At 57.1% G+C, this 57,671-nt stretch carries 50 protein-coding genes (2 of these 50 running past the window's edge); 22 read left to right on the forward strand and 28 right to left on the reverse strand.

Features of this window, described 5'->3' with window-relative positions; all coding sequences use genetic code 11:
- Positions 1 to 1,665, forward strand: partial view of a YccS/YhfK family putative transporter gene (locus M2433_RS19795; protein ID WP_429056866.1) — the 3' portion only. It extends 423 nt beyond the left edge of the window; 1,665 of the gene's 2,088 nt are visible here — the last part of the coding sequence; its start codon lies beyond the left edge, outside the window; it ends in the stop codon at positions 1,663 to 1,665.
- Here the strand turns inward: M2433_RS19795 and argD are convergent.
- The 4 genes from argD to ppiA all read right to left on the reverse strand — a co-directional run bounded on the left by argD (position 1,662) and on the right by ppiA (position 4,826).
- A complete protein-coding gene (argD, locus tag M2433_RS19800; protein ID WP_429056537.1) occupies positions 1,662 to 2,882 on the reverse strand; it encodes a bifunctional acetylornithine/succinyldiaminopimelate transaminase in 1,221 nt (406 codons plus the stop codon). The two genes, M2433_RS19795 and argD, sit on opposite strands and share 4 nt — an antisense overlap.
- Before the next feature lie 86 nt (positions 2,883 to 2,968).
- Complete coding sequence (gene pabA / locus M2433_RS19805; protein WP_429056534.1) at positions 2,969 to 3,532, reverse strand: aminodeoxychorismate synthase component 2; 564 nt, start codon at positions 3,530 to 3,532, stop codon at positions 2,969 to 2,971.
- A gap of 30 nt (positions 3,533 to 3,562) precedes the next feature.
- Positions 3,563 to 4,147: a putative adenosine monophosphate-protein transferase Fic gene (locus M2433_RS19810; protein ID WP_429056531.1), complete on the reverse strand. Its 585-nt coding sequence runs from the start codon at positions 4,145 to 4,147 to the stop codon at positions 3,563 to 3,565.
- A 106-nt stretch (positions 4,148 to 4,253) separates the two neighbouring features.
- Positions 4,254 to 4,826 carry a peptidylprolyl isomerase A gene (gene ppiA / locus M2433_RS19815; RefSeq protein WP_429056528.1) on the reverse strand — a complete coding sequence of 191 codons (573 nt, stop codon included), beginning with the start codon at positions 4,824 to 4,826 and terminating at the stop codon, positions 4,254 to 4,256.
- Between the two features lie 278 nt (positions 4,827 to 5,104).
- On the opposite strand from ppiA, the gene tsgA reads away from it, so the two are divergent.
- Positions 5,105 to 6,289 carry an MFS transporter TsgA gene (gene tsgA / locus M2433_RS19820; RefSeq protein ID WP_059311244.1) on the forward strand — a complete coding sequence of 395 codons (1,185 nt, stop codon included), beginning with the start codon at positions 5,105 to 5,107 and terminating at the stop codon, positions 6,287 to 6,289.
- Positions 6,290 to 6,292: 3 nt separating this feature from the next.
- On the opposite strand, the gene M2433_RS19825 is transcribed toward tsgA, so the two are convergent.
- Positions 6,293 to 7,609: a cytosine deaminase gene (locus M2433_RS19825; protein ID WP_429056525.1), complete on the reverse strand. Its 1,317-nt coding sequence runs from the start codon at positions 7,607 to 7,609 to the stop codon at positions 6,293 to 6,295.
- A gap of 239 nt (positions 7,610 to 7,848) precedes the next feature.
- Here M2433_RS19825 and nirB point away from each other — a divergent pair, with 239 nt between their 5' ends.
- The 4 genes from nirB (at position 7,849) to M2433_RS19845 (ending at position 12,512) form a co-directional block, all read left to right on the forward strand.
- A complete protein-coding gene (gene nirB, locus M2433_RS19830; protein WP_429056522.1) occupies positions 7,849 to 10,392 on the forward strand; it encodes a nitrite reductase large subunit NirB in 2,544 nt (847 codons plus the stop codon).
- Positions 10,389 to 10,715 carry a nitrite reductase small subunit NirD gene (gene nirD, locus M2433_RS19835; protein WP_429056519.1) on the forward strand — a complete coding sequence of 109 codons (327 nt, stop codon included), beginning with the start codon at positions 10,389 to 10,391 and terminating at the stop codon, positions 10,713 to 10,715. Before nirB ends, nirD begins: the two co-directional genes overlap by 4 nt.
- 109 nt (positions 10,716 to 10,824) lie before the next feature.
- Positions 10,825 to 12,198: a siroheme synthase CysG gene (cysG, locus tag M2433_RS19840; protein WP_429056516.1), complete on the forward strand. Its 1,374-nt coding sequence runs from the start codon at positions 10,825 to 10,827 to the stop codon at positions 12,196 to 12,198.
- 143 nt (positions 12,199 to 12,341) lie between these two features.
- Positions 12,342 to 12,512: a YhfL family protein gene (locus tag M2433_RS19845; RefSeq protein ID WP_008503029.1), complete on the forward strand. Its 171-nt coding sequence runs from the start codon at positions 12,342 to 12,344 to the stop codon at positions 12,510 to 12,512.
- 144 nt (positions 12,513 to 12,656) lie between these two features.
- Here M2433_RS19845 and trpS read toward each other — a convergent pair whose 3' ends face one another.
- The 12 genes from trpS to M2433_RS19905 form a co-directional block, all read right to left on the reverse strand.
- Positions 12,657 to 13,661 (reverse strand): tryptophan--tRNA ligase, encoded by a 1,005-nt coding sequence (gene trpS, locus M2433_RS19850; RefSeq protein ID WP_429056513.1) that lies wholly within the window; start codon positions 13,659 to 13,661, stop codon positions 12,657 to 12,659.
- Positions 13,654 to 14,415 (reverse strand): phosphoglycolate phosphatase, encoded by a 762-nt coding sequence (gph, locus tag M2433_RS19855; RefSeq protein WP_429056511.1) that lies wholly within the window; start codon positions 14,413 to 14,415, stop codon positions 13,654 to 13,656. The genes trpS and gph overlap by 8 nt, the downstream gene beginning before the upstream one ends.
- Positions 14,408 to 15,085: a ribulose-phosphate 3-epimerase gene (gene rpe / locus M2433_RS19860; RefSeq protein ID WP_024907923.1), complete on the reverse strand. Its 678-nt coding sequence runs from the start codon at positions 15,083 to 15,085 to the stop codon at positions 14,408 to 14,410. The genes gph and rpe overlap by 8 nt, the downstream gene beginning before the upstream one ends.
- A 41-nt stretch (positions 15,086 to 15,126) precedes the next feature.
- Complete coding sequence (dam, locus tag M2433_RS19865) at positions 15,127 to 15,939, reverse strand: adenine-specific DNA-methyltransferase (protein WP_047345751.1); 813 nt, start codon at positions 15,937 to 15,939, stop codon at positions 15,127 to 15,129.
- A 67-nt stretch (positions 15,940 to 16,006) separates the two neighbouring features.
- A complete protein-coding gene (gene damX, locus M2433_RS19870) occupies positions 16,007 to 17,308 on the reverse strand; it encodes a cell division protein DamX (protein ID WP_429056509.1) in 1,302 nt (433 codons plus the stop codon).
- Positions 17,309 to 17,400: 92 nt separating this feature from the next.
- Positions 17,401 to 18,489 carry a 3-dehydroquinate synthase gene (gene aroB, locus M2433_RS19875; protein WP_429056507.1) on the reverse strand — a complete coding sequence of 363 codons (1,089 nt, stop codon included), beginning with the start codon at positions 18,487 to 18,489 and terminating at the stop codon, positions 17,401 to 17,403.
- Positions 18,490 to 18,545: 56 nt separating this feature from the next.
- Positions 18,546 to 19,067 (reverse strand): shikimate kinase AroK, encoded by a 522-nt coding sequence (gene aroK / locus M2433_RS19880; protein WP_003861630.1) that lies wholly within the window; start codon positions 19,065 to 19,067, stop codon positions 18,546 to 18,548.
- 286 nt (positions 19,068 to 19,353) lie between these two features.
- A complete protein-coding gene (gene hofQ, locus M2433_RS19885) occupies positions 19,354 to 20,577 on the reverse strand; it encodes a DNA uptake porin HofQ (RefSeq protein WP_429056864.1) in 1,224 nt (407 codons plus the stop codon).
- Positions 20,504 to 20,908 (reverse strand): HofP DNA utilization family protein, encoded by a 405-nt coding sequence (locus M2433_RS19890; RefSeq protein WP_429056501.1) that lies wholly within the window; start codon positions 20,906 to 20,908, stop codon positions 20,504 to 20,506. Before M2433_RS19890 ends, hofQ begins: the two co-directional genes overlap by 74 nt.
- Positions 20,898 to 21,353, reverse strand: coding sequence for a HofO (locus tag M2433_RS19895; RefSeq protein WP_429056499.1), 456 nt, complete (start codon positions 21,351 to 21,353; stop codon positions 20,898 to 20,900). The genes M2433_RS19890 and M2433_RS19895 overlap by 11 nt, the downstream gene beginning before the upstream one ends.
- A 3-nt stretch (positions 21,354 to 21,356) precedes the next feature.
- Entirely contained in the window at positions 21,357 to 21,845 is a 489-nt protein-coding gene (locus M2433_RS19900; RefSeq protein ID WP_429056497.1) for a PilN domain-containing protein, read from the reverse strand.
- Positions 21,842 to 22,618 (reverse strand): DNA utilization protein HofM, encoded by a 777-nt coding sequence (locus M2433_RS19905; RefSeq protein WP_429056495.1) that lies wholly within the window; start codon positions 22,616 to 22,618, stop codon positions 21,842 to 21,844. Before M2433_RS19905 ends, M2433_RS19900 begins: the two co-directional genes overlap by 4 nt.
- Before the next feature lie 120 nt (positions 22,619 to 22,738).
- Between M2433_RS19905 and mrcA the strand changes: the two genes are divergently transcribed.
- On the forward strand, positions 22,739 to 25,291 hold the full coding sequence (gene mrcA / locus M2433_RS19910) for a peptidoglycan glycosyltransferase/peptidoglycan DD-transpeptidase MrcA (RefSeq protein ID WP_429056492.1): 2,553 nt from the start codon (positions 22,739 to 22,741) through the stop codon (positions 25,289 to 25,291).
- A 79-nt stretch (positions 25,292 to 25,370) separates the two neighbouring features.
- Here mrcA and nudE read toward each other — a convergent pair whose 3' ends face one another.
- Positions 25,371 to 25,931, reverse strand: a complete 561-nt coding sequence (nudE, locus tag M2433_RS19915) for an ADP compounds hydrolase NudE (RefSeq protein WP_008503041.1) — start codon at positions 25,929 to 25,931, stop codon at positions 25,371 to 25,373.
- Positions 25,932 to 26,252: 321 nt separating this feature from the next.
- Between nudE and M2433_RS19920 the strand changes: the two genes are divergently transcribed.
- The 5 genes from M2433_RS19920 to pckA all read left to right on the forward strand — a co-directional run bounded on the left by M2433_RS19920 (position 26,253) and on the right by pckA (position 32,450).
- Positions 26,253 to 28,388, forward strand: a complete 2,136-nt coding sequence (locus tag M2433_RS19920) for an intracellular growth attenuator family protein (RefSeq protein ID WP_429056489.1) — start codon at positions 26,253 to 26,255, stop codon at positions 28,386 to 28,388.
- 66 nt (positions 28,389 to 28,454) lie between these two features.
- On the forward strand, positions 28,455 to 29,138 hold the full coding sequence (gene yrfG / locus M2433_RS19925) for a GMP/IMP nucleotidase (protein WP_047345742.1): 684 nt from the start codon (positions 28,455 to 28,457) through the stop codon (positions 29,136 to 29,138).
- Positions 29,135 to 29,536, forward strand: coding sequence for a ribosome-associated heat shock protein Hsp15 (gene hslR / locus M2433_RS19930; protein WP_059311228.1), 402 nt, complete (start codon positions 29,135 to 29,137; stop codon positions 29,534 to 29,536). The genes yrfG and hslR overlap by 4 nt, the downstream gene beginning before the upstream one ends.
- 24 nt (positions 29,537 to 29,560) lie before the next feature.
- Positions 29,561 to 30,439 carry an Hsp33 family molecular chaperone HslO gene (hslO, locus tag M2433_RS19935; protein WP_429056485.1) on the forward strand — a complete coding sequence of 293 codons (879 nt, stop codon included), beginning with the start codon at positions 29,561 to 29,563 and terminating at the stop codon, positions 30,437 to 30,439.
- Positions 30,440 to 30,830: 391 nt separating this feature from the next.
- Positions 30,831 to 32,450, forward strand: a complete 1,620-nt coding sequence (gene pckA / locus M2433_RS19940; RefSeq protein WP_047345740.1) for a phosphoenolpyruvate carboxykinase (ATP) — start codon at positions 30,831 to 30,833, stop codon at positions 32,448 to 32,450.
- 126 nt (positions 32,451 to 32,576) lie between these two features.
- Here the strand turns inward: pckA and envZ are convergent, their stop codons facing one another.
- Positions 32,577 to 33,923 (reverse strand): two-component system sensor histidine kinase EnvZ, encoded by a 1,347-nt coding sequence (envZ, locus tag M2433_RS19945; RefSeq protein ID WP_029882169.1) that lies wholly within the window; start codon positions 33,921 to 33,923, stop codon positions 32,577 to 32,579.
- Positions 33,920 to 34,639 (reverse strand): two-component system response regulator OmpR, encoded by a 720-nt coding sequence (ompR, locus tag M2433_RS19950; protein WP_001157751.1) that lies wholly within the window; start codon positions 34,637 to 34,639, stop codon positions 33,920 to 33,922. Before ompR ends, envZ begins: the two co-directional genes overlap by 4 nt.
- A gap of 232 nt (positions 34,640 to 34,871) precedes the next feature.
- Here ompR and greB point away from each other — a divergent pair, with 232 nt between their 5' ends.
- The 5 genes from greB to feoC all read left to right on the forward strand — a co-directional run bounded on the left by greB (position 34,872) and on the right by feoC (position 40,925).
- Entirely contained in the window at positions 34,872 to 35,345 is a 474-nt protein-coding gene (gene greB / locus M2433_RS19955; RefSeq protein WP_003861614.1) for a transcription elongation factor GreB, read from the forward strand.
- 87 nt (positions 35,346 to 35,432) lie between these two features.
- Positions 35,433 to 37,763 (forward strand): Tex family protein, encoded by a 2,331-nt coding sequence (locus M2433_RS19960; RefSeq protein WP_429056444.1) that lies wholly within the window; start codon positions 35,433 to 35,435, stop codon positions 37,761 to 37,763.
- A gap of 338 nt (positions 37,764 to 38,101) precedes the next feature.
- Positions 38,102 to 38,329 carry a ferrous iron transporter A gene (feoA, locus tag M2433_RS19965; protein WP_008503050.1) on the forward strand — a complete coding sequence of 76 codons (228 nt, stop codon included), beginning with the start codon at positions 38,102 to 38,104 and terminating at the stop codon, positions 38,327 to 38,329.
- A gap of 30 nt (positions 38,330 to 38,359) precedes the next feature.
- Positions 38,360 to 40,678 (forward strand): Fe(2+) transporter permease subunit FeoB, encoded by a 2,319-nt coding sequence (gene feoB, locus M2433_RS19970; protein ID WP_429056441.1) that lies wholly within the window; start codon positions 38,360 to 38,362, stop codon positions 40,676 to 40,678.
- A 10-nt stretch (positions 40,679 to 40,688) separates the two neighbouring features.
- Positions 40,689 to 40,925 carry a [Fe-S]-dependent transcriptional repressor FeoC gene (gene feoC / locus M2433_RS19975; RefSeq protein ID WP_429056438.1) on the forward strand — a complete coding sequence of 79 codons (237 nt, stop codon included), beginning with the start codon at positions 40,689 to 40,691 and terminating at the stop codon, positions 40,923 to 40,925.
- Between the two features lie 33 nt (positions 40,926 to 40,958).
- On the opposite strand, the gene M2433_RS19980 is transcribed toward feoC, so the two are convergent.
- Positions 40,959 to 41,228 carry a YdgH/BhsA/McbA-like domain containing protein gene (locus tag M2433_RS19980; RefSeq protein WP_047345736.1) on the reverse strand — a complete coding sequence of 90 codons (270 nt, stop codon included), beginning with the start codon at positions 41,226 to 41,228 and terminating at the stop codon, positions 40,959 to 40,961.
- Between the two features lie 111 nt (positions 41,229 to 41,339).
- Entirely contained in the window at positions 41,340 to 42,113 is a 774-nt protein-coding gene (gene bioH, locus M2433_RS19985; RefSeq protein ID WP_429056436.1) for a pimeloyl-ACP methyl ester esterase BioH, read from the reverse strand.
- Positions 42,114 to 42,149: 36 nt separating this feature from the next.
- Here bioH and gntX point away from each other — a divergent pair, with 36 nt between their 5' ends.
- From gntX to gntT, 3 genes are all read left to right on the forward strand, one after another.
- Entirely contained in the window at positions 42,150 to 42,833 is a 684-nt protein-coding gene (gene gntX, locus M2433_RS19990; RefSeq protein WP_429056433.1) for a DNA utilization protein GntX, read from the forward strand.
- Positions 42,834 to 42,894: 61 nt separating this feature from the next.
- Positions 42,895 to 43,470 carry a Fe-S biogenesis protein NfuA gene (nfuA, locus tag M2433_RS19995; protein WP_003861601.1) on the forward strand — a complete coding sequence of 192 codons (576 nt, stop codon included), beginning with the start codon at positions 42,895 to 42,897 and terminating at the stop codon, positions 43,468 to 43,470.
- A 388-nt stretch (positions 43,471 to 43,858) separates the two neighbouring features.
- Positions 43,859 to 45,175: a gluconate transporter gene (gene gntT, locus M2433_RS20000; RefSeq protein ID WP_429056428.1), complete on the forward strand. Its 1,317-nt coding sequence runs from the start codon at positions 43,859 to 43,861 to the stop codon at positions 45,173 to 45,175.
- A gap of 86 nt (positions 45,176 to 45,261) precedes the next feature.
- On the opposite strand, the gene malQ is transcribed toward gntT, so the two are convergent.
- The gene (gene malQ / locus M2433_RS20005) at positions 45,262 to 47,343 is read right to left on the reverse strand and encodes a 4-alpha-glucanotransferase (RefSeq protein WP_429056426.1); all 2,082 of its coding nucleotides are present in this window, start codon (positions 47,341 to 47,343) and stop codon (positions 45,262 to 45,264) included.
- A gap of 9 nt (positions 47,344 to 47,352) precedes the next feature.
- Positions 47,353 to 49,746, reverse strand: a complete 2,394-nt coding sequence (gene malP / locus M2433_RS20010; RefSeq protein ID WP_429056423.1) for a maltodextrin phosphorylase — start codon at positions 49,744 to 49,746, stop codon at positions 47,353 to 47,355.
- 586 nt (positions 49,747 to 50,332) lie between these two features.
- Between malP and malT the strand changes: the two genes are divergently transcribed.
- The gene (gene malT, locus M2433_RS20015) at positions 50,333 to 53,038 is read left to right on the forward strand and encodes an HTH-type transcriptional regulator MalT (RefSeq protein ID WP_063958040.1); all 2,706 of its coding nucleotides are present in this window, start codon (positions 50,333 to 50,335) and stop codon (positions 53,036 to 53,038) included.
- A gap of 61 nt (positions 53,039 to 53,099) precedes the next feature.
- Here the strand turns inward: malT and M2433_RS20020 are convergent, their stop codons facing one another.
- The 3 genes from M2433_RS20020 to glpE are packed head-to-tail and all read right to left on the reverse strand — an operon-like array spanning position 53,100 to position 55,085.
- Entirely contained in the window at positions 53,100 to 53,858 is a 759-nt protein-coding gene (locus M2433_RS20020; RefSeq protein ID WP_008503060.1) for a DeoR/GlpR family transcriptional regulator, read from the reverse strand.
- A 16-nt stretch (positions 53,859 to 53,874) separates the two neighbouring features.
- Positions 53,875 to 54,705 (reverse strand): rhomboid family intramembrane serine protease GlpG, encoded by an 831-nt coding sequence (gene glpG, locus M2433_RS20025; protein ID WP_059311220.1) that lies wholly within the window; start codon positions 54,703 to 54,705, stop codon positions 53,875 to 53,877.
- A 47-nt stretch (positions 54,706 to 54,752) separates the two neighbouring features.
- Entirely contained in the window at positions 54,753 to 55,085 is a 333-nt protein-coding gene (glpE, locus tag M2433_RS20030; RefSeq protein ID WP_006177908.1) for a thiosulfate sulfurtransferase GlpE, read from the reverse strand.
- 250 nt (positions 55,086 to 55,335) lie between these two features.
- Between glpE and glpD the strand changes: the two genes are divergently transcribed.
- The gene (gene glpD / locus M2433_RS20035; protein ID WP_063431224.1) at positions 55,336 to 56,844 is read left to right on the forward strand and encodes a glycerol-3-phosphate dehydrogenase; all 1,509 of its coding nucleotides are present in this window, start codon (positions 55,336 to 55,338) and stop codon (positions 56,842 to 56,844) included.
- Between the two features lie 95 nt (positions 56,845 to 56,939).
- Here glpD and glgP read toward each other — a convergent pair whose 3' ends face one another.
- On the reverse strand, positions 56,940 to 57,671 hold the 3' end of the coding sequence (gene glgP, locus M2433_RS20040) for a glycogen phosphorylase (RefSeq protein WP_429056418.1). The gene runs 1,716 nt beyond the window's last position; 732 of the gene's 2,448 nt are visible here — the last part of the coding sequence; its start codon lies off the right edge, out of view — the gene reads right to left on this strand; the stop codon is at positions 56,940 to 56,942.

A 57,671-nucleotide genomic window follows, 5' to 3' on the forward strand; every position in this document is an offset into this window, starting at 1 on the left:
ACGCTGTGGTACGGGCTGTTCAACTGGTTCTGGTTCTGGCTGTGGCGCGAACAGCCGCTGCGCGAATCCCTGAGCCTGCTCTATGTGCAGCTGGCGGATTACTGCGAAGCCAAATACACCCTGCTCACCCAGCATACCGATCCGGAAAAATCCTTGCCGCCGCTGCTGACGCGCCAGCAAAAGGTGGTGGATCTGATAAGCCAGTGCTATCAGCAGCTGCATATGCTCGCCGCCAACAAGAATCACGAATACAAACGGCTGCTGCGCACCTTCCAGGTCGGGCTGGACCTGCAGGAACATATCTCCGTTAGCCTTCACCACCCGCAGGAGGTGCAAAAGCTGGTCGAGCGCAGCCACGCCGAAGCGGTGATCCGCTGGAACGCGCAGACCGTATCGGCACGTCTGCGGGTCCTGGCTGACGACATTCTCTACCACCGCTACCCCACGCGCTTTAACATGGAAAAACAGCTCGGCGCGCTGGAGAAAATCGCCCGCCAGCATCCGGATAACCCGGTTGGCCAGTTTGCCGCCTGGCACTTCAGCCGCATCGCCCGCGTGCTGCGAACTCAGCGCCCGCTTTATCCTCGCGATCTAATGGCGGATAAGCAAAAGCGGCTGCCGTTATTGCCCGCGCTCAGAAGCTATCTGTCTTTGAAATCGTCCGCCCTGCGCAACGCCGCAAGGATTAGCGTTATGCTCAGTACCGCCAGCCTGATGGGCATGGCGCTGCATCTGCCGAAACCCTACTGGATCTTAATGACCGTGCTGTTTGTCACCCAGAACGGCTACGGCGCCACGCGGGTGCGTATTCTGCATCGGGCGGGCGGCACGATGGCCGGGCTGATTATTGCGGGCGTGACGCTGCACTTCCACGTGCCGGAAGGCTATACCCTGGCTGGCATGCTGGCGATTACGCTGGTGAGCTACCTGATAATCCGCAAAAACTACGGCTGGGCGATGGTGGGCTTTACGGTGACGGCGGTATATACCCTGCAACTGCTCACGCTCAATGGAGAACAGTTTATTGTCGCCAGGCTGATTGATACCCTCATCGGCTGCCTGATTGCCTTTGGCGGCATGGTCTGGCTGTGGCCACAGTGGCAAAGCGGGCTACTCAGGCAAAACGCCCACGACGCGCTGGAGGCCGACCAGCAGGCCATTCGCCTGATCCTGAGCGACGACCCGCAGCCCTCCCCGCTGGCTTATCAGCGCATGAAGGTCAACCAGGCGCACAACGCCCTGTTTAACTCGCTCAACCAGGCGATGCAGGAACCGGGCTTTAACTCGCACTATCTGGCGGACATGAAGCTCTGGGTGACGCACAGCCAGTTTATCGTCGAGCACATTAACGCCATGACCACGCTGGCGCGCGAGCACACGATGCTGACGCCGGATCTGGCGCAGCGCTATTTGCAGTCGTGTGAAATTGCGTTGCAGAGGTGTCAGCAGCGTCTGGAGTATGACTCGCCCGGTGAATCGGGAGATTCGAATATTCTGGAAGCGCCTGAAACACTGACCCACGGGCCAATGAGCACCCTTGAGCAGCATCTGCAGCGCGTTCTGGGGCATCTGAACACCATGCACACCATTTCGTCGGTGGCATGGCGTCAGCGCCCGCATCACGGGATTTGGTTAACGCGCCGGTTAAAGCGAACCGAGTATTAGCCTTTAACGATCTTCGCGACCGCCGCGGCAAAGCGGGTTAATCCATCTTCAATATCTTTATCTTCCACCACCAGCGACGGCGCAAAGCGCATCACGTCAGGTCCAGCATTGAGCACCATCACCCCTTCGTGCGCGGCGGCGTGCAGGAAATCACGCGCGCGGCCTTTGAACTGCGGCTTCAGCTCGGCGCCAATCAGCAGCCCCATGCCGCGGATCTCGCTGAAAACATCATATTCATCGTTAATCTGCTGGAGATGCTTCACGAACAGCTCACGCTTCGCGCTAACGCCGTTCAGCACCTCAGGCGTATTGATAATATCAAACGCGGCACCCGCCACGGCGCTCGCCAGCGGGTTGCCGCCGTAGGTAGAGCCGTGAGAGCCCACGTGGAACGCGGAGGCAATATCCTGAGTGGTAAGCACCGCACTGACCGGGAAACCGCCGCCGAGCGCTTTGGCGCTGGTCAGGATGTCCGGCGTCACGCCGTAGTGCATGTAGGCAAACAGATCCCCGGTACGCCCCATTCCGCACTGCACTTCATCAAAGACCAGCAGCGCCTGATGCTCGTCGCACAGTTCGCGCAGCCCTTTCAGGAATTCCGGCGTGGCCGCCGTCACGCCGCCTTCGCCCTGAATAGGCTCGACCACCACCGCGCAGGTGTGGTCGTCCATTACCGCTTTCACCGCATGCAGATCGTTAAACGGCACGTGGACAATGTCTGCCGGTTTCGGGCCGAAGCCGTCGGAATACTTCGGCTGACCGCCAACGGAGACGGTAAAGAAGGAGCGCCCGTGGAAGGCATTGTGGAAAGCAATAATTTTGGTTTTGTACGGGCTGTGGCGCGTGGTGGCGTAGTAGCGCGCCAGCTTGAAGGCGGTTTCATTGGCTTCGGTGCCGGAATTCATAAACAGCACGCGCTCGGCAAACGTGGCATCAATAATCTTGCGGCCAAGGCGCAGCGCCGGTTCGTTGGTGAACACGTTGCTGGTGTGCCACAGGGTTTCGCCCTGGGTTTTCAGCGCGTCCACCAGCGCAGGATGGCAATGACCGAGCGCCGTTACCGCAATCCCGCCCGCGAAATCCACATACTCTTTACCCTGCTGATCCCAGACGCGGCTGCCTTTCCCCTTCACCGGGATAAACTCAGCCGGTGCATAAATCGGCAGAATCACTTCATCGAATGTCGCGCGGGTAATTGCTGGTTGTTCAGTTGCCATGTCATGCCCATCCATTTTATGTCACATTGATTGTGAAAATATAATCACAAAATATGCATAAAAAATCACAGCAAGGCAACAGTTATTCAGCGATTGAGGAAATTTGCCAGCAGCGCGTGCCCCTGTTCGCTGAGGATGCTTTCCGGGTGGAACTGCACGCCTTCGAGATCCCATTCGCGGTGACGAATTCCCATGATCTCCTGCGACTCGCTCCAGGCGGTCACGTCAAAGCAGTCAGGCAGCGTCGGTGGGTCAATCACCAGCGAATGGTAGCGCGTCACGGTTAAAGGGTTATTAAGCCCCGTGAATACTCCGGTACCGACGTGAGTGACCGGCGAGGTTTTGCCGTGCATTACTTTCGCGGCGCGCACGATGGTGGCACCAAACGCCTGGGCAATCGCCTGATGGCCAAGGCAGACGCCCAGAATCGGCAGCTTGCCGGCATAATGCCGTATGATATCCAGAGAAATGCCCGATTCCGACGGCGTACACGGCCCGGGTGAAATCACGATTTTCTGCGGAGCCAGCGCCTCAATATCGGCGAGCTCGATCTCGTCGTTGCGGCGGACAACCACCTCTGCACCCAGTTCACAAAAATACTGGTAAAGGTTCCAGGTGAAGGAATCGTAGTTATCAATCAGCAGAATCATGGCGGCTCCCGAAAAAAATGCCGCCCTATTCTACTCAGATTCCCGCGCTTCGCTCACTACTTTGGCAAAGATCGCGCTCAGCGCGGTCAAATCACCCGTTGCGCCGCTTCGGTTAGCGGCAACCCACTGCTCGGGATCAATATCGCGCCAGTCCAGGGCATAATCCGCATGAATGGCCAACTGCTCGAAGAAAACGCGTTGGGCAATACCATTGCCGCGCATAAAGGGATGCAGCATATTGATTTCGCAGTAATAGTGGCTAATCCTGTCAATAAATGCCGCTTTCTGAAGGCCAACCAGATACTTCTCGCTTTCCAGCGCTGCCATCAGCTCATTACCCATCTTCTCGATGTATTCGAAATGGCAGAACGGAATATCACCTTTAAAAATATCGTCGGTACGGAATTCGCCTGCCTCCTTCATCTCACTGCGATACAGGTGTCGATGAATAAGGCACAGATGGGGTAATCCGGGCGCGGGAGGCCCAAGCTCCAGCGTCTCGATATGGGGTTCTGAGGGACCATTACCTTTTTCAAGGAGACAACTGGCCTGAAGATTGACGTTACGCTGCTGCTCCCAGAGACGGGATTTTTGCTTATCGGTGAGTTTTTTCACTTAACGCCTCCCTGAATAGTCCGTTTGCCACAAGTATAAGCAGCAAAACGCGCTTTCGCAGGGAGAGCTAAATTATACGGGCGAGGATCGCCCGTATTTAAGAAGATTACGGCAGCACTTTCGCGGAGAGGATAACCACTGGTTTTGACGGCACATTCTGGTACGGGCCGACGTCATGGGTAGGCACCTGAGAAATCTTATCGGCCACGTCCATCCCTTTCACGATTTTACCGAAAACGGCATAACCGAAATCACGCTGACCGTGATCCAGGAAGGCGTTATCGGCCACGTTGAGGAAGAACTGGCTGGTCGCGCTGTCTTTATCCGCCGTACGCGCCATGGAGATGGTCCCGCGCTTGTTCAGCAGGCCGTTGTCCGCTTCGTTTTTAATCGGCGGGTTTGGCTGTTTCTGCTGCATCTGCTCGTTGAAGCCGCCGCCCTGAATCATAAAGCCTGGGATCACGCGGTGGAAAGTGGTGTTGTTGTAGAAACCGCTGTTCACATAGTCGAGGAAGTTTTTCACGGAAACAGGGGCTTTCTGGCTGTTCAGTTCCAGCTCAATGGTCCCGGCAGAGGTGGTCAGCAGAACGTGAGGGTCTCCTTTTGCTGCCAGCGCAGCAGGGGAAACGGCAGAAAGAGCAAACACAGCTGCGACAGCCGCCAGTGTTGATTTGAGCATGAGAATTCCTTAACAAAGCGCAGTATAAAAAGCGAATGGCTTGATTCTAAAGAGCAGTATGAACGGAGACCAGCCTTTTACCTAATTTTACGAAATTGAAACAGTTGTAACCACGCAAACGATTGGTATTTGCGCCCTTTTATGTGATCACGATCACATAAAAACCTGCAATGAAGTTCTAATTTCTCTTAAAAGATATGAATAGATCACTTTAATGTCTAAAATCTGCCCGCTCTCAGCGCCCGATCGGCGCTTTTCTTTTTCTGAACAGGCCAGACATGACTAACAGCAATCGCATCAAGCTCACATGGATCAGCTTCTTCTCCTACGCCCTGACCGGCGCGTTGGTGATCGTCACCGGGATGGTGATGGGAAACATCGCAGACTACTTCCAACTGCCCGTTTCCAGCATGAGTAACACCTTCACCTTCCTCAACGCGGGGATCCTGATCTCCATCTTCCTGAACGCCTGGCTGATGGAAATCGTGCCACTGAAAACGCAGCTGCGCTTTGGCTTTGTGCTGATGCTCGCCGCCGTGGCGGGACTGATGCTGAGCCACAGCATCGCCCTGTTCTCCGCCGCCATGTTCGTGCTCGGTCTGGTCAGCGGTATCACCATGTCGATCGGGACCTTCCTGATTACCCATATGTATGAAGGCCGCCAGCGCGGCGCGCGCCTGCTGTTTACCGACTCCTTCTTCAGCATGGCCGGAATGATCTTCCCGATGGTCGCCGCCGTTCTGCTGGCCCGCAGCATTGAGTGGTACTGGGTGTATGCCTGCATCGGCCTGGTCTACGTGGCAATCTTTATTCTGACCTTCGGCTGTGAGTTCCCGGTGCTGGGCAAAAAAGCGCAGACTACCGCAGAACCCGTCGCGAAAGAGAAATGGGGCATCGGCGTGCTGTTCCTCTCCATTGCCGCCCTGTGCTACATCCTGGGCCAGCTGGGCTTTATCTCCTGGGTACCGGAGTATGCGAAAGGCCTGGGCATGAGCCTGAACGACGCGGGTAAGCTGGTGAGCGATTTCTGGATGTCTTACATGTTCGGCATGTGGGCATTTAGCTTCATCCTGCGCTTCTTCGACCTGCAGCGTATTCTGACCGTGCTGGCGGGCCTGGCCACCGTGCTGATGTATCTGTTCATCAACGGTTCTCCGGAGCACATGCCGTGGTTCATTCTGACCCTGGGCTTCTTCTCCAGCGCGATCTACACCTCGATCATTACCCTGGGCTCTCTGCAGACCAAAGTGGCCTCGCCGAAGCTGGTTAACTTCGTCCTGACCTGCGGCACTATCGGCACCATGCTGACCTTCGTGGTCACGGGCCCGATCGTCGCCCACAGCGGTCCGCTGGCCGCCCTGCACACCGCGAACGGCCTGTATGCCGTGGTGTTCATCATGTGCCTCGTTCTGGGCTTCGTGACCCGCCACCGCCAGCACAACGCGGCAGCGGCGTCTCACTAACGTCTACGCCCCTTTGCGCTCGGCAGAGGGGCTGTTTCTGGCAAAGCTCACCTCTTCTCCCCCGATATCCATCTGGATCCAGGTCTGCGCCAGCTGCGTGGTGGCAATCACGCGCCCCTGTCGAATCGACCAGCGCACCGGCACCTGACAGCGCACCGCTTCAAACCCGCTCTCCGCAGGCAGAATAATCAGATTCGCCGGGTTTCCCGTTTCAATGCCGTAATCACTCAGGCCGAAGGTCCGGGCGCTGTTATGGGTGATCAGGTTCAGGCCGCTGTCGATTTGCGGATAGCCCATCATCTGACAGACGTGCAGTCCCATGTGCAGTACCTGCAGCATATTGCCAGTTCCGAGCGGGTACCATGGATCAAACACATCGTCATGCCCGAAGCAGACGTTAATGCCCGCTTCCTGCAGCTCTTTCACCCGGGTGATACCGCGACGCTTCGGATAGTCGTCAAAGCGCCCCTGCAGATGGATGTTGACCAGCGGGTTAGCGACGAAGTTAATTCCCGACATCTTCAGCAGGCGGAAAAGCCGCGAGGTGTAAGCGCCGTTATAGGAGTGCATGGCGGTGGTGTGGCTGGCCGTCACGCGTTCGCCGATACCGGCCTCATATGCCAGCGTCGCCACCGTCTCGACAAACCGCGACTGCTCGTCGTCAATTTCGTCGCAGTGAATATCCAGCGGGCGGTCATATTTCTTCGCCAGGTCAAACGCGATATGCAGCGACTGCACGCCGTACTCGCGGGTGAACTCGAAGTGTGGGATCGCCCCCACCACATCAGCCCCCAGTTTCAACGCTTCTTCCAGCAGCGCCGCGCCGTTCGGGTAAGAGAGAATGCCCTCCTGCGGGAACGCGACGATTTGCAGCGTCACCCACGGCGCAACTTCCTGCTTCACCTCCAGCATCGCCTTCAGGGCGGTGAGCGTCGGGTCGGAGACGTCCACGTGGGTGCGGACAAACTGAATGCCGTTGGCGATTTGCCACTTCAGTGTTTTCCAGGCGCGCGCTTTCACATCCTCATGGCTGAGCAGCGCCTTGCGCTCTGCCCAGCGCTCAATGCCCTCAAACAGCGTGCCGGACTGGTTCCAGTTCGGCTCGCCCGCCGTCTGGGTGGTATCAAGATGGATATGCGGCTCGATGAACGGGGGAATAGCCAGCCCACCGCGCGCATTCAGTACTTCATAACTTTCGGCATGGGTGTCGTCCATTGGGGTGATGTCACCAAATCGCCCGTTCTCAATGGCAAGCTGCCACAGCCCTTCCCGACCCGGTAAACGAACATTCTGAACAAGCCATAACGGTGTTGTAGACATACCTTTCCCCTAAAAAACGCAGCTGATATTCAGGCGTATCGATTTTTGCAAAACCGCCCCTGATTTGTACACAAATTCAACGAACACGAAAAGCCTGCGATTTCCGCCACTTATAAAAATCCTGACAAATCAGTCGCATACCACCTAAGGGGTAGGCGAAGACGTATTTGATTTGCATCAATAAGCGCCCCTGCTGAATCGTTAAGGTAGGCAGTAATAGAAAAGAAATCGAGGCAATAATGAGCAAAGTCAGACTCGCTATCATCGGTAACGGCATGGTCGGCCACCGCTTTATTGAGGATCTTCTCGATAAAGCCGATGCTGAGCAGTTCGATATTACCGTGTTCTGTGAAGAACCCCGCAAGGCGTACGATCGTGTGCACTTGTCTTCCTACTTCTCCCATCATACCGCCGAAGAGCTCTCTCTGGTGCGCGAAGGTTTCTACGAGAAGCATGGCGTAAAAGTGCTGGTGGGCGAACGCGCTATCACCATCAACCGTCAGGAAAAAGTGATCCACTCCAGCGCCGGCCGTACGGTTTTTTACGACAAGCTGATTATGGCGACGGGCTCCTATCCGTGGATCCCACCGATTAAAGGCTCAGAAACTCAGGATTGCTTCGTCTATCGTACCATTGAAGATCTCAACGCCATTGAGTCCTGCGCACGTCGAAGCCGCCGTGGTGCGGTAGTCGGCGGCGGCCTGCTAGGCCTCGAAGCCGCAGGCGCGCTGAAAAACCTCGGCGTTGAAACCCACGTCATCGAATTTGCCCCAATGCTGATGGCCGAACAGCTGGACCACATGGGTGGCGATCAGCTGCGTCGTAAAATCGAAAGCATGGGCGTAAAGGTTCACACCAGCAAAAACACCAAAGAGATCGTCCAGGAAGGCACCGAGGCGCGCAAAACTATGCGCTTTGCCGACGGCAGCGAGCTGGAAGTTGACTTCATCGTCTTCTCCACCGGGATCCGCCCGCGCGACAAGCTGGCGACCCAGTGCGGTCTGGCCGTCGCCCAGCGCGGCGGGATCATGATTAACGATACCTGCCAGACCTCCGACCCCGATATCTACGCGATTGGCGAATGCGCCAGCTGGAACAACCGCGTATATGGTCTGGTAGCGCCGGGTTACAAAATGGCGCAGGTTGCCGTGGACCATATCCTCGGCACCGAAAACGCCTTCGAAGGCGCGGACCTGAGCGCCAAGCTGAAGCTGCTGGGCGTGGACGTTGGCGGTATTGGCGATGCGCATGGCCGCACGCCTGGCGCTCGCAGCTACGTTTACCTCGATGAAAGCAAAGAAGTGTATAAGCGCCTGATCGTCAGCCAGGATAATAAGACCCTGCTCGGCGCGGTGCTGGTGGGCGACACCAGCGATTATGGTAATCTGCTGCAGCTGGTGCTGAACGCTATTGAACTGCCGGAGAACCCGGACGCGCTGATCCTGCCGGCGCACGCCTCCAGCGGTAAGCCCTCTATCGGCGTGGATAAACTGCCGGACAGCGCGCAGATCTGCTCCTGCTTCGACGTCACCAAGGGCATGCTGATTTCAGCCATCAACAAAGGCTGCCACACCGTGGCGGCGCTGAAAGCGGAAACCAAAGCCGGTACCGGCTGCGGCGGCTGTATTCCGCTGGTCACACAGGTGCTGAACGCCGAGCTGGCAAAACAGGGCATCGAAGTGAACAACAACCTGTGCGAGCACTTCTCGTATTCTCGCCAGGAGCTGTACCACCTGATCCGGGTGGAAGGGATTAAGTCCTTCGACGAACTGCTGGCGAAACACGGCCAGGGCTACGGCTGCGAAGTGTGTAAACCGACCGTCGGGTCACTGCTGGCCTCCTGCTGGAACGAGTACGTGCTCAAGCCGGAACATACGCCGCTGCAGGACACCAACGACAACTTCCTGGCGAACATTCAGAAAGACGGCACCTACTCCGTTATTCCACGCTCTGCCGGTGGCGAAATTACGCCGGAAGGGCTGGTGGCCGTGGGCCACATTGCACGTGAATTTAACCTGTACACCAAAATCACCGGCTCCCAGCGCATCGGCCTGTTTGGCGCGCAGAAGGACGACCTGCCGGAAATCTGGCGTCAGCTGATTGAAGCGGGCTTCGAAACCGGCCACGCGTATGCCAAAGCGCTGCGTATGGCGAAAACCTGCGTGGGCAGCACCTGGTGCCGCTACGGCGTGGGCGACAGCGTGGGCTTCGGCGTGGAGCTGGAAAACCGCTACAAAGGCATCCGTACGCCGCACAAAATGAAGTTCGGCGTCTCCGGCTGTACCCGTGAATGTGCGGAAGCGCAGGGTAAAGACGTGGGGATCATCGCCACCGAGAAAGGCTGGAACCTGTACGTCTGCGGCAACGGCGGGATGAAGCCACGCCACGCGGACCTGCTGGCCCCGGATCTCGACCACGACACGCTGATTCAGTATCTCGACCGCTTCATGATGTTCTACATCCGTACCGCCGATAAGCTGACCCGTACGGCCTCCTGGCTCGATAATCTGGAAGGCGGAATCGACTACCTGAAGTCGGTCATCATCGACGATAAGCTGGGCCTGAACGAACATCTGGAAGCCGAGATGGCTCGCCTGCGCGCGGCGGTGATCTGCGAGTGGACTGAAACCGTTAATAGCCCGGCGGCACAGACCCGCTTCAAACACTTTATCAACAGCACCCAGCGCGACCCGAACGTACAGGTTGTGCCAGAGCGTGAACAGCATCGCCCCGCAACGCCGTATGAACGTATTCCGGTCACGCTGGTGGAGGAAAACGCATGAGCCAGTGGATAAACATTTGCGATATTAACGACATTATCCCGGCAACCGGCGTGTGCGCGCTGCTGGGCAGCGAGCAGGTTGCGATTTTCCGCCCTCGCCACGATGAGCAGGTCTTTGCCATCAGCAATATCGACCCGTTCTTCGAGGCCAGCGTGCTCTCCCGTGGACTGATTGCGGAACATCAGGGTGAACTGTGGGTTGCCAGCCCGTTGAAAAAGCAGCGTTTCCGTTTAAGCGACGGGTACTGCATGGAAGATGAAAGCTTCTCCGTGAAGCACTACGACGCCCGCGTGAAGGACGGCAAGGTGCAACTTAAAGGCTAACCTCCGCCCTTTTAGGGATAGCGGCAGGAAAGTCGTATGTTCTGTACGATTCCTGCTGTTATCCTGACGTCAATTCTTACCCCCTCCATGAATGCTGCGAGGTAATGTCGTGGATCACCTGCCGATTTTTTGTCAATTACGCCACCGCGACTGCCTGCTTGTGGGCGGCGGCGACGTGGCTGAGCGCAAAGCGCGCCTGCTGTTAGAGGCTGGCGCCCGACTGACCGTCAACGCCATTGCCTTCGCCCCCCAGTTTGACGTCTGGGCGCAGGAAGGGATGCTTACGCTGGAGCAGGGGGAGTTTAATGAATCCCTGCTGGATACCTGCTGGCTGACCATTGCCGCGACGGACGACGATGAAGTGAACCAGCGCGTCAGCGACGCCTGCGAAGCGCGCCGTATCTTCTGCAATGTGGTGGATGCGCCGAAAGAAGCCAGCTTTATCATGCCGTCGATTATCGACCGTTCACCGCTGATGATCGCGGTATCGTCCGGCGGCCGCTCGCCCGTTCTGGCGCGTCTGCTGCGGGAAAAGCTCGAAGCCATACTGCCACAACACCTCGGTCAGATTGCCCACTACGCGGGGCAGCTGCGTTCCCGGGTGAAGCAAACCTTCGCGACCGTTGGCGAGCGTCGTCGCTTCTGGGAAAAATTCTTCGTGAACGACAGGCTGGCGCAGTCGCTGGCGAATCAGGACAGCAAAGCGGTTGAAGAGACAACGGCGCAGCTATTCTCCGAACCGCTGGACCATCGCGGCGAAGTGGTGCTGGTGGGCGCAGGTCCTGGCGATGCGGGCTTGCTGACGCTGAAAGGGCTACAGCAGATCCAGCAGGCGGATATTGTGGTTTACGATCGTCTGGTCTCTGATGACATCATGAACCTGGTGCGTCGCGATGCCGACCGCGTCTTCGTCGGCAAACGCGCGGGCTACCACTGCGTTCCGCAGGAAGAGATTAACCAGATCCTGCTGCGCGAGGCGCTAAAGGGAAAACGCGTGGTGCGCCTGAAAGGGGGCGATCCGTTTATCTTTGGTCGCGGAGGCGAAGAGCTGGAAACCCTGTGCGACGCGGGTATTCCCTTCTCCGTAGTGCCGGGGATTACGGCGGCATCCGGCTGCTCAGCTTACTCTGGCATTCCGCTGACCCACCGGGATTACGCCCAGAGCGTGCGTCTGGTGACGGGCCACCTGAAGACCGGCAGCGAGCTGGACTGGCACAACCTGGCCGCCGAAAAGCAGACGCTGGTGTTCTATATGGGGCTTAATCAGGCCGCGACTATTCAGGCGAAACTGCTGGAACACGGCATGGTGGCAGATATGCCCGTCGCGCTGATCGAAAACGGTACCGCCATTACGCAGCGCGTGGTGGATGGGGTGCTGACGCAGTTAGGCGAACTGGCGCAGCAGGTCGAAAGCCCGGCGCTGATTGTGGTTGGCCGCGTGGTTGAACTGCGCGATAAACTCAACTGGTTCTCGAATCACTAACGCATATTCCTTCTCACCGGAGTAGTCCTTAAGCGGACTACTCCCCTCTTACCGCTGTCGATAACATACCGCCCCGAAGTGGAAATTTTCCCTTTATTCCCTTGAGTTACATCCAATTTTCGTTTTAAAGACAAGGAATGCGTATGTTCAAACTGGCAAAAGCCGCCGTTCTGGTCGGCCTGTTATCCACTCTGACGGCCTGCACCGGTCACGTTCAAAACACCAAAAATAACTGCAGCTACGATTACCTGCTGCACCCGGCGATCTCTATTTCGAAGATCATCGGTGGTTGCGGACCGGCAGCACAGCAGTAAGCGTTTTACAGGCGTAAAAAAACCGGGGCTTCCCGGTTTTTTAGTTTTGGAGAAGTGCAGCCTGATGCCCTCACCCTGGCCCTCTCCCACGGGGAGAGGGTACAAACCCTAAAAACGGTAACGTGGTTACCGTTTTGCTTTTACCTATGGTTTCGCGACAAACCCAATCGCTTCGTACACCGCTTTCAGGGTTTCGGACGCGCGCGCGCTGGCTTTTTCCGCGCCCTCTTTCATCACTTTCTGCAGGAAAGCTTCATCGTTACGATAGCGGTGATAACGCTCCTGCAGCTCAGTCAGCATGTCGGAAACGGCATCTGCCACTTCGCCTTTCAGGTGGCCGTACATCTTCCCTTCAAAGTGCTGTTCCAGCTCAGAAATGCTCTGGCCGGTAACACCGGAGAGAATATCCAGCAGGTTGGAGACGCCCGCTTTATTCTGCACGTCGTAGCGCACCACAGGCGGCTCGTCGGAGTCGGTCACCGCGCGCTTGAGCTTTTTGACCACCGATTTCGGATCTTCCAGCAGGCCGATAACGTTGTTGCGGTTATCGTCAGACTTGGACATCTTCTTGGTTGGCTCCAGCAGCGACATCACGCGCGCGCCGGATTTCGGAATAAACGGCTCTGGCACCTTAAAGACATCGCCGTAGATCGCGTTGAAGCGCTGGGCAATATCGCGGCTCAGCTCGAGATGCTGCTTCTGGTCTTCGCCCACCGGCACCTGGTTAGTCTGGTACAGCAGGATGTCTGCCGCCATCAGCACCGGATAGTCAAACAGACCGGCGTTGATGTTTTCAGAGTAGCGCGCGGATTTATCCTTGAACTGGGTCATGCGGCTCAGTTCACCGAAATAGGTGTAGCAGTTCAGCGCCCAGCCCAGCTGTGCATGCTCTGGCACATGGGACTGAACAAAAATGGTGCTCTTCTCAGGATCGATCCCACAGGCCAGATACAGGGCGAGGGTGTCCAGCGTGGCTTTGCGCAGCTTCTCAGGATCCTGACGGGCGGTAATTGCGTGGAGATCGACGATGCAGTAAATGCAATGGTAGTCATCCTGCATGCTGACCCACTGACGTAACGCACCCATGTAGTTACCAATGGTCAATTCACCTGAAGGCTGTGCGCCACTAAAAACGATGGGCTTAGTCATTATTCAATTCCTGATGTTCACTGTGCGAAAGCCCGAGTGCGGGCAACAAATCTTTGAAGTGGTCGAACACAACATCCGGCTCACTTAGCGTGATGGCCTCACCGTAGTTGTAGCCATAGGTTAATCCGACGGAAGGACACCCAGCCGCTCGGGCAGCCAGAATATCATTGCGCGAATCACCGACAAAGAGCAGCTCAGCAGGTGTTAAGGATAATTTTCCTGCCACCAGCAGCAGCGGTTCCGGATGCGGCTTTTTGTTTTGCACATCGTCGCCGCCCACAATCACGGAGAAGTACTTCGCGATATCCAGCGCTTCAAGCAGCGGTGCCACAAACGGCGTCGGTTTGTTGGTCACCAGCCCCAGCGGAATGCCCTTCGCGTGCAGCGCGCTCAGCGTTTCCGTAACGTCCGGGAAGAGGAAACTGCCCTCCTCGACGGTCTCTTCATAGAAACGATCGAACAGTTTGCGCAGAATGCGCAGCTGCTCTTCCTGCGGGATATCGGCATGATCGACGCTCGGTTTACCCTGCGCGGAACGCTGCGACGCGCGCTCCTGACGTGCCCACGTCAACGCGCGCTCCATCAGGACATCGGCGCCGTTGCCAATCCACGTCACCACGCGCTCTTCGCCCGCAACGGGCAGCTCAAGGGCATACAGCGCCTGGTCCACGGCACTCGTTAAGCCCGGCGCGCTGTCAACCAGCGTGCCGTCGAGGTCGAATGCCACCCCCCGAATTGCCTGCAACTTATCCATGACTTACCTTCGCCAGCTCGCGGCGCATTTCATCAATGACTTTTTTGTAATCCGGTTGGTCGAAAATCGCTGAACCTGCAACGAACATATCCGCGCCCGCTGCCGCAATTTCACCAATGTTATTCACTTTCACACCGCCGTCTACTTCCAGGCGAATATCGTAACCTGACTCATCAATGCGGCGGCGTACTTCACGCAGCTTATCGAGCGTGTGAGGAATGAACGACTGACCGCCAAAGCCGGGGTTAACGGACATCAGCAGAATGACATCCAGCTTGTCCATGACGTAGTCGAGATAGCTCAGCGGCGTGGCCGGGTTAAATACCAGGCCCGCCTTGCAGCCGTTCTCTTTGATCAACTGCAGGGTGCGATCCACATGTTCAGAAGCTTCCGGATGGAAGGTGATGATGCTGGCGCCCGCTGCGGCGAAATCTGGCACGATACGGTCAACAGGTTTCACCATCAGATGAACGTCAATCGGGGCGGTAATGCCGTAGTTGCGCAGCGCCTTAAGCACCATTGGACCAATGGTCAGATTGGGGACGTAGTGGTTATCCATAACGTCGAAATGGACGACATCTGCGCCAGCCGCGAGAGCTTTAGCGGTATCTTCACCCAGGCGGGCAAAATCGGCCGACAGAATTGAGGGAGCAATCAAAAACTGTTTCATCCGCATCTCCTTGAAATGTGTTTACCGGCGGGCAAAACGGCTCAGGGGCGATAAAGAGCCAGGAGTTCGTCCACCTTTTTACGTGTGCCGCCGTTGCTGCTAATGCTACGCCGCACTTTAACCTGAAAATGCTTCGCGGCTTTGTACCATTCGCGCGTATCAGGGGTATCGTGATTTGAAATTAACACCGGAATTCTTTTGCTGACCAGCTTTTCCGCCATCTCCGCCAGACGGGCCTGTTCGGCCGGGCTGAAGCTGTTGGTGTGATAGGCGGTGAAGTTCGCCGTCGCCGACAGCGGCGCGTAAGGGGGATCGCAGTAAACCACCGAGTTTACGCCTGCCAGTTCCATACACTCTTCATACGAGAGGCAGTGAAACTCGGCATGCTGTGCTTTTTCGGCAAAGTGATACAGCTCGTCCTGTGGGAAATAGGGACGCTTGTAGCGGCCAAAAGGCACGTTAAATTCCCCACGAAGATTATAACGGCACAGGCCGTTGTAACCATGACGGTTGAGATAGAGGAACAGCAGCGCCCTACGAAACGGATCCTGGCTCTGGTTAAACTCCGCACGGAACTGGTAGTAAACGTCCGGGTTATTGTTCTCAGGCGTAAACAGTGCACGCGCCTCTGCGACATACTCATCGGTACGATGCTTAACGATGTTATAGAGGCTGATAAGGTCGCTGTTGATATCCGCCAGGATATAACGAGAAAAATCGGTGTTCAGGAACACCGATCCTGCACCCACGAAAGGCTCGATAAGACACTCGCCTTTCGGCAGGTGCTTTTTAATATCATCGAGCAGGGGGTATTTCCCCCCTGCCCATTTCAGAAAAGCGCGATTTTTTTTCATGCTGACTAACTGATTACACCTTCTCCGGCTGTGGAGAAAGCTCCGACAGCATCCTGCGCTTTAAACATTACTTCAGATCGGCCTGAACCTGATGAATCGGCTTCGCCCACGGGTTTTTCGCCTGAACGTCTGCTGGCAGCGTCGCCACGGCACGTTTTGCTTCATCTTTTGAAGCATACACACCGCTCACCAGCACATACCACGGCTGACCGTTACGGGTCGTCTGATAAACAACATAGTTTTTCAGATTGGATTTCTTCGCCCAACCGTTGAGGTTGTCATAGTTAGACGAACTGCTCAGCTGCAGCGTGTAGTTGCTGGATGGCGCAGACTTCAGCGAACCGACGTTACCTGCCGTTTTACCTGCCGCGCCGCTGGATGCTGTTGCCGTTGTGGCAGGCGCAGCTGTGGCAGCCGGTGCCGTGGTGGTTGCCGTTGCTTTCGGTGCAGTCTGCGTGACTGGCGCTTTAGCAGGCTCGCTCACCGCAGCCGTTTCAGTGTGTTTCGGCTGTGCCGGTACGGCTTTCACTTCAGGCGCTTTTACCACTGCCTGAGGTTTGGCTTCACGCTTAGGCTCAATCACCGCCTGCTTACGTTCAGGACGTGTCGCAGTCTGCGTCTGGCGCGGTTTGGTTTCCGTCGCGGCCGTTTGCGGCTGAGCGTTACCACCGCGAATCGGGGCAACGGTTGCAGGTTCAGTTGGCAGCGTAGAGTTAACCACGACGTTATCAACCTGCTGCTGATTCTGTGGCTGCGTCAGCGCATTGTTCAGGTCTCCCTGAACTTCTACGCGCTGCTGGCCTTCAGGCGTAGCAGGTGTCTGGCCCTGAGCAGGGGTAGAGGAAACGGGCGGCAGAGAAACATCCTGCGGCGTTGTTGTGTTACCCGCGGTCTGCTCGGCGGAAGTGGCACCCGGAGCAGGCTGCGCGCCATTCGCCTGATTGGACGCATCGTTACCGGAAAGGTTAATGCTCTTCTCAGCGGAAGCGGTTTGCTCGGTTGAGTTCGTTGACGGTGCTTTTAGCGCGGAGCCAATGCCGACAATCAGCAGCACAAGCACCAAAACGCCAAGGCCCATCATGATGTACTGGCGGGAAGCCGGTTTTGGCGCAGCGGCTTTTTTACGTTTACGCGGGCGACGCTCTACAGGCTGTTCGTCCATTGAATCTTCTTCGGACTCATAATCCTCTTCTTCTCGCTCCTCGTGCGCGTTGCGGCTGCGCGAAGGGCGACGATCGTCTGCATCCAGATCAACATCGTCAAAGTTGATCTGCGGCTCGTTATCACGTTCTGAAGATTGACGAGAACGACCAGTACGACGATCGCTGGGATCGGGTTTCAGCTCGTCTTCTGGTTTGAATTCATCCATTTAACACCCCACTCAAAGGCTTATGCCAACGACTTTGCATTTCACCTGAAGCTAAACGACCACCTGCAACAGTGGCCTGACCTTTCTAGTTGTTACGCCTGCTGACAATCAGCGATAGCGCCAAGAACGACATCGTGCGGCACTCCGCCGCGCACTTCACTTTTCCCTATTGCAAGCGGGAGTACAAGACGCATCTCGCCTGCCAATACTTTTTTATCGCGCATCATGTGGGGTAAATACGCTTGCGCCGACATCTCCTGCGGCCCGGTTACCGGCAAACCTGCACGCTCAAGCAGCGCAATGATGCGTGCCGTCTCTTCCGGCTTGAACTGTCCAAGACGTTCAGAGGTGCGGGCAGCCATTACCATGCCGGCCGCAACGGCTTCACCGTGCAGCCAGTTACCGTAACCCATTTCGGCCTCAATCGCGTGACCAAACGTATGCCCAAGATTCAGTAAAGCACGTAAGCCCGTTTCACGCTCGTCTGCCGCGACAACTTCTGCTTTCAGCTCACAGCAACGACGAATGCAATACGCCAGTGTAGCCTCATCCAGGCGCAACAACGCATCCATATTCTCTTCAAGCCAGTTAAAGAACTCGCCATCCAGAATAATGCCGTATTTGATCACTTCCGCCAGGCCAGAAGCCAGCTCGCGCTTCGGCAGGGTTTTCAGACAGTCGAGATCCACCACCACCGATGCGGGCTGGTAGAACGCGCCAATCATGTTTTTACCGAGCGGATGGTTGACTGCCGTTTTGCCACCCACAGAGGAGTCGACCTGGGACAGTAACGTGGTCGGGATTTGAATAAAGCGGACACCACGTTGATAGCTTGCGGCCGCAAAGCCGGTCAGATCGCCCACAACACCGCCGCCCAGGGCAAGCAGTGTTGTATCGCGACCGTGCGGTTTTTGCAGCAATGCGGTAAAGACGGTATCCAGTACCGCCAGGCTTTTATACTGCTCGCCATCGGGGAGAATCACACTGTCGACTTTAACGCCCGCCTGCTCAAGCAGGTGGTGTACACGGTCGAGATAAAGCGGAGCCAGCGTCTCATTGGTGACCAGCATCGCCTGATCACCCGCTTTCAGTGGTAAAAAGGAAGCTGGATCGTTAAACAAGCCAGCCGCGATGGTGATAGGGTAACTACGTTCCCCGAGAGTAACTGTAATCCTCTCCATGACGCGACATCCACCTTTAATGCTTTACCCGCAGGCGAGTGTATATAAAGCCAGAATCAGTTGCTTTCCAGCATATGAATAATCTGGTTTGCAACCACTTTAGCGCTCTGATCGTCAGTACGAATGGTCACATCGGCAATCTCTTCATACAGCGGATTGCGTTCATCGGCCAACGCTTCCAGAACTTCGCGTGGTGGCGTTTCAACCTGCAGCAGCGGGCGCTTTTTATCACGCTGCGTACGTGCCAGCTGTTTCTCAATGGTCGTCTCAAGATAGACCACTACGCCACGGGCGGAGAGACGGTTGCGGGTTTCGCGAGATTTCACAGAGCCGCCGCCTGTTGCCAGAACGATGCCCTGTTTTTCCGTGAGTTCGTTGATCACTTTTTCTTCTCGGTCACGGAAACCTTCTTCGCCTTCTACGTCGAAAACCCAGCCCACATCAGCTCCGGTTCGTTTCTCAATCTCTTGATCAGAATCGTAAAATTCCATATTGAGTTGTTGAGCTAACTGACGCCCAATAGTGCTTTTGCCGGCACCCATAGGCCCAACCAGAAAGATATTGCGTTTCTCTGCCATTTTATCGGTACTACTAAGACTATTCGTTAATGGTAATCCCCGCTTCGCAGACACCCAGCGTAGCAGGACATGAACTGAAACCTCATATGCAATAGAGCGAGAGTCAGACTAAAAATTATCTCAATACTCCGGCTTGTTTGGCAACTGATTAAATTACCGCGCCGGATGCATAAGGTAATAAGACGTAAGTCCAACTCAAATCGGTACTCCTTGTATGCTAATTCATGCCCCACGTCAAACTTCTGCAACAAACTGAATGCAAAATCATTGCGGGGATCGTTACCCGTCAGCGAATACCGACCAGACGTGGCGTAATAAACACCACTAGCTCGCGTCGTTCGTTATCTTTCCCGTCATGGCGAAAAAGCGCGCCAATCCAGGGGATGCTGCCCAGCCCCGGCACGCTGTCACTGCCGGTTTTGTTCTTTTGTGAAAAAATACCGCCCAGCGCCAGCGTTTCGCCACTTTTTACTTCAACCTGCGTTTCTATCTCCTGTTTGTCGATAGCCAGCGTTTCCCCGTCAGCCTGCTGCAGGACCTGTCCTGGCATATTTTCGCTGATGTGTAATTTCAGGCGCACGCGTCCCCCCGGCAGTACCACCGGCGTCACCTCCATCCCCAACACCGCCTCTTTGAACTCGACGGAGGTTGCGCCGCTTTCACCGCTTGAGACCTGATACGGTATTTCACTGCCCTGCTTAATACTGGCCGGTTGCATATGCGAGGCCAGCAACCTCGGGCTGGCGATGATATCGACCTGCTGTTTTTGCTCCAGCGCAGACAGCTCCAGATCCAGCAGCCGACCGTTGATTCGCCCGATATTAAAACCCACGTGGCTGGTGGCGCCAGCCACGGAAAGATCGCCGCCAAGCGTCGTGAGCTGTCCAACCTTGCCCGCGTCGGTGGCGTCGGCGAGATTCCACTTCACCCCCAGCTCGCGCAGGCTTTTTTCAGTAATGGTCACAATGTGCGCAGCCAGCTCTACCTGCTCGACGGGAATATCCATCTGAGTGGCCCAGCGCTGGAGCGTATCCACCACCGTTTGGTTATCCCGAATCAGCAGGCGGTTGGTACGTTTGTCGACGGATAAGCTCCCCTTTGGGCTCAGGAGCTTTTCTGCGGCTTTTTGCAGCTCTGCGGCATCGGCATAGGAAAAAGAGAGGCTTTGTGAGACCAGCGGTGCATCAAGCTGTCGACGCGTCCGCTCCTGTTCAGAACGTTCCTGCTGTTCACGCTGCCACGCCGCGGTATGAACATAAAAAATCCCCCCCTCCTCTCGCAAAACGAGTCCGGCGCTGGAGACAACCGTCTGTATCGCTTGCCGCCAGGGGACGCGCGTAAGATTGAGAGAAAGCGTGCCGCTCACATCAGGCGATACCACCAGATTGCGGCTCTCCTGTGCGACCAGCGCCTGCAGCACCTGGACCACAGGGACGTCATCCACCACCAGCGTGACCGGCTTTGGCGCGGCGGCCCACAGCGGATGGCTGAACGCCAGCAGCAACAGCATTATCCGTAAATTCATTCTTATCCGTTCCTTCTCGTTGCCACGTCCATCGGACGGGGTCACAGGTATCACCCACATCAACAACCAGCTCAGATTCATTGATGGCTGTTATCTGCCAGCCCGCCGGGAAGCGTTCGTGCGCTTTCAGCCGGTACCAGCGCTTTTGCCCATCCTGCAAGATGCCAATAGCCTGACGTCCTCCCACCATGCCGCGATAGTGCCATTGCGCCAGTTCACCAATGGCGCAAGGATCGTCCGGCGGGCGAAACGGATCGCGCATACCGGTTAAGAGCAACACTGAGCAAACCAGCAGATATCGCACGCTATTCCGCATGATTCAGCTCCAGCCGCAGGCGTAACGCCTTACCTTCAGGCGCAATAGCGAAAGCCGCGACCTGCACGTCCCGCTGCGCCAGCCGGGAAAAAAGCCCCGGGATCGCCGGCCACTCAACCTCCAGCGCCAGTTCTCCTCCGTTCGGCAGCGGCTTCCAGTGAACCAGCGTCGTGCCATTGTCCTGAAAATCGAGCGGTGAAAACGGCGTCAGCTCCCGTACTTTCGTCATTTCCGGGTGAAACGGCGTCTTTCTGACCGCAGGCCATAACGCCGCGTTTGCCCTTACGTCCTGGATAAGCTGGCGTTGTCGTTCAGCACACTGCAGGTCTACCGGTCTGAGCAAGGTGCCCCACGCAGCCAATGCTGCCAGGAGACTCCCCAGACACCAGCAGAGCACCCGAATCCAGGCACGACTCTCGCACCAGCGTTCCAACAGGGTATTCACGCGTTATCCCTCGCTTTTAAGATGAAAGGTAAACATCCAGCGCCCCTGATTATCCTGCCGAAGCTCACCCGCCGTCCCGGGGGTAAAACCGGCAATTTGTCCAAGCGCATCACGCAGGGCGGAGAGGGCCGGCAGAGTTGTGGCATGTCCGGCCAGCATCAGCGCAGGCGGCTGATAGCGCAGTTCCGTCAGCCAGACCTGTGCAGGAATGGCGCGGGAAAGTGACTCCATCACCGGTTGCCACAGGCGTTGCTGACGCGCAGGCATCTGCGTTTGTGCAGCAAGCCGCTGGTGAGAGGCCAGCACGTGCTGCACGGACTGCATTCCCGCCAGATCCGCTTGCAGGGCATGCAGCCGCATGAGATGGGTCATCCGCAAACAAAAAATGACCATGAGCATCACCAGCGCTGTGCCGAAAAACATCGCGCCCCAGAACCGCAGGCATCGCGCGCGCCGCTGCTGTCGCCACGGCAGAAGATTCGTGCTGCTCATTCGGGCACCTGACTCATGGCCAGCGCCAGCGCAACGGTATAATCAGCGCCGCATTCCGGTAACGGGGCATGGCAGCGCTCCAGGGTTTCCCACGGGTCACGTCGGCTATCAAACAGCGCGATGTCATCCGGACCAAGGGCCAGCAGCGCCGACAGCTCAGCCACGTTTTCTGCTTCGGCGGCAACACGACGGCCCCACTGGTGGCGCATTGCCCAGAGCCACTGCCGCTCGTCCCGCCAGGCGACGCACTGCGCCGGCGCCACGGCAGGAAGAAGATTCTTCAGCGCGCTGGCGTCCGGGGTAATGGTCACCAGCCGCAAACGCAGCGTTTTCGCCAGCGTCAGAAGCGTTTCGACCTCGTTGTTTTGTGCCGCAGTGACGTGAAAGGTATTGCTGAAGGTGTCCTGCGCGTAATCGAAACAGAGCGCCTCCGCAGAGACCTCCAGCTCGCGCGAGAGCGCCGCGCCAAGCCACGAGAGCTGCTCGCTGTCGCGCAGCGCAATGGTCGGGCGGGGAAGCGACCTTTGCAGGGTGCGCGCGGCCGGGAAAGAGAGAAACACCCGGTGAGAGTGCGGTAACGTTTTCCGCCAGTCGCGCAACGCATCAGCCAGCTGTTCTGGCTGACAAATCTTGCCGTCACGAATGATGCCTTCGGCCAGAGGAATTGCCCACCAGCGGCGCAAACACCAGCCCGACTTCTCCCGGACCAACGCGACGATTAGCACCCTATCCTGTTGAATATGAACGCCCGTTTGCCATGTTTTGAAAGCCATGCTTCACGATCTCCTTATCGCCCGTCACCTTGACGGCTATATCAATGCATCAGGGTTGCCTTTATACTACCGCGCGATTGTTTAGAAACTGCCCAAGTGAAACCAAATGGGAAATCTCCGGTGAAGTTCGTAAAGTATTTATTCATCCTTGCAGTCTGTTGCATTCTGCTGGGAGCAGGCTCGATTTACGGTTTATACAAATATATTGAGCCACAGCTGCCTGATGTCGCCACGCTTCGCGATGTGCGTCTCCAGATCCCGATGCAGGTCTATAGCGCCGATGGCGAGTTAATGGCGCAGTATGGCGAGAAGCGCCGTATCCCGCTGACCTTAAACCAAATTCCTCCTGTCATGGTGAAGGCCTTTATCGCCACCGAGGACAGCCGTTTTTACGAGCACCACGGTGTCGATCCGGTGGGGATTTTCCGTGCCGCGAGCATTGCGCTGTTTTCTGGTCATGCCTCTCAGGGGGCGAGTACCATTACGCAGCAGCTGGCGCGTAACTTCTTCCTCAGCCCTGAAAAGACGCTGACCCGTAAGATCAAAGAGGTATTCCTTGCGATCCGTATTGAGCAGCTGCTGAGCAAAAACGAGATCCTTGAGCTGTACCTCAATAAAATCTACCTGGGCTACCGTGCCTATGGCGTGGGGGCTGCAGCGCAGGTGTACTTCGGTAAGCCCGTTGAGCAGCTCACCTTAAGCGAAATGGCAACCATCGCCGGTCTGCCGAAAGCGCCGTCCACGTTTAACCCGCTCTACTCGCTCGACCGCGCCACCGCGCGTCGTAACGTCGTCCTGTCACGTATGCTGAGCGAAGGCTATATCAGCCAGAGCGAGTACGACCAGGCGCGCAACGATGTCATTGACGCCAACTACCATGCCCCTGAGATTGCCTTCTCAGCCCCTTATCTGACCGAAATGGTTCGCCAGGAGATGGTGAACCGCTATGGTGATAAGGCCTATGAGGATGGCTACCGCGTTTACACCACCGTCACCCGCAAGGTTCAGCAGGCGGCTCAGGAAGCGGTGCGCAATAACGTGATGGACTACGATATGCGTCACGGCTATCGCGGTCCGTCAAACGTGCTCTGGAAAGTGGGCGAGAGCGCGTGGGACAGCAAAAAAATTACCAGTACGCTGAAAGCGCTGCCAACCTATGGTCCGCTTCTTCCCGCCGTGGTGACTCAGGCCGATCCTCAGGAAGCCGTAGCGACGCTCGCGGACGGTACGTCCGTCTCCCTGCGTATGGACGGTATCCGCTGGGCGCGTCCGTACCGTTCGGATACCCTGCAAGGCCCAACCCCGCGTAAAGTGACCGATGCAGTACAAACCGGGCAACAAATCTGGGTGCGCAAGGTGGCCGATGCCTGGTGGCTGGCACAGGTACCGGACGTCAACTCGGCCCTGGTCTCTATCAATCCACAGAACGGCGCAGTAATGGCTCTGGTCGGTGGCTTCGATTTTAACCAGAGCAAATTTAACCGCGCCACCCAGGCGCTGCGTCAGGTCGGTTCCAATATCAAACCGTTCCTCTACACGGCGGCGATGGATAAGGGCCTGACCCTTGCCAGCATCCTTAACGACGTGCCTATCTCTCGCTGGGATGCCGGTGCGGGTTCCGACTGGCAGCCGAAGAACTCCCCTGCGGAATATGCCGGCCCCATTCGTCTTCGTCAGGGCCTGGGACAGTCGAAAAACGTGGTGATGGTGCGTGCCATGCGCGCGATGGGCGTCGACTATGCCGCAGAGTATCTGCAGCGCTTCGGTTTCCCGGCGCAGAACATCGTTCGTACCGAATCACTGGCGTTAGGCTCAGCCTCCTTTACGCCGCTTCAGGTCGCGCGTGGATACTCGGTGATGGCCAACGGCGGCTTCCTGATTGACCCGTACTTCATCAGTAAGATTGAGAACGATCAGGGCGGCGTGCTGTTCGAGGCGAAGCCGAAAATTGCCTGTGCAGAGTGCGATATTCCGGTGATTTACGGTAATACACCGAAATCTGACGTGCTTGAGAATAAGGACATGGAAGACCCTGCCGTATCGCAGGAGCAGCCGAACGGCGTTGTACCGCAGCCGCAGCTGGAACAGGCGAACCAGGCGCTGGTCGCACAGACCGGCGCGCAGGAATATGCCCCGCACGTGATCAACACGCCGCTGTCGTTCCTGATTAAGAGCGCGCTGAACACTAACATCTTCGGTGAACCGGGCTGGCAGGGCACCGGCTGGCGCGCAGGGCGTGATTTGCAGCGCCATGACATCGGCGGCAAAACGGGGACAACCAACAGCTCGAAAGACGCGTGGTTCTCCGGTTACGGTCCGGGCGTGGTGACATCAGTGTGGATCGGTTTCGACGATCATCGCCGTGATTTAGGCCGTACAACGGCGTCTGGCGCGATTAAAGATCAGATTTCCGGCTACGAAGGCGGCGCGAAAAGTGCGCAACCGGCCTGGGATGCCTACATGAAATCGGTTCTTGAAGGCGTACCGGAGCAGCCGCTGACGCCGCCGCCAGGCGTGGTGACGGTCAATATCGACCGCAGCACGGGCCAGCTCGCCAACGGCGGCAATAGCCGCGAAGAGTATTTCATCGAAGGCACGCAGCCGACCACACAGGCGGTGCATGAGGTGGGTACAGAGATTATTGATAACGGCGAAACGCACGAGCTGTTTTAAGCATAAAAATGCCCGGTAAAACCGGGCAAAGTATTGTAGGCCGGGTAAGGCGAAGCCGCCACCCGGCTTTTTTTATGGCCTACAGCCGCCCTTGCCCCTTCAGCCACTCCCGAACCAGGAACAGCGCGCTCACGTTGCGCGCTTCATTAAAGTCTGGGTCCTCCAGCAGATCCATCAGATGCGCTAGCGGCCAGCGAACCTGCGGCAGCGGCTCCGGCTCGTCCCCTTCCAGCGATTCAGGGTAGAGATCTTCAGCCACCACGATATTCATTTTGCTGGAAAAATAGGACGGTGCCATGCTCAGTTTTTTCAGGAACGAAAGCTCGTTCGCCCCAAAGCCCACCTCTTCTTTCAGCTCGCGGTTTGCCGCTTCAAAGACGGTTTCGCCCGGGTCGATAAGCCCTTTTGAAAACCCAAGCTCGTAAGATTCCGTTCCCACAGCGTATTCGCGGATCAAAATCAGATGATCGTCGACAATCGGAACAATCATCACCGCTTCGCGCGAAGAGGGGCGCATACGTTCATAAACGCGACGCACACCGTTGCTGAACTCCAGGTCCACACTTTCGACATTAAACAGACGCGATTTGGCGACGGTTTCAACATTCAGAATGGTGGGTTTTTGTAGTGGTTTGCTCATCGTGATGGGTCTTAGCAGTGAGAACTGGCGTTATTGTGCGATATGCCGCACGGTTTCGGCAATGTCAATCGTTCTTTATTTACATTTATGCAACGTAGCAGGGATCAATCCTCAATTCAAAACAAATGTCAAGAGGTTGAAATGTTTCCAGGAATTTGCTGATATCGCGCCATAACAGGCTTTGCTATCATCACCGGTCACTGGGATGCGCTTCAGAATGCTCAAGTTCGACTCCATACTTGCCGATAGCCAACCTCAGATTCTCGTTCAATGGAAAGGTGCTACTGACTACACCTGTAAGATAAGTAAGATGGGGAAAGCATGAGCACCATTTTGATTGTTCTCGCTGCTATGCTGGCCGGCGCGTTGGTTGCAGGGTGGATGTACAGGCGTCGCGTACAGCGCCGTTATCGTCTGCCCTTTTTAAATGCATTTGCGGGAGCGACCACGCGCAAACTCACGCAAGATGAGCGTGATGCGGTTGAAAACTATCTCGAAATTCTGAACCGTTCTCAGTTAACCCCTGGGCCGACGGGAGCCACTGCTGCGCCTGTCGCGCTAAAGCTTAATACGCAAAGCGATACCGTGCTCTGCGTGACGCGCTCCATCACGCGCTACGGCATCACCACCGACGATCCCAACAAATGGCGCTATTACCTCGATTCCGTCGAAGTGCATCTGCCCCCGTCCTGGGAGCAATACATTAATGACGAAAACAGCGTTGAGCTGATTCACACCGATTCGCTGCCCCTCGTTATTTCGCTTAACGGACACACGCTGAATGAGTACCTTCAGGAAGCGCCGCGTTTTGCGCTTGAGCGCGCGAGTTCGACACAGGCCTCCATTCGTGGCGAAGAGACAGAGCAGATCGAACTGCTGAACATTCGCCAGGAGACATATGAAGAGTACGCCCTGAGCCGCCCGGACGGCATTCGTGAAGCCGTTCTGATCGTCGCCGCCTTCCTGCTCTTTTTTATCTGCCTGCTGACGCCGGACGTGTTTGTTCCCTGGCTGGCCGGTGGTGCGGTGCTGCTGCTGGCAGGTGGGCTTTGGGGACTCTTTGCCCCGCCAGCCAAGACCTCGCTGCGTGAGATCCACTGCCTGCGCGGGACGCCAAAGCGCTGGGGCCTGTTCGGCGAAAACGATCAGGAGCATCTCAACAATATCTCGCTCGGTATTATCGACCTTATCTACCCGCGCCACTGGCAACCGTGGATTGCGCAGGACTTAGGCCAGAAAACCGATATTGATATCTACCTTGACCGCCACGTTGTGCGTCAGGGACGTTTCTTATCCCTGCATGATGAAGTGAAAAATTTCCCGCTTCAGCACTGGCTTCGCAGTACGGTCATTGCGGGAGGCGCCGCGCTGGTCTTTATCATGCTGCTGCTTTTCGTACCGCTGGATATGCCCATCAAATTCACCCTGTCGTGGATCAAAGGGGCGCAAACCATCGAAGCGACCAGCGTCAACAAGCTGGATGAAGCCGGTGTGCGCGTAGGGGACACGCTGCGCCTGAAGGGCACCGGGATGTGTAATATTCACGCCCCAGGGGCGTGGAACACGCGCCAGAACTCGCCGTTCATGCCGTTCGACTGCTCGCAAATTATCTGGAACGATGCACCGCCGCTGCCCCTGCCGGAATCCGAAGTGGTGAATAAAGCCACGGCCCTTACCCAGACGGTGAACCGCCAGCTGCACCCGAAACCGGACGATGATTCGCGCGTAAGCCCTGCGCTGCGCTCGGCCATTCAGAAATCAGGCATGGTTCTGCTGGATGATTTTGGTGACATCGTCCTGAAAACTGAAGATCTCTGCTCCTCGCAGGATGAGTGCATACGCCTCAAGAATGCGCTGGTCAACCTGGGGAACAGCAAAGACTGGGACTCTCTGGTAAAGCGCGCCGAAGCGGGACGCCTGGATGGCGTTAACGTGCTGCTGCGCCCGGTTAGCGCCGAATCGCTGGATAACCTGGTCGCCACCTCGACATCGCCGTTCATGATGCGCGAAACCACCCGTGCGGCTCAGGCGCTGAACAGCCCGGCACCGGGCGGGTTTGTGATTGTCAGCGATGAGGGCAGCGACCTGGTCGATCAGCCCTATCCGCAGGTAGCGCTTTATGACTACCCGGCGCAGGAACAGTGGAATCAATTCCAGCGTCTGGCGCAGATGCTGATGCAAACGCCGTTCAGCGCCGAAGGGATTGTCACGAGTATTTATACCGACGCCAACGGCACTCGCCATATCGGCCTGCACCGGATGCCGGATAGCGCAGGTTTGTGGCGTTACATCGGCACCTCACTGCTGATGATCGCGATGCTTGTCGCCATTTTCTGGAACGGTTTTATGGCCCTGCGCCGCTACCAGCGCTCGCGCACCCGGCTTGCCGACATCCAGCAGTATTACGAAAATTGCCTCAATCCGAAGCTGATCCCCTCCTCTGAGAGCCTGATCTGATAACGTCGTTGCGCGACAAGATGTGCTACCCTGTCGCGCACGTTTCTTCTGGCTGGAGTTCCCCTTATGCATCTTGATATCGCCTGGCAGGAGGTTGATACCGTTCTGCTGGATATGGACGGCACGCTGCTCGATCTCGCCTTTGATAACTACTTCTGGCAAAAGCTGGTTCCTGAAACCTATGGCGAGCAACAGGGTATCTCCCCGGCAGAAGCACAGGCATTTATCCGTTCGCAATATAGCGCCGTGCAACATACGCTAAACTGGTACTGTCTTGACTACTGGAGCGAGCGCCTCGGTCTGGACATTTGCGCCATGACCACCGCCCAGGGCCCACGCGCCGTTTTGCGCGAGGATACGGTTCCGTTCCTGGATGCGCTGAAAGCGAGCGGCAAGCGCCGCATTTTGCTGACCAACGCGCATCCGCATAACCTGGCCGTGAAGCTGGAGCATACGGGGCTTGCGTCGCACCTTGATTTATTACTTTCCACCCACACATTTGGTTATCCGAAAGAGGATCAGCGTTTGTGGCATGCGGTGAAGGAAGAGACGGGTTTGCAGCCAGAACGCACGCTGTTCATTGATGACAGTGAACCCATTCTGGATTCCGCGGCTAAGTTTGGCATTCGCTACTGTCTGGGCGTTACCAATCCTGACTCGGGCCTGGCTGAAAAGAGCTATTTGCGCCATCCGGGACTGAACGACTATCGCCAGATGATCCCCTCACTGACCGTGAAGGAGACGCCATGAAAGAAAAACCCTCTGATGGGGTAAGACTGGATAAATGGCTGTGGGCAGCGCGTTTTTATAAAACTCGCGCCCTTGCCCGCGAGATGGTTGACGGCGGTAAAGTGCATTACAACGGCCAGCGCAGCAAACCGAGCAAGCTGGTTGAGCTGAATGCCACCTTAACGCTGCGTCAGGGCAACGATGAGCGTACGGTAGTGATCAAAGCCATTACCGAACAACGACGCCCCGCAGCAGAAGCCGTACAGCTGTATGAAGAGACGGCGGAAAGCATTGAAAAGCGCGAGAAAACCGCGCTGGCGCGCAAAATGAACGCGCTGACCATGCCCCACCCGGACCGGCGACCGGATAAAAAAGAGCGCCGCGATCTGATGAAATTTAAACACGGTGAGACCGAGTAAGCCTCACCTGCACGAGAGACTATTATGGCCCAACACGACCAATTACACCGCTATCTGTTTGAACAATTCGCCGTGCGCGGCGAGCTGGTCACCGTATCCGAAACCTGGAAACAGATTCTGGAAAACCACAACTACCCGCTGCCGGTGAAGACCCTGTTGGGCGAACTGCTGGTTGCCACCAGCCTGCTGACGGCGACGCTGAAATTTGCCGGTGATATCACCGTGCAGCTGCAGGGTGACGGGCCGATGACGCTGGCGGTAATCAACGGCAATAACCAGCAGCAGATGCGCGGCGTGGCGCGCGTTCAGGGCGACGTGCCTGAAAATGCAGACCTCAAAACGCTGGTGGGTAATGGCTATCTGGTGATCACCATCTCCCCGGAGGAAGGCGAGCGCTATCAGGGCGTGGTGGGTCTGGAAGGCGATACCCTGGCGGCCTGCCTGGAAGATTACTTCATGCGTTCTGAACAGCTGCCAACGCGTCTGTTTATCCGCACCGGTGAAGTGGACGGCCAGCCTGCTGCGGGCGGCATGCTGCTCCAGGTTCTGCCTGCGCAGGACGCACAGACCAATGATTTTGAGCACCTGGCAACGCTGACCGAAACCATCAAGGCGGAAGAGTTGTTCAACCTGTCGGCGACCGACGTGCTGTGGCGTCTGTACCACGAAGAAGAAGTGACCGTCTACGACCCGCAGTCCGTGGAGTTTAAGTGCACCTGCTCACGCGAGCGCTGCGCGGGCGCCCTGAAAACCCTGCCGGACGAAGAGATCGACAGCATCATGGCGGAAGACGGTGAAATAGACATGCACTGTGACTACTGCGGTACGCACTACGTGTTCGATTCGATGGATATCGCGGAGATCCGCAACAACGCCTCCCCGGCGGATCCGCAGGTTCACTAAACCTCTTTCCCCTCACCCTAACCCTCTCCCCAAAGGGGAGAGGGGACTTGAACGCCCTCTCCCCTTTGGGGAGAGGGCTGCGGTGAGGGGTAAAATCCCCCCAAAAGCTGAATCGTTTTCACAATGTAACTCTTACGTAATTTTCTTACGTGTATGCGATTACATTCACATTCTCTCCGATAAAATCACCAGCCTTTAACCTTTTCGGAACATTTTCCCCAACCAAAAAGCGATTCCTGCGATAATCCGCCTGCACTGTGACTGGAGTCGCAGCGTTTTCCGTTAGTAAGGGTTTTGTCCAGATGCGTAAATCTATGAGCCCCGTCGCGGTTAACAACCTCAGAAAAACCCTACAATTTCAGGCAGTACATATTGGCTAAGGAGCAGTGATATGCGTGTTACTGGTTTAACCCCGCAAGATCTCAAGGCTTATGGTATTCACGACGTCCAGGAAATCGTCTACAACCCCGACTACGATACGCTGTATCAGGAAGAGCTCAATCCAGCACTGGAAGGATACGAGCGTGGTGTGTTGACGAATCTTGGTGCTATCGCCGTCGATACCGGTATCTTTACCGGTCGTTCGCCGAAAGATAAGTATATCGTCCGAGACGAAACCACCCGCGATACGCTGTGGTGGGCTGACAAGGGCAAAGGGAAGAACGACAACAAACCGCTCTCTCCGGAAACCTGGCAGCACCTGAAAGGGCTCGTCACCCATCAACTTTCCGGCAAGCGTCTGTTCATTGTCGACGCTTTCTGCGGCGCTAACGCCGACACCCGTCTTTCCGTACGCTTTATTACCGAAGTGGCCTGGCAGGCGCATTTCGTGAAGAACATGTTCATTCGTCCAACCGACGAAGAGCTGCAGGATTTCACCCCTGATTTCATCGTGATGAACGGCGCGAAATGCACGAACCCACAGTGGAAAGAGCAGGGTCTGAACTCCGAAAACTTTGTTGCCTTCAACCTGACCGAGCGTATCCAGCTGATCGGCGGTACCTGGTACGGCGGCGAAATGAAGAAAGGGATGTTCTCCGTCATGAACTACCTGTTGCCGCTGCGGGGCATCGCCTCTATGCACTGCTCGGCGAACGTCGGGGAAAAGGGCGACGTGGCAGTGTTCTTTGGCCTTTCCGGCACCGGGAAAACGACGCTGTCCACCGATCCAAAACGTCGTCTGATTGGCGATGACGAACACGGCTGGGATGACGACGGCGTGTTCAACTTTGAAGGCGGCTGCTACGCGAAGACCATTCGCCTGTCCGAAGAGGCCGAGCCGGATATCTTCCACGCCATCCGTCGCGATGCGCTGCTGGAAAACGTCACCGTGCGTGCCGACGGCTCCATCGACTTCGACGATGCGTCGAAAACGGAAAACACCCGCGTCTCTTACCCGATCTACCACATCGACAATATCGTTAAGCCGGTGTCAAAAGCGGGCCATGCCACGAAGGTCATTTTCCTGACGGCAGATGCGTTCGGCGTGCTGCCTCCGGTGTCTCGCCTGACCGCCAGCCAGACCCAGTACCACTTCCTCTCCGGCTTCACCGCCAAGCTGGCCGGTACCGAGCGCGGCGTGACGGAGCCAACCCCGACCTTCTCCGCCTGCTTCGGCGCGGCCTTCCTGTCGCTGCACCCGACGCAGTACGCTGAAGTGCTGGTGAAACGCATGCAGGCATCCGGCGCGCAGGCGTACCTGGTGAACACCGGCTGGAACGGCACCGGCAAACGTATCTCTATCAAAGATACCCGCGCCATTATCGACGCCATTCTGGATGGTTCTCTGGACGACGCCGAAACCTTCACGCTGCCGATGTTTGACCTGGCCATCCCAACGTCGCTGCCGGGCGTGGATACGCATATCCTCGACCCGCGCAATACGTACGGTTCGCCGGAGCAGTGGCGCGAGAAAGCGGAATCGCTGGCGAAGCTGTTTATTGAAAACTTCGAGAAGTATACCGATACCCCGGCAGGTGAAGCGCTGGTGAGTGCTGGACCGAAGCTGTAGCCCTTCTCCCTCTCCCTGTGGGAGAGGGTCGGGGTGAGGGCATCAGGCCGCAAAGACCGTACCTTGTCGGGTGGCGGCTTCGCCTTACCCGACCTACGAAAAAGGGTGGCAAAAGCCACCCTTTTTTTAACCCTCTTTCACCTGCCCCCGCGTGACCGGCACCGGCAACCAGGCGCGTATGCTCAAACCACCCCGCTCGCTGGTACCAATCTCCAGCAACCCGTTATGGTTATCCACAATACGCTGCACAATCGCCAGGCCTAAACCGGTTCCGCTGGTGCTGCGCGCGCTGTCGCCGCGCACAAACGGCTGGAACAGATGCTTACGCTGCTCGGGCTTAATGCCCGGGCCATCGTCTTCCACCTGGAACCAGGCGCGGTTGAGTTCAGACCCGCTGCTGACCTTAATCCAGCCATTGCCGTAGCGCGCCGCGTTGACCACCATGTTCGCCACCGCGCGCTTAATGGAGAGCGGGTGCATCCGCACCTGAATTTCGCCCGCCTGCAGGTCAGTATCAATTTCACGTTCATAGCCACTTTCCGCAGCCACCACTTCGCCCAGTACCGCGTTCAGATCGGCCATCTCCATCGGCATCTCCTGCCCGGTGCGCAGGTAGTCAATAAACTGCTCGATGATGGCATTACACTCTTCGATGTCCTTGTTAATGGACTCGGCGAGATAACCGTCCTCTTCCCCCATCATCTCCGTCGCCAGGCGAATACGCGTGAGCGGCGTGCGCAGGTCATGGCTGACCCCCGCCATCAGCAGCGTACGGTCATCCGCCAGCTGCTTCACGCCGGCCGCCATATGGTTAAACGCACGCGTTACCGAACGGACCTCCGAGGCGCCATACTCGCGCAGTGGAGGAGGTATAATCCCTTTACCGACCTGCAGCGCAGCGTGCTCCAGGTCGACCAGCGGTCGGTTCTGTATACGGATAAACAGCCAGGCACCGCCTATCGCCAGCAGCATAATCGCCAGGGTATAGCGGAACAGCGGCGAGAAATCGCCCTGATGGATCTCGGTCAGCGGGACGCGCACCCAGATGTTGGGTGACAGCCAGGTTTTCAGCCAGACGACGGGCGAGCTTTTGTTGACCTCAACGCGCACTTCCGTTGGGCCGCCCAGCTGCTGCGCCATCTGCTGACTGAGAAATTCGTAGTGCTGCGCCCAGCGCAGGCCCGCGTCTTCTGCCGCTTCATTGGAATAGAGCGAGATGCCCAGCTCACGGTAGATTTCACGACGAAACGCCGGGGGAACAACCAGCTGCGTGCCGTCTTCCAGCTGCAGCTTATCGGTCATCAGCATACGGACTTCGTATGCCAGGACCTTATTAAACTGCTGGAGGCTCGGCAGAATCGCAAAGTTCAACACCACCAGGTAGGTCGTCACCAGGCTGACGAACAGCAAGGTGACGATCAGTAACAGGGTGCGGGCAAACGAGCTTCGCGGCGAGAAGCGCATTCGCCTCATGCTTTAGAGCCGTCCGGGACGAACACGTAGCCAAGACCCCAAACGGTCTGAATATAACGAGGATGCGCAGGATCTTCTTCCACCATGCGGCGCAGACGGGAGATCTGCACGTCGATGGAGCGTTCCATTGCGGAATATTCGCGACCGCGCGCCAGGTTCATCAGCTTGTCACGGGAAAGCGGTTCACGCGGGTGGCTAACCAGCGCCTTCAGTACCGCAAATTCGCCGCTGGTGAGCGGCATAGGCTCGTCTTCACGGAACATCTCGCGCGTGCCGAGGTTCAGCTTGAACTTACCGAATGCGATAACGGCCTCTTCCTGCGACGGTGCGCCAGGCAGTTCGTTCGCCTGACGACGCAGCACGGCGCGAATACGCGCCAGCAGCTCACGCGGGTTAAACGGTTTTGGAATGTAGTCATCCGCGCCGATTTCGAGGCCCACGATACGGTCAACTTCCTCGCCCTTCGCCGTCACCATGATGATCGGCATCGGGTTGCTCTGGCTGCGCAGACGGCGACAGATAGAGAGCCCGTCTTCACCAGGCAGCATCAGGTCGAGAACCATCAGGTGGAAAGATTCACGGGTCAGCAGACGGTCCATCTGCTCAGCGTTCGCGACGCTACGAACCTGGAAGCCCTGCTCGGTCAGATAACGCTCCAGCAGCGCACGCAGGCGCATGTCGTCATCCACGACCAGAATTTTGTAGTTCTCTTGCATTGTGTGTACTCCCAAAGGTTCGGATAGTCTAATAACAGCGTATTCTAAAAAAGTGCACGTGTTCGACCAGCTAATTCTGGTATAAATTCTAGTCGAAATTGTTACAAAGCATATTTAACAGCAGCTTATCTGCACATTTCATCACATAAATCATTATTAACGCTGTCTGTTACGCTATGTGATACGTAATGTGCGCAAGGTTTGCAATGATGTCGAGTCTGAAGGTCACCCAATGAAAACGCCCCTGATCACCCGCGAAGGGTACGAAAAACTCAAAAAAGAGATGGATTACCTGTGGCGCGAAGAGCGTCCTGAAGTGACCAAGAAGGTTACCTGGGCGGCAAGCCTGGGCGATCGCAGCGAAAACGCTGACTACCAGTACAACAAAAAGCGGCTGCGCGAAATTGACCGCCGGGTTCGCTATCTGACGAAGTGCCTCGAGAACCTTAAAATTGTCGATTACTCCCCGCAGCAGGAGGGCAAAGTGTTCTTCGGCGCATGGGTTGAGATTGAAAACGACAACGGCGACACCCTGCGTTTTCGCATTGTCGGCTACGATGAAATTTTTGGCCGTAAGGATTACATCTCCATCGACTCCCCGATGGCCCGCGCGCTGCTGAAAAAGGAAGTGGGCGACCTGGCCGTCGTTCAGACTCCCGCCGGTGAAGCCAGCTGGTACGTCAATGAGATCGTCTACGTAAAATAGTCCGAGAGCGCCCTCCCCGGCTGGCATTTTGCCGTGTCAGCCCGTATAACTATCCCCTGATTTTTCGACTCAACAGATGATAAAGCCATGATGAAAGATTCGCTCTGCCGCATTATTGCGGGTGATATTCAGGCCAGAGCCGAACAGGTAGAAGCTGCCGTTCGCCTGCTTGATGAAGGGAACACCGTGCCGTTTATTGCGCGCTATCGTAAGGAAGTCACCGGCGGTCTGGATGACACGCAGCTGCGTAACCTGGAGACCCGTCTGGGTTATCTGCGCGAACTGGAAGAACGTCGTCAGGCGATCCTCAAATCCATCGGCGAACAGGGCAAACTGACCGGCGAGCTGGAAAGCGCCATTAACGGTACCCTGAGCAAAACCGAACTCGAAGACCTCTATCTGCCGTACAAGCCCAAGCGCCGCACGCGCGGGCAAATTGCGATTGAAGCGGGTCTTGAGCCGCTGGCAGACCTGCTGTGGAACGCGCCGTCGCACGATCCCGATACCGAAGCGGCGAAATTTATCGACGCTGACAAAGGCGTTGCGGACACCAAGGCCGCACTCGATGGCGCGCGCTACATTCTGATGGAGCGCTTCGCCGAAGACGCTGCCCTGCTCGCCAAAGTGCGTGATTACCTCTGGAAGAACGCACACATCGTCTCTAGCGTCGTCGCGGGCAAAGAGGAAGAGGGCGCGAAATTCCGCGACTACTTCGATCACCACGAACCGATTTCTACCACCCCTTCTCACCGCGCGCTGGCGATGTTCCGCGGACGCAACGAAGGCGTGCTGCAGCTCTCACTGAACGCCGACCCGCAGTTTGACGAGCCGCCGAAAGAGAGCCACTGCGAGCAGATCATCATCGACCATCTTGGCCTGCGCCTGAACAACGCCCCGGCAGACAGCTGGCGCAAAGGCGTGGTGAGCTGGACCTGGCGCATCAAGGTGCTGATGCACCTGGAAACCGAGCTGATGGGAACCGTGCGCGAGCGCGCCGAAGATGAAGCCATCAACGTCTTCGCCCGTAACCTGCACGACCTGCTGATGGCCGCTCCGGCCGGCCTGCGCGCCACCATGGGTCTCGATCCGGGCCTGCGTACCGGCGTGAAGGTGGCCGTGGTTGACGGCACCGGCAAGCTGGTGGCTACCGACACTATCTATCCGCACACCGGCCAGGCGGCCAAAGCGGCCGTTGTGGTCGCCGCGCTGTGCGAGAAGTACAACGTGGAGCTGGTCGCCATTGGCAACGGTACGGCGTCCCGCGAAACCGAACGTTTCTACCTCGACGTGCAGAAGCAGTTCCCGAAAGTGACGGCGCAGAAAGTGATCGTCAGCGAAGCGGGGGCGTCCGTCTATTCCGCGTCTGAGCTGGCGGCGCAGGAATTCCCGGACCTGGACGTTTCTCTGCGCGGTGCGGTCTCTATCGCTCGCCGCCTGCAGGATCCGCTGGCGGAACTGGTGAAGATCGACCCGAAATCCATCGGTGTGGGCCAGTATCAGCACGACGTGAGCCAGACTCAGCTGGCGCGCAAGCTGGATGCGGTTGTGGAAGACTGCGTAAACGCCGTCGGCGTTGACCTGAACACCGCTTCCGTTCCTTTGCTGACCCGCGTGGCGGGCCTAACGCGCATGATGGCGCAGAATATCGTCGCCTGGCGCGATGAGAACGGCCAGTTCCAGAACCGTCAGCAGCTGCTGAAGGTGAGCCGCCTGGGGCCAAAAGCCTTTGAGCAGTGTGCGGGCTTCTTGCGCATCAACCACGGCGATAACCCGCTGGATGCCTCCACCGTTCACCCGGAAGCGTATCCTGTGGTGGAACGCATTCTGGCCGCCACCCAGCAGGCGCTGAAAGACCTGATGGGCGACAACAGCGCCCTGCGCAACCTGAAAGCCGTGGATTTCACCGACGACAAATTTGGTGTGCCAACCGTCACCGACATTATCAAAGAGCTGGAAAAACCGGGCCGCGATCCGCGTCCTGAGTTCAAAACGGCGACTTTTGCCGACGGCATCGAAACCATGAACGATCTGCTGCCGGGTATGGTGCTGGAAGGCGCGGTAACGAACGTTACCAACTTTGGCGCGTTTGTGGATATCGGCGTGCATCAGGATGGTCTGGTGCATATCTCATCCCTTGCCGACAAGTTCGTTGAAGACCCACACACCGTGGTCAAAGCGGGCGACATCGTGAAGGTGAAAGTGCTGGAAGTGGATCTGCAGCGCAAGCGTATCGCCCTGACCATGCGCCTGGACGAGCAGCCTGGCGACACCAACGCGCGCCGTGGCGGCAGTGGCGGTGGCCGCGAGCAGCAGCGCCCGGCCGCTAAAGCCGCGAAACCGCGCGGACGCGATGCCCAGCCTGCAGGTAACAGCGCGATGATGGATGCGCTGGCGGCAGCGATGGGTAAGAAACGCTAAACCCTCACCCTAACCCTCTCCCTAAAAGGGAGAGGGGATCGCGCGGTGCGGTCTTTTCTCCCTCGCCCCCATGGGGAGAGGGCCGGGGTGAGGGGACAAATTATACCGTAATATATGAAACCGATTGCACATCCATATTTAAACCACTAATTATCACCCCGTTAACAAATACTCCCCTTTTCGTTTTCCAGGCAATTCAGCAAATATTGAGCAAGGTCAAACAGGCCGTAAATTAATACCGCAAACAACATTCCGTCACAGTTTTAATATTGCTGATAAAAACTATTCTCATTATCATCCCATAGTAGATAATTTAACCTTTCGTGGAATCAGGCATTATGCAATTCACTCCAGACAGTGCATGGAAGATTACCGGTTTTACCCGCGAAATTAGCCCTGCCTATCGGCAGAAGCTGCTGTCACTGGGCATGCTGCCCGGCTCGTCATTCCAGGTGGTACGCGTGGCGCCGCTCGGCGATCCGGTTCATATCGAAACCCGCCGCGTGAATCTGGTACTGCGTAAGAAAGACCTCGCATTAATAGAAGTCGAAGCCTTATCCCGATAACAAGCCAGCGGTTTCAGTGAGTCTAAAAAAATGAAAAAGTTAACTATTGGCTTAATTGGCAATCCTAATTCCGGCAAGACTACGCTTTTTAACCAGCTGACGGGAGCCCGCCAGCGCGTAGGAAACTGGGCCGGCGTGACGGTCGAACGTAAAGAAGGCCAGTTCACGACAACCGACAACCAGGTCACGCTGGTCGACCTCCCCGGCACCTATTCCTTAACCACCATTTCGTCGCAAACCTCGCTCGATGAGCAAATTGCCTGTCACTATATTCTTGGCGGCGACGCGGACCTGCTGATCAACGTGGTCGATGCCTCCAACCTCGAGCGTAACCTTTATCTCACGCTGCAGCTGCTGGAGCTGGGGATCCCCTGCATCGTGGCGCTCAACATGCTCGACATTGCGGAAAAGCAAAAGCTGCGCATCGACGTCGATGCCCTCTCCGCGCGCCTCGGGTGCCCGGTCGTTCCGCTGGTTTCGACGCGCGCTCGCGGGATTGATGCGCTGAAGCTGGCCATCGATCGCCACACGGGCAACCGCGACGTTGAGCTGGTGCATTACGCGCAGCCCCTCCTGCGCGAAGCCAATATGCTGGCGCAGGAGATGGACAACAGCATGCCTGCGAAACAGCGCCTGTGGCTCGGCCTGCAGATGCTGGAAGGGGATATCTACAGCCGCGCTTACGCCGGACATGCGGCTGATAAACTGGACGTAACGATAGCCCGTCTTCGCGACGAGCTGGACGACCCGGCGCTGCACATCGCCGATGCGCGTTACCAGGCCATCGCCTCGATCTGCGACGTGGTCAGTAACGCCCTCACGGCGGAACCCAGCCGCTTTACGGCGGCGGTGGATAAGGTCGTGCTTAACCGCTTCCTCGGCCTGCCCGTCTTCCTGCTGGTGATGTACGTGATGTTCCTGCTCGCCATTAACATCGGCGGCGCACTGCAGCCCATTTTCGATGCCGGCTCCGTTGCAGTCTTCGTGCACGGAATTCAGTGGGTGGGTTACACCCTGCACTTCCCGGAATGGCTAACCATCTTCCTCGCACAGGGGATCGGCGGCGGTATCAACACCGTTCTGCCGCTGGTGCCGCAGATCGGCATGATGTATCTGTTCCTCTCGTTCCTGGAAGACTCCGGCTACATGGCGCGCGCCGCGTTCGTGATGGACCGTCTGATGCAGGCGCTGGGCCTGCCGGGAAAATCCTTCGTCCCGCTGATTGTCGGCTTCGGCTGTAACGTTCCGTCGGTGATGGGGGCGCGCACCCTTGATGCGCCGCGTGAACGTCTGATGACCATCATGATGGCGCCGTTCATGTCCTGCGGCGCCCGTCTGGCGATCTTTGCCGTCTTTGCAGCAGCCTTCTTTGGTCAGCAGGGCGCGCTGGCGGTCTTCTCACTGTATGTGCTGGGCATCGTGATGGCGATCCTGACCGGCTTAATGCTGAAACACACGATCATGCGCGGTGAAGCCTCGCCGTTTGTGATGGAGCTGCCGGTGTATCACGTGCCGCACCTGAAAAGCCTGGCGATCCAGACCTGGCAGCGCCTGAAAGGCTTTGTGCTGCGCGCCGGTAAGGTGATTGTCATCGTCAGTATTTTCCTGAGCGCGCTGAACAGCTTCACCCTCAGCGGGCAGGCGGCAGATAACATCAACGACTCGGCCCTTGCCTCCGTCAGCCGCGTCATCACCCCGGTCTTCAAACCGATTGGCGTGCATGAGGATAACTGGCAGGCAACCGTCGGGCTGTTTACTGGTGCAATGGCAAAAGAGGTGGTTGTCGGCACCCTGAACACGCTCTACACCGCAGAGAACATTCAGGAGCAGGAATTTAATCCGGCAGAGTTTCATCTCGGCCATGAACTGCTGGGTGCCGTAGAGGAAACCTGGCAGAGCCTGAAAGATACCTTTAGCCTGAGCGTGCTGGCCAACCCGATTGAAGCCAGCAAAGGCGACGGCGAAATGGCGACGGGTGCCATGGGCGTGATGAGCGAGAAATTTGGCAGCGCCTCCGCGGCCTACAGCTACCTCATCTTTGTTCTGCTCTACATTCCGTGCATCTCCGTGATGGGGGCGATTGCCCGCGAGTCCAGCCGCGGCTGGATGGGCTTCTCCATCCTGTGGGGCTTAAACATTGCGTACTCGCTGGCGACGCTCTTCTATCAGACCGTTAACTTCAGCCAGCACCCGCGCTACAGCCTGGTCTGCATCCTCGCGGTGGTTCTGTTTAACGCGATCGTTCTCGGCCTGCTGCGGCGCGCGCGCAGCCGCGTCGATATCGACCTGCTGGCTAATCGTAAAACCGCCGCGACCTGCTGCAGCAGCCCGGCGGGCGACTGTCACTAAGGAGCACGTAATGGCATCGTTGATTCAGGTTCGTGATCTGCTGGCGCTACAGGGACGGATGGAGGCCAGACAAGTAAGCCTCACCCTGCACATGCCGCAGCCGATGATCGATGCCATGCTGGAAAGGCTTGAAGCGATGGGGAAAGCCGTGCGGATTCAGGAAGACGCGGACGGCTGCCTCTCCGGCAGCTGTAAAAGCTGCCCGGAAGGCAAAGCCTGCCTCAGGGAGTGGTGGACACTGCGCTAATAAGGCCGGGCATCGCTGCCCGGCTTTTTCGTATTACTTATACACGTCCGCCGTTGCGCGCACGTTTTTGGTCTGCTTTTCAGCACTGGTGACAACGTAGTACGTCCCGCCCAGCTCATCCGCTTTCTTCGACAGCTCGGCTCTTGCGTCCATCGGCGCGGTGGTGTCAGACGTAGAAATCTCACCAACTTTGGTCAGATTCATTCCGGCAACTTTATCTTTTTCCAGCTCTTTTGCCGCAAAGGCGCCAAATGAAAGTGACCCAATAACCAGAGAAGTGACAATACCTGTAACAAGTTTCATAGCCTGACTCTCCATAGGATTGTTGTTTTGATTATCGTAGGCAGAACAACCGCAACGACAACTGGAGTATGGTTGCGGTGTGTTACTTTTTCCAGGCTGGATGGAAAATAATCAGTCGAAACGTTGACTTAACGCAATGAGCGCTGAACAAAACTCCGCCGGATGAGAGATAAACGGGGCGTGCGCGGCTTTGGCAATGACCTGCGATTCGCTGTCCGGCCAGAGCGCGTCCAGGAGCGGCACCACTTTGCGCGGCACGAGGCCGTCGAGGTAGCCATAGATGCGCAGGTGCGGCACAGCCAGCGAGGCCAGCGGCTCGCGCAGGTCAACCGTTTTCAGAATCTCCAGCCCACCGTTAAGCACCTCCACGTCCGGCATCGGCAGGGAAAGCACGGTCTGCTTCAGCGTTCTCGCATCCTGACGCGCGGTTTCCGTGCCCATCGTCTGCAGGGCGAGGAACCGCTCTACGGTCCGCTGGAAATCTTCGCTCAGCTGCTGCTGGAAGCTCGCCAGCACGTCAGGTTTAATGCCTGGCCACACCTCTTGCGCGCTAAAGCAGGGCGATGACGCCACGGTTACCAGCGCCTTCACGCGTTCAGGCTGCGACAGCGCAATCTGGCTCGCCACCAGCCCGCCCAGGCTCCAGCCGAGCCAGATAGCGTTTTGCGGCGCAGCCTCCAGAACCTGCTGCGCCATCTCATCAAGCGACATCGCCCCAAAACCGCGGCTGCGGCCAAAACCGGGTAAGTCCACCAGATGCAGCGTGAAATGCGAGGCAAGTTCCTCACTTATGCAATGCCACACTTCTGCATTCAGGCCCCATCCGTGCAGCAGCACAAGATGGCAATTTCCTGTCCCTGCAGTCTGCCACCACAGCGTCTTCATCAGTTACTGTTCTCTTTTTTCACATGGAGGTTGCACATGCTAACAGTGCCCGGCGCGTGCTGGCTATGCCAAATGCCGCTTGCACTCAGCGGATGGGGCATCTGCTCCGTCTGCACGCGATCGCTGGAAGGGCGAATCGCGACCTGCCCACAGTGTGGTTTACCGGCCACGAACCCCGTTCTGCCCTGCGGCCGTTGCCTGAAAAAATCCCCGCCGTGGAGCGCGCTGGTGGCCGTGGATGATTATGTTCCGCCGCTGAGCAGGCTTATTCACGCGCTGAAATTTTCCGGCCAGAGTGCCCTGGCACAGCCCCTTGCCCGCCTGCTACTGCTGGCGGTTTTGCAGGCGCGTCGGCACCGGGGACTGCCGAAAATCGACAGGGTGATGAATGTGCCCTTATACCGACGCCGGCACTGGCGGCGCGGCTATAACCAGAGCGACCTGATCTGCCGCCCCCTCGCCCGCTGGCTCGGCTGTCGGTATGACGCCAGCGCGCTTACGCGCGTTCATGCCACCGCCATCCAGCACCAGCTCAGCGCCCGGCTTCGCAAAAGAAACATCAAAAATGCCTTTCGCCTTGAATTGCCGGTCGACGGTCTCCATATCGCGATTGTGGATGATGTCGTCACCACGGGCAGTACCGTTGCTGAACTTTCCCGACTGCTTTTGCAAAGCGGCGCCGCGTCGGTTCAGGTATGGTGTCTGTGCCGTACCTTGTAGCCCTTCTTCAATGGGCGTATGATTATACCCAGGTAATTTAGTCAACTATTAGGCCAAAGCTATGATCCGTATTTCCGATTCTGCACAAGCGCACTTTGCCAAACTGCTGGCAAATCAGGAAGAAGGGACGCAGATCCGCGTGTTTGTGATTAATCCAGGCACTCCGAATGCAGAATGTGGTGTTTCTTATTGTCCTCCGGACGCTGTGGAAGCCACCGACACTGCCCTTAAATTTGAACAGCTCACCGCCTACGTTGATGAGCTGAGCGCACCGTATCTTGAAGATGCGGAGATCGACTTCGTCACCGATCAGCTGGGTTCTCAGCTGACCCTGAAAGCGCCGAACGCGAAAATGCGTAAAGTGTCCGACGATGCCCCGCTGATGGAGCGCGTTGAGTATCTGCTGCAATCCCAGATCAACCCACAGCTGGCTGGCCACGGCGGTCGTGTTTCCCTGATGGAAATCACGGAAGACGGTCTGGCGATCCTGCAGTTCGGCGGCGGCTGTAACGGCTGTTCCATGGTCGACGTGACCCTGAAAGAAGGGATCGAAAAGCAGCTGCTGAATGAATTCCCGGAACTGAAAGGCGTGCGCGACCTGACCGAACACCAGCGCGGCGAGCACTCCTACTACTAAATCAGTGCCCGTCTGTATTGCCCGGTGGCGCTGCGCTTATCGGCCTACAGAAGAAAGTGCGGTCTGATGCCCTCACCCCGCCCCTCTCCCACGGGAGAGGGTGAAAACATAAAAAACGGTAACCTCATGGTTACCGTTTTGCGTTTACCTCTATATGTTGACCTGCGTCTCATAATTCAAATTTAGCCACCCAGGGTGATTCTCAATCGCGTCATGTTACCCGTATCATTCTCGTGGGCACTCAGCATCCTTATAACAGCCGACTAAACTTAATGGTTTCGAAGGCACCAGTATGAGTGCCGTTAACGCTCTGTTCCCAGTTGGGACAATCGGAATTTGTCGTTGAAACAATGACGTTACCCATAACAATTCAAAGGCCAGGTAAATCATGCCATTAGTCATCGTTGCTATCGGTGTTGTGTTATTACTGCTCTTGATGATCCGTTTCAAAATGAACGGATTTATCGCTCTGGTTCTGGTGGCACTTGCAGTCGGTCTGATGCAAGGGATGCCGCTGGTGAAAGTTATCAGCTCGATTAAAGCCGGCGTCGGCGGCACGCTCGGCAGCCTGGCGTTGATCATGGGCTTCGGCGCCATGCTCGGCAAAATGCTGGCGGACTGCGGTGGCGCGCAGCGTATTGCCACCACGCTTATCGAAAAATTTGGCAAAAAGAACATTCAGTGGGCAGTGGTATTAACCGGTTTTACCGTCGGTTTTGCGCTGTTCTATGAAGTGGGCTTCGTGCTGATGCTGCCGCTGGTATTCACCATCGCCGCCGCGGCCAACATCCCGCTGCTGTTCGTCGGTGTGCCAATGGCCGCGGCGCTGTCCGTTACCCACGGCTTCCTGCCGCCGCACCCGGGCCCAACCGCTATCGCGACCATCTTCCACGCGGATATGGGTAAAACCCTGCTGTTCGGTACGATTCTGGCGATCCCAACGGTAATCCTGGCAGGCCCTGTTTATGCGCGCTTCCTGAAAGGCATTGATAAGCCTATCCCGGAAGGTCTGTACAGCGCGAAAACCTTCACCGAAGAAGAGATGCCTGGCTTTGGCGTCAGCGTCTGGACCTCTCTGGTACCGGTTATCCTGATGGCGATGCGCGCCGTGGCGGAGATGATCCTGCCGAAAGGTCACGCGTTCCTGTCCGTTGCGGAATTCCTGGGTGACCCGGTGATGGCGACCCTGATTGCGGTCCTGATCGCAATGTTCACCTTCGGCCTGAACCGCGGCCGCTCAATGGATCAGATCAACGACACGCTGACCTCGTCCATCAAAATCATTGCCATGATGCTCCTGATCATCGGCGGTGGCGGTGCGTTCAAGCAGGTTCTGGTCGACAGCGGCGTGGATAAATACATCGCTGCCATGATGCACGAAACCAACGTGTCGCCGCTTCTGATGGCCTGGTCCATCGCCGCGGTTCTGCGTATTGCGCTGGGCTCTGCGACCGTTGCGGCGATCACCGCAGGCGGTATCGTTGCCCCGCTGATTGCGACCACGGGCGTGAGCCCTGAGCTGATGGTTATCGCGGTCGGTTCCGGTAGCGTGATTTTCTCTCACGTGAACGATCCGGGCTTCTGGCTGTTCAAGGAGTACTTCAACCTGACGATCGGTGAAACCATCAAGTCCTGGTCCGCGCTGGAAACCATTATTTCGGTGTGCGGTCTGGTCGGGGTTCTGCTGTTGAATATGGTGGTTTGATGTAAAAAAGCCGGGTGGCGCTGACGCTTACCCGGCCTACATTCTATTCCCTCTCCCTGTGGGAGAGGGTTAGGGTGAGGGTGAAACTACCGCTTCTTACCCACCGCTCTTCTGCGCTTGTCCAAATCCTTAATCAGCCTGTTCACTCCGTCATCGGTAAACATCGTCTCAAGCGTGATGGACAGCTTGCGACGCCAGTTCTTGTACTGATAGCTGGTGCCCGGAATGTTCACCGGCTCCGCCATATCAATCCAGTCTTCCGGCTGCAGGCCCAGCAGGGCACTGTTGCTGTCGGCAATATAGCGCTGCAAACCACGGTTGAGCGTGGAGGTCATGGACATCAGCGACGCCTTATGCCCGGCACGTTTCGGCAGGCAGCCCTGCTTGTGCAGCGCGTCCAGCAGCCCCTGCTTTGAGAGCTCGCGATCCTGATACAGGCCGCGCAGGACCTCTTCATCAGGATAGAGGCCCAGCGTTTTGCCGAGCGTCAGGTCGCCGCTTTCCCAATAGCCACGAAGCGTAGGAAGGTCATGCGTCGTCGCGACTGCCATTGACTGTTCAGGGTACGCTTTCGGCGCGCGGAAGGTTTTCTCATGGTCGTTTTCAAAATAGAGCACTTTATAGGAGTAAACGCCGCTGTCGCGGAGCTTGCTGACGATTTCCACCGGCACGGTACCGAGATCTTCGCCGATCACCATGCACTGATGGCGCTTGCTTTCCAGCGCCAGGATCGACAGCAGATCGTCAACCGGATACTGCACGTACGCCCCGTGATCCGCCGTTTCACCGTACGGGATCCACCACAGGCGCAGCACGGACATCACGTGGTCGATACGCAGCGCGCCGCAGTTTTGCATGTTGGCGCGCAGCAGGTCGATAAACGGCTCGTACGCGCGCGCCGCCATCACGTGCGGATCCATCGGCGGCAGGCCCCAGTTCTGGCCAAGCGGGCCCAGGATATCCGGTGGCGCACCGACGGACGCCTTCAGGCAGTAGAGTTCACGGTCGCACCAGGTTTCCGCGCCGCCCTCGGCCACGCCGACGGCCAGGTCGCGATACAGGCCAACAGGCATCTTATAGCCCTGGCTCACCTGCCAGCAGGCGGCAAACTGGCTGTACGCCAGCCACTGCAGCCACAGGTAGAAGTCCACTTCATCCGCGTATTTTTTACAGAAGGCTTTCACTTCAGGCGTGTCGACGGATTGATACGCTTCAGGCCAGACCGGCCAGCCCCAGCGCATTTCGTCCTCTTTCACCTGATACGCGTGCAGCGCATCAAATGCCGCCTGCCAGTACAGGCTCTCGCCCTCCTGCGTGACAAACTGGCGGAACGCGGCCATCTGCTCGTCATCGCGCTGCGAAAAGCCTTTCCACGCCAGGCGCAGCGCGGCCATTTTCAGCGCCGTGACGGTAGAATAGTCCACCCAGTCCGCGTCGCGCGCCTGCTTCAGCGCCTGCTGCGTGGTGCTGAGTTTCCACCACGCCTGCGCCTCTTTGCTGTTTGTGAAGTCGTCTAACGCATTAACGTCGATGTAAATCACGTTCAGCCAGCGGCGGGATGACGGGCTATACGGGCTGGCGCTCTCCGGGTTGGCCGGATAAAGCGCGTGGATCGGGTTGAGGCCGATAAACGCGCCGCCGCGCTCCCCCACAGAGGCCAGCATCTTTTTCAGATCGCCAAAATCACCGATGCCCCAGTTGCTGTCGGAACGCAGGGTGTAGAGCTGCACGCAGGCGCCCCACAGCTTTTTGCCCTCAAGCAACGCCTGCGGCTCATAGCAGCGTTTTGGCGCGACGATCACCCGGCAGTGAAAACGCTGGTCATCCTGGGTGAGCGTTAAGGTGTGGTAGCCCTCCGGCAGCTTCGCCGGAAGGTTAAGGGTTTTGCCGCCGGTGGCATGGCCTTTGTGCTGCTGGCCGTCTTCGGTGGTGAGCAGCCAGTTAAACTCGCCGCGCCCCTCCACCGCCAGCGGCATCTTTTTACCCGAGGTGAAAACCTTCACGTTTGGGACCGGCGCAGCCGACGCTTTCGCGTCGGTTTTGTGCATGGCATCCAGCAAACGTCTTTTGGTGTCGGCGCCAATAGACTGCGGTTTGCCGTGAGCATTAATGTAACTGAGGCTGATCCCCGCCGCCTGCGCGGCGCTGTCCAGACGTTTACTCTCCATCGCGCTTCCTTAGCGTTTTGCCTGCCAGATACGGGCCTGATAATCACGGATTGAGCGGTCAGAGCTGAACATACCGCAGCGGGCGGTGTTCAGAATGCACGCCCGGGTCCACGCTTCCTGGTCGCGATACAGCACGTCGACCTGTTTTTGCGCTTCTACGTAGGCCGTGAAGTCCGCCATCACCAGATACGGATCACCGCCGTGTTTGTCCATGCTGTGCAGCATCTGGTCAAACGCGTGCTTGTCGCCGTCGCTGTATTTACCGCTTTCCAGCTCTTTCAGTACCGCATCGAGCACCTTGTCTTTCTTACGCCATTTCACCGGATCGTAGCCTTTGGCCTTAATGGCTTTTACTTCTTCTACGGTGTGGCCAAAGATAAAGATATTCTCTTCACCCACCTTCTCGGCAATTTCGACGTTGGCCCCGTCGAGCGTGCCGACGGTCAGCGCGCCGTTCAGCGCCAGCTTCATGTTGCCGGTACCGGAGGCTTCTTTCCCTGCGGTTGAGATCTGCTCGGAGATATCCGCCGCCGGGATCAGCATTTCAGCCGCAGAGACGCAGTAATCCGGCAGGAACACCACCTTCAGCTTGTCGCCCACCTTCGGATCGTTGTTGATCGCCGCCGCCACTTTATTAATGGCGAGGATGATGTTCTTCGCCAGGTAGTAGCCCGGAGCCGCCTTCGCGCCGAACAGGAACACGCGCGGCACGCGGTCGGCCTGCGGGTTCTCACGGATCTCTTTGTACAGCGCCAGAATGTGCAGCAGGTTCAGGTGCTGACGTTTGTACTCGTGCAGGCGCTTGATCTGAATATCGAAAATAGCATTCGGGTTAATCTCAATCCCGGTACGCGCTTTCACAAACGCCGCCAGGTGAACTTTGTTTTCCCGTTTGATGGCGCGGTACTGCTCGCGGAACTTCGCGTCATCGGCGTATTTTTCCAGATTGATCAGCTGGTCCAGATCGTTGGCCCACTCTTTCTTCAGGGTTTTGTCCAGCAGGCCGGCCAGCAGCGGGTTGCACTGTTTGATCCAGCGACGCGGCGTAATGCCGTTGGTCACGTTGTGGAATTTGGTCGGCCACAGCTGGTGGTATTCCGGGAAGAGGTCTTTTACCACCAGATCCGAGTGCAGCGCCGCCACGCCGTTCACCGCAAAGCCGCTTACCACGCACATGTTCGCCATGCGAACCTGCTTATCGTGCACCACCGCCAGTTTCGCCCAGACCGCTTTGTCGCCCGGCCAGGTTTTATCCACCAGCGTTTTAAACTGGTCGTTAATCTTGTTGACGATCTGCATGTGGCGCGGCAGCAGCGCTTTCACCAGCTTCTCATCCCAGCACTCCAGCGCTTCCGGCATCAGGGTATGGTTGGTGTAGGCGAAGGTGCGGCTGGTAATCGCCCAGGCGTCATCCCAGCTAAGCTGATGCTCGTCGATCAGCACGCGCAGCAGCTCAGGGATGGCAATGGTCGGGTGCGTGTCGTTGAGCTGAATCACTTCGAAGTCCGGCAGCTGCGCCAGCTTGCGGCCCGCCAGGTGATGTCGACGCAGAATATCCGCCACGGAGCAGGCGCACTGGAAGTACTGCTGCATCAGGCGCAGCTTTTTACCCGCCAGGTGGTTGTCATTCGGGTAGAGCACTTTGGTCAGCTTCTCGGCGTCGATACCCTGCTGTTCGGCGCGCAGGAAATCCCCGTCGTTGAATTTGGTCAGGTTAAAGGGATGCGCATGCTTCGCCTGCCACAGGCGCAGCGGCTGCGCCACGCCGTTACGGTAGCCGAGCACCGGCAGGTCCCAGGCTTCACCGGTGATGGTGAACGCCGGTTCCCAGAGGCCCTGCTTCGTGACTTTCCCGCCGATCCCTACCTGCACATCCAGCTGCGCGTTATGGCGGAACCACGGATAGGTGTTGCGATGCCAGTCGTCCGGCGCTTCCATCTGATGGCCATCAGCAAATGACTGACGGAACAGGCCGTACTGATAGTTCAGGCCATAGCCGATCGCCGACTGGCCGACGGTTGCCATGGAGTCAAGGAAACAGGCCGCCAGACGCCCCAGACCACCGTTGCCCAGCGCCGGGTCCGTCTCTTCTTCCAGCAGGTCGGTCAGATTAATATCGTGCTCTTTCAGCACGTCTCCTACCTCCTGATACCAGCCGAGGTTCAACAGGTTATTGCCCGTCAGACGGCCAATCAGGAACTCCATTGAAATGTAGTTTACATGGCGCTGGCCTTTTACCGGTTTTGCCAGAGGTTGAGCATCCAGCTGCTCTGCGAGCGCACCGCTCACTGCCTGCCACCACTGGTGAGGCGTCATCTCGTTTGCAGCTTGAAGGCCAAAACGCTGCCACTGACGCGTCAGGGCAGCCTGAAATTGAGCTTTGTTGAAGGTAGGCTGTGACATAGGGGATCGGCATCCTTTAGAAAGAAAACACAAGTTGGCGCTAGTGTGCCTGGCTCATTTCACCTCTTCCTCCTCCCGCTGGGGATTAGACAGGGAGGAGTAGCGGGGATGAGCATAAAAGTGTGATCGAGGCCACTCTCAGAGCATAGTTCGAGTGTGCCCTGAAGATAAAAAAGTAACCGCGGAGAATGTCAAAGAAATGAAATGTGGTTTCGGGTGAAATTAAAACGCGCTGAAATGATTACTTACGTAGAATAATATTTCTGCAATCGGGTAATAACTAAGGAGATTATTAATCTCCCTTAACTTTACCCGGAGTATATTAAATTTGACGTCACTATCCCTTTCTGAAACCAGTTTCAGCGCAGCCGCAGCACAGCCATACAAGCCAGCATTGACGGGGCGTCAAAGACCTTTCCAGAAAGTTCCATCATCTGTCTGAATGTTTTGTGACAGAGTGCAAATTCAGAGCCACCAAATCCAGACATAACTTGCAATAGTTAACTTATTGGCCGACCTTATATCGTATTAATTACGAAGCGCAAAAAAAATAAAATCTCTCGTTCCCCACAGTGAAGTGAAACCTATGTTGATTCCGTCTAAATTAAGTCGCCCGGTTCGCCTTGACCATACCGTGGTCCGCGAGCGTCTGTTGGCTAAACTTTCCGGCGCGCATAATTTCCGACTGGCGCTGGTTACGAGCCCTGCAGGTTATGGAAAAACAACGCTCATTTCGCAATGGGCCGCGGGTAAGAGCGATCTTGGCTGGTACTCCCTCGACGAGGGCGATAACCAGCAGGAGCGCTTTGCCAGCTATCTGATTGCCGCTATTCAGCAGGCAACCAATGGACACTGCGTCGCCAGTGAGGTGATGGTGCAAAAGCGCCAGTACGCCAGCCTGTCCTCCCTTTTCTCTCAGGTGTTTATCGAACTGGCCGAATGGCATCGCCCGCTGTACGTGGTGATTGATGATTACCATCTCATCACTAACCCGGTTATTCATGAATCGATGCGTTTCTTCCTGCGCCATCAGCCGGAAAACCTGACCTTAGTGGTGCTGTCCCGCAACCTGCCGCAGCTGGGTATTGCCAACCTGCGCGTGCGCGACCAGCTTCTTGAGGTGGGCAGCCAGCAGCTGGCCTTTACCCATCAGGAAGCGAAGCAATTCTTTGACTGCCGCCTGACATCCCCGATTGAGGCCGCCGAAAGCAGCCGCCTGTGCGACGACGTCGCCGGCTGGGCCACGGCACTGCAGCTTATCGCTCTCTCTGCCCGACAAAACAACAGCCCGGCGCATCAGTCTGCGCGTCGCCTGGCCGGCATTAACGCCAGCCACCTGTCGGATTACCTGGTGGATGAGGTGCTGGACAGCGTCGATCCGTCGACCCGCAATTTCCTGCTGAAAAGCTCGCTGCTGCGCTCCATGAACGATGCGCTGATCGTGCGCGTGACGGGGTGTGAAAACGGTCAGCTGCAGCTTGAAGAGATTGAACGCCAGGGCCTCTTCCTGACGCGCATGGACGACCCGGGCGAGTGGTTTAGCTATCACCCGCTGTTTGGCAGCTTCCTGCGCCAGCGCTGTCAGTGGGAACTGGCGGTTGAACTGCCGGAAATTCACCGCGCCGCCGCCGAAAGCTGGATGGCACAGGGCTTCCCGAGCGAGGCCATTCACCACGCGCTGGCCGCCGGCGACGCCAGCATGCTGCGCGATATCCTTCTCAACCACGCGTGGGGCCTGTTTAACCACAGCGAGCTGACGCTGCTTGAAGAGTCCCTGAAAGCGCTGCCGTGGGAAAGCCTGCTGGAGAACCCGCGTCTGGTGCTGCTTCAGGCCTGGCTCATGCAGAGCCAGCACCGCTACAGCGAAGTGAACACTCTGCTGGCCCGCGCGGAGCAGGAGATGGAAAGCAACATGGATACGCCCCTGCACGGTGAATTTAACGCCCTGCGGGCCCAGGTGGCGATTAACGACGGCGACCCGGACGAGGCTGAACGCCTGGCGATGGTCGCCCTGGATGAACTGCCGCTCGCCAACTTCTACAGCCGGATCGTTGCCACGTCGGTACACGGCGAAGTGCTGCACTGCAAAGGCGAGCTGACGCGCTCCCTGTCGCTGATGCAGCAAACCGAACAGATGGCGCGTCGCCATGATGTCTGGCACTACGCGCTGTGGAGCCTGATCCAGCAAAGCGAAATTTTGTTCGCTCAGGGCTTCCTGCAGGCCGCCTGGGAAAACCAGGAAAAAGCGTTCCAGCTGATTCGTGAACAGCACCTTGAACAGCTGCCGATGCACGAGTTCCTGCTGCGTATTCGCGCTCAGCTACTGTGGGCCTGGTCGCGTCTGGATGAAGCCGAAAGCTGCGCCCGTCAGGGTGTGAACGTCCTCTCCGGCTTCCAGCCACAGCAGCAGCTGCAGTGTCTGGCGCTGCTGGTGCAGTGCTCGCTGGCGCGCGGCGATCTCGATAACGCCCGCAACCATCTTAACCGCCTGGAAAACCTGCTCGGCAACGGTCAGTATCATAGCGACTGGGTTTCGAACGCCGATAAGGTCCGGGTGATTTACTGGCAGATGACCGGCGACAAAAAATCCGCCGCCAACTGGCTGCGCCAGACGCCAAAACCGGAATTTGCTAACAACCACTTCCTGCAGAGCCAGTGGCGCAACATCGCCCGCGCGCAGATCCTGCTCGGTGATTTAGAGCCCGCAGAGATTGTGCTGGAAGAGCTGAACGAGAACGCGCGCAGCCTGCGCCTGATGAGCGACCTGAACCGCAACCTGCTGCTGCTTAACCAGCTCTACTGGCAGGCGGGCCGTAAAAACGACGCGCAGCGCGTGCTGCTGGAAGCGCTGCAGCTGGCTAACCGCACCGGGTTTATCAGCCACTTTGTGATTGAAGGTGAAGTGATGGCGCAGCAGCTGCGTCAGCTTATTCAGCTCAATACGCTGCCGGAACTCGATCAGCATCGCGCCCAGCGCATTCTGCGCGAGATTAACCAGCACCATCGCCACAAGTTTGCGCATTTCGATGAGAACTTCGTTGAACGTCTGCTGAACCACCCGGAAGTGCCGGAGCTTATCCGCACCAGCCCGCTCACCCAGCGCGAATGGCAGGTTCTGGGACTGATCTATTCAGGCTACAGCAATGAGCAGATTGCCGGCGAGCTGGCGGTGGCGGCGACCACCATCAAAACGCATATCCGCAACCTGTATCAGAAGCTGGGCGTGGCGCATCGTCAGGATGCGGTGCAGCATGCACAGCAGCTTTTGAAGATGATGGGGTATGGCGTGTAGGTTTGTGCGGGCTGATGCCCTCACCCCGGCCCTCTCCCACAGGGAGAGGGAGAAAGGCGTCTCAACACAGCTCTAACTGCAAATTATTATCTTTAATCACCTGCATAACGCCCGCCGGCGGCATCACGTCGGTATAGACCGCATCCACCATGCTGATGCTGCCCATGTTGACCATCGCGTTACGGCCAAACTTAGAGTGATCCACCACCAGCATCACGTGGCGCGAGTTTTCGATAATCGCGCGTTTGGTGCGCACCTCGTGGTAATCAAACTCCAGCAGCGAGCCATCGCTGTCGATGCCGCTGATCCCCAGAATGCCAAAGTCGAGGCGGAACTGGGAGATAAAATCGAGGGTCGCTTCGCCAATAATTCCGCCGTCGCGGCTGCGCAGTTCGCCGCCCGCGAGGATGATGCGGAAATCGTCTTTCTGCATCAGGGTGTTGGCCACGTTCAGGTTGTTGGTCACCACGCGCAGATTCTCGTGATCCAGCAGCGCATGGGCGACCGCTTCAGGCGTGGTGCCGATATCAATAAACAGCGTCGCCCCGTTCGGGATCTGGCTGGCGACCTTGCGGGCAATGCGCTCTTTCTCTGCCGTCTGCGTGGCTTTACGGTCGTGCCAGGAAGTATTGACCGAGCTGGACGGCAGCGCCGCTCCACCGTGGTGGCGCAGAATGCGGTTTTGATCGGCCAGGTCGTTCAGGTCCCGACGGATGGTTTGCGGGCTGACGGCAAACTGCTCCACCAGCTCTTCGGTGCTGACGTATCCCTGTTTTTTTACCAGTTCGATAATGGCGTCATGGCGTTGTGTTTGTTTCATCAATTATCCCTGAGAATTATGTTCGTTTTCGCGCATGGAGCGTGTCGGCAAAGGCCATCGCCAGCCCGATGGCCAGCCCGGTGACGTGCGCACCATTGGCGATAGACATACCAAACAGATCAAACCATCCGGCAATCAGCCATATTAACGCAAAGGTTATTAATCCGCGCTGCAGATAGATGCCGCTTTCCGGGTCGCGTTCCCCACGAAGCCAGACATAGCCCATCAGGGCATACACGACGCCGGACAGCCCGCCAAACCACGGGCCGCTGAATTTGTGCTGCACGTAGCCGCTCAGCAGCGCGCTAATAATGGTGATAACGATCAGCTTGCCGCTCCCCAGGCGCTTTTCGACGGCGCCGCCGAGATACCACCACCAGAGCAGGTTAAAGAGGATATGCATCACCGAGAAGTGCATCAGCGCGTGGGTAAAGTAGCGCCAGACGTCAAACTCAAGAGACGGATCGTACGGCCACGCCAGGGCAATCATCACGCTCTGGTCGCCCACCACGTTCATAATAATGAAGACGATGATGCAGGCGGCCATCAGTAGCAGCGTAAACGGGCCCGCGCGTTCGCGGATGGTGGCAAGGAAAGGAAAACGGCTGTAGTGCAGCCCGGTGTCCGTCTGGCCAGACTGCCAGCTTGCCGCCAGATAGCGCGGGTCGCCGGGATTCTCAAGAAAACGCGCCAGCTCCTCGTTTACCCGCCCGGCCTGGCTCTCGTCGGCCAGCCAGACGTCGGTCTGATGATGTTGCTGAATGGTCAGAATAACGCCCTGCGTCGCCATATAGTCGACAAACGCCTGGGCGACGCGCGGGTTGGTAAAAGAGGTGATCATCAACATGGGCAGCGGTCGCTTATTTCCACACAAAAGGGGACAGTATAGCGGGATCAGCGCTCAAAAGCGTATTCCACTTCTGCCGGGAAGTGACGATGCCAGGCATCGAAACCGCCGTCGACGCTGTATACCGCGTCATAGCCCTGCTGAAGCAGATACTGCGCCGCGCCTTTGCTGCTGTTGCCGTGGTAGCACATGACCATCACCGGCGTCTCGAAGTCGTTATCGCGCATAAACGCGCCCAGCGTGTCGTTGGTGAGGTGGAACGCGCCCGGCGTGTGGCCCATCGCAAAGCTTTGCGGGTCGCGAATGTCCACCAGCACCGCTTTTCCCTGGTGCATCTTCTGGTGGGCTTCTTCTACGTTAATACATTCAAACTGATCCATGGTGTTCTCTTTCTGTTGTTCAGGTTGGGTGCGCTCTGATGCCCTCACCCCAGCCCTCTCGCACGGGGAGAGGGAGAAAAGTTAGTCGCACTATTTTACCCCGTAGTGTACGTCCTGGCGGCGGGTAAACGCCATTATGTTATCCATATCACTCTAAATTGTTTTTTTGATGTTACCAAAAGCGCGTTCCTTTGCTATTATGAGCGATATCGAACATTTCTGAGCTTTAACGAAAGTGCGTGAGGGTGTTATGGAAACCAAAGATCTGATTGTGATAGGCGGTGGCATCAACGGTGCCGGCATTGCGGTCGATGCCGCAGGACGCGGATTATCCGTGCTGATGCTGGAAGCTAACGATCTCGCCTGCGCGACGTCGTCCGCCAGCTCCAAACTGATTCACGGTGGCCTGCGCTACCTGGAACACTACGAATTCCGCCTGGTCAGTGAAGCACTGGCCGAACGTGAAGTGCTGTTGAAAATGGCGCCGCATCTGGCTATTCCGATGCGCTTCCGCCTGCCCCACCGCCCGCATCTGCGTCCGGCGTGGATGATCCGAATCGGTCTGTTTATGTACGATCATCTGGGTAAACGCACCAGCCTGCCGGGGTCGACCGGTTTGCGTTTTGGCTCAGAATCGGTCCTTAAGCCTGAAATCGTGCGCGGTTTCGAATATTCCGACTGCTGGGTGGACGATGCCCGCCTGGTGCTGGCCAATGCGCAGATGGTCGAGAAGAAAGGCGGCGAGGTGAAAACCCGCACCCGCGCGACCGCTGCCCGTCGTGAAAACGGCCTGTGGATTGTCGAAGCGGAAGATATCGATACCGGCGAGAAGTTTAGCTGGAAAGCGCGCGGCCTGGTGAACGCCACCGGTCCGTGGGTGAAGCAGTTCTTTGACGACGGCATGCATCTCCCTTCGCCGTACGGCATTCGCCTGATCAAAGGCAGCCATATTGTGGTGCCGCGCGTGCATACGCAGAAACAGGCCTACATTCTGCAGAACGAAGACAAGCGCATCGTGTTTGTGATCCCGTGGATGGACGAATTCTCGATCATCGGCACCACCGACGTGGAGTACAAAGGCGATCCGAAAAACGTCGAGATCGACGAGAGCGAAGTGAATTACCTGCTCAAAGTGTATAACGCGCACTTTAAGAAACAGCTGTCGCGCGATGACGTGGTCTGGACCTACTCCGGCGTGCGTCCGCTGTGCGACGATGAATCGGATTCACCGCAGGCCATCACCCGCGACTATACGCTTGATATTCACGACGTAGACGGCCAGGCGCCGCTGCTGTCGGTGTTTGGCGGCAAGCTCACCACCTACCGCAAGCTGGCCGAGCACGCGCTGGAGAAACTGGCGCCGTACTACAAAGGCATTGGCCCGGCATGGACCAAAGGCGCGGTACTGCCCGGCGGTGATATCGGCGATAACCGCGATGATTATGCCGCGAAGCTGCGTCGTCGCTTCCCGTTCATCACCGAAGGAATGGCGCGCCACTATGCCCGCACCTACGGCAGCAATACCGAGCTGTTGCTGGGCGACGCGAAAGAGATTGCGGATCTGGGCGAACATTTCGGCCACGAGCTGTACGAAGCCGAACTGCGCTATCTGGTCGAACACGAATGGGTTCGCCGCCTGGACGATGCTATCTGGCGTCGTACCAAAGAAGGGATGTGGCTCAACGCCGAGCAGCAGTCCCGCGTGGCGCAGTGGTTGCTGCAGAACGCGGGAAAGCGTGAGCTGTCGTTAGCGTCTTGATACGATCGGTGCGGGCTGATGCCCTCACCCTGATCCTCTCCCACAGGGAGAGGGAACAAACACTAAAAACGGCAACCAGGGTTGCCGTTTTGCTTTTACAACCTCACCGGATCAATATGCCAGATCGTCTCGGCATACTCCTTGATGGTCCTGTCGGACGAGAAATAGCCCATATTGGCGATGTTATACATCGCGGCGCTGGTCCACTTCTCCTGCTGACGGTAAAGATCGTCCACCTTATCCTGACAGTCCACGTAGCTGCGATAATCCGCCAGCACCTGATAGTGATCGCCAAAGTTAATCAGCGAGTCCACCAGATCGCGATAGCGGCTCGGCTCGTCAGGGCTAAACACGCCGGTTGCGATCTGCGTCAGCACCTGGCGTAACTCTTCATCCTCTTCGTAATATTGACGCGGCGAGTAGCCTTTCCTGCGCAGCGCCTCCACCTCTTCCGTCGTATTACCGAAGATGAAGATATTTTCTTCCCCCACATGCTCCAGCATCTCGACGTTCGCCCCGTCCAGCGTGCCGATGGTTAAGGCGCCGTTAAGGGCAAACTTCATGTTACTGGTGCCGGACGCTTCCGTCCCCGCCGTGGAAATCTGCTCCGAGAGATCCGCCGCCGGGATGATCAGCTGCGCCAGGCTAACGCTGTAGTTCGGAATGAACACCACCTTCAGCTTGTCGCCAATCTCCGGGTCCTGGTTGACCACCTTCGCCACGTCGTTGATGAGATGGATAATGTGCTTCGCCATGTAGTAGGCGGAGGCCGCTTTACCGGCAAAGATCTTCACGCGCGGCACCCATTCCGCCGTGGGATCGGCCTT

This window comes from Enterobacter sp. AC1 (assembly GCF_050434705.1).
Classification (GTDB): domain Bacteria; phylum Pseudomonadota; class Gammaproteobacteria; order Enterobacterales; family Enterobacteriaceae; genus Enterobacter; species Enterobacter cloacae_L.

Coding starts and splice junctions, on each gene's coding strand:
- greB (WP_003861614.1), top strand. CDS start 34,872: ATGAAAACGCCCCTGATCACCCGCGAAGGGTACGAAAAACTCAAAAAA.
- pckA (WP_047345740.1), top strand. CDS start 30,831: ATGCGTGTTACTGGTTTAACCCCGCAAGATCTCAAGGCTTATGGTATT.
- M2433_RS19845 (WP_008503029.1), top strand. CDS start 12,342: ATGTTCAAACTGGCAAAAGCCGCCGTTCTGGTCGGCCTGTTATCCACT.
- M2433_RS19900 (WP_429056497.1), bottom strand. CDS start 21,845: ATGAGCAGCACGAATCTTCTGCCGTGGCGACAGCAGCGGCGCGCGCGA.
- gph (WP_429056511.1), bottom strand. CDS start 14,415: ATGGATAAGTTGCAGGCAATTCGGGGGGTGGCATTCGACCTCGACGGC.
- ompR (WP_001157751.1), bottom strand. CDS start 34,639: ATGCAAGAGAACTACAAAATTCTGGTCGTGGATGACGACATGCGCCTG.
- ppiA (WP_429056528.1), bottom strand. CDS start 4,826: ATGCTCAAATCAACACTGGCGGCTGTCGCAGCTGTGTTTGCTCTTTCT.
- aroK (WP_003861630.1), bottom strand. CDS start 19,067: ATGGCAGAGAAACGCAATATCTTTCTGGTTGGGCCTATGGGTGCCGGC.
- glpD (WP_063431224.1), top strand. CDS start 55,336: ATGGAAACCAAAGATCTGATTGTGATAGGCGGTGGCATCAACGGTGCC.
- M2433_RS19920 (WP_429056489.1), top strand. CDS start 26,253: ATGAGCACCATTTTGATTGTTCTCGCTGCTATGCTGGCCGGCGCGTTG.
- damX (WP_429056509.1), bottom strand. CDS start 17,308: ATGGATGAATTCAAACCAGAAGACGAGCTGAAACCCGATCCCAGCGAT.
- argD (WP_429056537.1), bottom strand. CDS start 2,882: ATGGCAACTGAACAACCAGCAATTACCCGCGCGACATTCGATGAAGTG.
- nfuA (WP_003861601.1), top strand. CDS start 42,895: ATGATCCGTATTTCCGATTCTGCACAAGCGCACTTTGCCAAACTGCTG.
- nirB (WP_429056522.1), top strand. CDS start 7,849: ATGAGCAAAGTCAGACTCGCTATCATCGGTAACGGCATGGTCGGCCAC.
- gntT (WP_429056428.1), top strand. CDS start 43,859: ATGCCATTAGTCATCGTTGCTATCGGTGTTGTGTTATTACTGCTCTTG.
- hofQ (WP_429056864.1), bottom strand. CDS start 20,577: ATGCTGTTGCTGCTGGCGTTCAGCCATCCGCTGTGGGCCGCCGCGCCA.
- nirD (WP_429056519.1), top strand. CDS start 10,389: ATGAGCCAGTGGATAAACATTTGCGATATTAACGACATTATCCCGGCA.
- malP (WP_429056423.1), bottom strand. CDS start 49,746: ATGTCACAGCCTACCTTCAACAAAGCTCAATTTCAGGCTGCCCTGACG.
- nudE (WP_008503041.1), bottom strand. CDS start 25,931: ATGAGCAAACCACTACAAAAACCCACCATTCTGAATGTTGAAACCGTC.
- M2433_RS19905 (WP_429056495.1), bottom strand. CDS start 22,618: ATGGCTTTCAAAACATGGCAAACGGGCGTTCATATTCAACAGGATAGG.
- glpE (WP_006177908.1), bottom strand. CDS start 55,085: ATGGATCAGTTTGAATGTATTAACGTAGAAGAAGCCCACCAGAAGATG.
- tsgA (WP_059311244.1), top strand. CDS start 5,105: ATGACTAACAGCAATCGCATCAAGCTCACATGGATCAGCTTCTTCTCC.
- M2433_RS19960 (WP_429056444.1), top strand. CDS start 35,433: ATGATGAAAGATTCGCTCTGCCGCATTATTGCGGGTGATATTCAGGCC.
- feoA (WP_008503050.1), top strand. CDS start 38,102: ATGCAATTCACTCCAGACAGTGCATGGAAGATTACCGGTTTTACCCGC.
- hslR (WP_059311228.1), top strand. CDS start 29,135: ATGAAAGAAAAACCCTCTGATGGGGTAAGACTGGATAAATGGCTGTGG.
- malQ (WP_429056426.1), bottom strand. CDS start 47,343: ATGGAGAGTAAACGTCTGGACAGCGCCGCGCAGGCGGCGGGGATCAGC.
- aroB (WP_429056507.1), bottom strand. CDS start 18,489: ATGGAGAGGATTACAGTTACTCTCGGGGAACGTAGTTACCCTATCACC.
- bioH (WP_429056436.1), bottom strand. CDS start 42,113: ATGAAGACGCTGTGGTGGCAGACTGCAGGGACAGGAAATTGCCATCTT.
- envZ (WP_029882169.1), bottom strand. CDS start 33,923: ATGAGGCGAATGCGCTTCTCGCCGCGAAGCTCGTTTGCCCGCACCCTG.
- M2433_RS19825 (WP_429056525.1), bottom strand. CDS start 7,609: ATGTCTACAACACCGTTATGGCTTGTTCAGAATGTTCGTTTACCGGGT.
- M2433_RS19890 (WP_429056501.1), bottom strand. CDS start 20,908: ATGCGGAATAGCGTGCGATATCTGCTGGTTTGCTCAGTGTTGCTCTTA.
- M2433_RS20020 (WP_008503060.1), bottom strand. CDS start 53,858: ATGAAACAAACACAACGCCATGACGCCATTATCGAACTGGTAAAAAAA.
- M2433_RS19980 (WP_047345736.1), bottom strand. CDS start 41,228: ATGAAACTTGTTACAGGTATTGTCACTTCTCTGGTTATTGGGTCACTT.
- glpG (WP_059311220.1), bottom strand. CDS start 54,705: ATGTTGATGATCACCTCTTTTACCAACCCGCGCGTCGCCCAGGCGTTT.
- rpe (WP_024907923.1), bottom strand. CDS start 15,085: ATGAAACAGTTTTTGATTGCTCCCTCAATTCTGTCGGCCGATTTTGCC.
- pabA (WP_429056534.1), bottom strand. CDS start 3,532: ATGATTCTGCTGATTGATAACTACGATTCCTTCACCTGGAACCTTTAC.
- dam (WP_047345751.1), bottom strand. CDS start 15,939: ATGAAAAAAAATCGCGCTTTTCTGAAATGGGCAGGGGGGAAATACCCC.
- gntX (WP_429056433.1), top strand. CDS start 42,150: ATGCTAACAGTGCCCGGCGCGTGCTGGCTATGCCAAATGCCGCTTGCA.
- trpS (WP_429056513.1), bottom strand. CDS start 13,661: ATGACTAAGCCCATCGTTTTTAGTGGCGCACAGCCTTCAGGTGAATTG.
- malT (WP_063958040.1), top strand. CDS start 50,333: ATGTTGATTCCGTCTAAATTAAGTCGCCCGGTTCGCCTTGACCATACC.
- hslO (WP_429056485.1), top strand. CDS start 29,561: ATGGCCCAACACGACCAATTACACCGCTATCTGTTTGAACAATTCGCC.
- yrfG (WP_047345742.1), top strand. CDS start 28,455: ATGCATCTTGATATCGCCTGGCAGGAGGTTGATACCGTTCTGCTGGAT.
- feoB (WP_429056441.1), top strand. CDS start 38,360: ATGAAAAAGTTAACTATTGGCTTAATTGGCAATCCTAATTCCGGCAAG.
- feoC (WP_429056438.1), top strand. CDS start 40,689: ATGGCATCGTTGATTCAGGTTCGTGATCTGCTGGCGCTACAGGGACGG.